The 55,288-nt window shown below is 63.9% G+C and carries 55 protein-coding genes (2 of these 55 only partly in view); 28 read left to right on the forward strand and 27 right to left on the reverse strand.

Annotation, left to right across the window (positions count from 1 at the left end; genetic code table 11):
* Both ACIQUG_RS24495 and ACIQUG_RS24500 read right to left on the reverse strand, forming a co-directional pair.
* Positions 1 to 158, reverse strand: partial view of a flavin reductase gene (locus ACIQUG_RS24495; RefSeq protein ID WP_402324710.1) — the start only. The gene continues 355 nt to the left of window position 1, outside the view; 158 of the gene's 513 nt are visible here — the first part of the coding sequence; its start codon is at positions 156 to 158; its stop codon lies off the left edge, out of view.
* A gap of 8 nt (positions 159 to 166) precedes the next feature.
* Positions 167 to 1,729 carry a 4-hydroxyphenylacetate 3-hydroxylase N-terminal domain-containing protein gene (locus ACIQUG_RS24500; RefSeq protein ID WP_402324712.1) on the reverse strand — a complete coding sequence of 521 codons (1,563 nt, stop codon included), beginning with the start codon at positions 1,727 to 1,729 and terminating at the stop codon, positions 167 to 169.
* A gap of 95 nt (positions 1,730 to 1,824) precedes the next feature.
* Here ACIQUG_RS24500 and ACIQUG_RS24505 point away from each other — a divergent pair, with 95 nt between their 5' ends.
* Positions 1,825 to 2,703 (forward strand): helix-turn-helix domain-containing protein, encoded by an 879-nt coding sequence (locus tag ACIQUG_RS24505; RefSeq protein WP_402324714.1) that lies wholly within the window; start codon positions 1,825 to 1,827, stop codon positions 2,701 to 2,703.
* 34 nt (positions 2,704 to 2,737) lie between these two features.
* On the opposite strand, the gene ACIQUG_RS24510 is transcribed toward ACIQUG_RS24505, so the two are convergent.
* From ACIQUG_RS24510 to ACIQUG_RS24525, 4 genes are read right to left on the reverse strand one after another with little or no spacing between them, the layout of a single operon-like run.
* A complete protein-coding gene (locus tag ACIQUG_RS24510) occupies positions 2,738 to 3,862 on the reverse strand; it encodes a P1 family peptidase (protein ID WP_402324715.1) in 1,125 nt (374 codons plus the stop codon).
* A 2-nt stretch (positions 3,863 to 3,864) separates the two neighbouring features.
* A complete protein-coding gene (locus ACIQUG_RS24515) occupies positions 3,865 to 4,695 on the reverse strand; it encodes an ABC transporter permease (protein WP_402324716.1) in 831 nt (276 codons plus the stop codon).
* Between the two features lie 7 nt (positions 4,696 to 4,702).
* Positions 4,703 to 5,605 (reverse strand): ABC transporter permease, encoded by a 903-nt coding sequence (locus ACIQUG_RS24520; protein WP_402324717.1) that lies wholly within the window; start codon positions 5,603 to 5,605, stop codon positions 4,703 to 4,705.
* A 1-nt stretch (position 5,606) separates the two neighbouring features.
* Entirely contained in the window at positions 5,607 to 6,701 is a 1,095-nt protein-coding gene (locus tag ACIQUG_RS24525; RefSeq protein ID WP_402324718.1) for an ABC transporter ATP-binding protein, read from the reverse strand.
* Between the two features lie 162 nt (positions 6,702 to 6,863).
* On the opposite strand from ACIQUG_RS24525, the gene ACIQUG_RS24530 reads away from it, so the two are divergent.
* Both ACIQUG_RS24530 and ACIQUG_RS24535 read left to right on the forward strand, forming a co-directional pair.
* The gene (locus ACIQUG_RS24530; protein WP_402324720.1) at positions 6,864 to 7,943 is read left to right on the forward strand and encodes a spermidine/putrescine ABC transporter substrate-binding protein; all 1,080 of its coding nucleotides are present in this window, start codon (positions 6,864 to 6,866) and stop codon (positions 7,941 to 7,943) included.
* A 76-nt stretch (positions 7,944 to 8,019) separates the two neighbouring features.
* Complete coding sequence (locus ACIQUG_RS24535) at positions 8,020 to 8,877, forward strand: MurR/RpiR family transcriptional regulator (RefSeq protein ID WP_043614025.1); 858 nt, start codon at positions 8,020 to 8,022, stop codon at positions 8,875 to 8,877.
* Between the two features lie 15 nt (positions 8,878 to 8,892).
* Here ACIQUG_RS24535 and ACIQUG_RS24540 read toward each other — a convergent pair whose 3' ends face one another.
* From ACIQUG_RS24540 to ACIQUG_RS24555, 4 genes are all read right to left on the reverse strand, one after another.
* Positions 8,893 to 10,191, reverse strand: a complete 1,299-nt coding sequence (locus ACIQUG_RS24540) for an amidohydrolase family protein (RefSeq protein ID WP_402324721.1) — start codon at positions 10,189 to 10,191, stop codon at positions 8,893 to 8,895.
* Between the two features lie 153 nt (positions 10,192 to 10,344).
* Positions 10,345 to 11,106: a sulfite exporter TauE/SafE family protein gene (locus ACIQUG_RS24545; RefSeq protein WP_402325188.1), complete on the reverse strand. Its 762-nt coding sequence runs from the start codon at positions 11,104 to 11,106 to the stop codon at positions 10,345 to 10,347.
* Between the two features lie 28 nt (positions 11,107 to 11,134).
* Positions 11,135 to 12,010 (reverse strand): MBL fold metallo-hydrolase, encoded by an 876-nt coding sequence (locus tag ACIQUG_RS24550; protein ID WP_402324722.1) that lies wholly within the window; start codon positions 12,008 to 12,010, stop codon positions 11,135 to 11,137.
* Positions 12,003 to 13,499 (reverse strand): aminotransferase class V-fold PLP-dependent enzyme, encoded by a 1,497-nt coding sequence (locus tag ACIQUG_RS24555; protein ID WP_402324723.1) that lies wholly within the window; start codon positions 13,497 to 13,499, stop codon positions 12,003 to 12,005. The genes ACIQUG_RS24550 and ACIQUG_RS24555 overlap by 8 nt, the downstream gene beginning before the upstream one ends.
* A 100-nt stretch (positions 13,500 to 13,599) precedes the next feature.
* Between ACIQUG_RS24555 and ACIQUG_RS24560 the strand changes: the two genes are divergently transcribed.
* Both ACIQUG_RS24560 and ACIQUG_RS24565 read left to right on the forward strand, forming a co-directional pair.
* Positions 13,600 to 14,082: an Lrp/AsnC family transcriptional regulator gene (locus ACIQUG_RS24560; protein ID WP_402324725.1), complete on the forward strand. Its 483-nt coding sequence runs from the start codon at positions 13,600 to 13,602 to the stop codon at positions 14,080 to 14,082.
* A 251-nt stretch (positions 14,083 to 14,333) separates the two neighbouring features.
* Positions 14,334 to 16,316, forward strand: coding sequence for a caspase domain-containing protein (locus ACIQUG_RS24565; RefSeq protein WP_402324726.1), 1,983 nt, complete (start codon positions 14,334 to 14,336; stop codon positions 16,314 to 16,316).
* A gap of 62 nt (positions 16,317 to 16,378) precedes the next feature.
* Here the strand turns inward: ACIQUG_RS24565 and ACIQUG_RS24570 are convergent, their stop codons facing one another.
* Together ACIQUG_RS24570 and uxuA are read right to left on the reverse strand one after the other, a co-directional pair.
* On the reverse strand, positions 16,379 to 17,071 hold the full coding sequence (locus tag ACIQUG_RS24570; RefSeq protein ID WP_402324727.1) for an RraA family protein: 693 nt from the start codon (positions 17,069 to 17,071) through the stop codon (positions 16,379 to 16,381).
* An 8-nt stretch (positions 17,072 to 17,079) separates the two neighbouring features.
* On the reverse strand, positions 17,080 to 18,270 hold the full coding sequence (uxuA, locus tag ACIQUG_RS24575) for a mannonate dehydratase (protein ID WP_402325189.1): 1,191 nt from the start codon (positions 18,268 to 18,270) through the stop codon (positions 17,080 to 17,082).
* Between the two features lie 201 nt (positions 18,271 to 18,471).
* Here uxuA and ACIQUG_RS24580 point away from each other — a divergent pair, with 201 nt between their 5' ends.
* From ACIQUG_RS24580 to ACIQUG_RS24625, 10 genes are all read left to right on the forward strand, one after another.
* A complete protein-coding gene (locus ACIQUG_RS24580) occupies positions 18,472 to 19,215 on the forward strand; it encodes a FadR/GntR family transcriptional regulator (protein ID WP_402324728.1) in 744 nt (247 codons plus the stop codon).
* A 113-nt stretch (positions 19,216 to 19,328) separates the two neighbouring features.
* On the forward strand, positions 19,329 to 20,288 hold the full coding sequence (locus ACIQUG_RS24585) for a substrate-binding domain-containing protein (RefSeq protein ID WP_402324729.1): 960 nt from the start codon (positions 19,329 to 19,331) through the stop codon (positions 20,286 to 20,288).
* Positions 20,289 to 20,362: 74 nt separating this feature from the next.
* Positions 20,363 to 21,907, forward strand: coding sequence for a sugar ABC transporter ATP-binding protein (locus tag ACIQUG_RS24590; protein WP_402324731.1), 1,545 nt, complete (start codon positions 20,363 to 20,365; stop codon positions 21,905 to 21,907).
* Positions 21,904 to 22,896 (forward strand): ABC transporter permease, encoded by a 993-nt coding sequence (locus ACIQUG_RS24595; RefSeq protein WP_052201674.1) that lies wholly within the window; start codon positions 21,904 to 21,906, stop codon positions 22,894 to 22,896. The genes ACIQUG_RS24590 and ACIQUG_RS24595 overlap by 4 nt, the downstream gene beginning before the upstream one ends.
* A 107-nt stretch (positions 22,897 to 23,003) precedes the next feature.
* The gene (locus ACIQUG_RS24600; protein ID WP_402324733.1) at positions 23,004 to 23,789 is read left to right on the forward strand and encodes an SDR family NAD(P)-dependent oxidoreductase; all 786 of its coding nucleotides are present in this window, start codon (positions 23,004 to 23,006) and stop codon (positions 23,787 to 23,789) included.
* A 19-nt stretch (positions 23,790 to 23,808) separates the two neighbouring features.
* On the forward strand, positions 23,809 to 24,921 hold the full coding sequence (locus tag ACIQUG_RS24605) for a mannonate dehydratase (protein ID WP_402324734.1): 1,113 nt from the start codon (positions 23,809 to 23,811) through the stop codon (positions 24,919 to 24,921).
* Positions 24,922 to 24,930: 9 nt separating this feature from the next.
* Complete coding sequence (locus ACIQUG_RS24610; RefSeq protein ID WP_402324736.1) at positions 24,931 to 25,824, forward strand: SMP-30/gluconolactonase/LRE family protein; 894 nt, start codon at positions 24,931 to 24,933, stop codon at positions 25,822 to 25,824.
* The gene (locus ACIQUG_RS24615) at positions 25,821 to 26,843 is read left to right on the forward strand and encodes a hypothetical protein (RefSeq protein ID WP_402324737.1); all 1,023 of its coding nucleotides are present in this window, start codon (positions 25,821 to 25,823) and stop codon (positions 26,841 to 26,843) included. The genes ACIQUG_RS24610 and ACIQUG_RS24615 overlap by 4 nt, the downstream gene beginning before the upstream one ends.
* Positions 26,844 to 26,884: 41 nt before the next feature.
* Positions 26,885 to 27,727, forward strand: a complete 843-nt coding sequence (locus ACIQUG_RS24620) for a fumarylacetoacetate hydrolase family protein (RefSeq protein ID WP_402324738.1) — start codon at positions 26,885 to 26,887, stop codon at positions 27,725 to 27,727.
* 20 nt (positions 27,728 to 27,747) lie between these two features.
* Positions 27,748 to 28,497 carry an SDR family oxidoreductase gene (locus ACIQUG_RS24625; protein WP_402324739.1) on the forward strand — a complete coding sequence of 250 codons (750 nt, stop codon included), beginning with the start codon at positions 27,748 to 27,750 and terminating at the stop codon, positions 28,495 to 28,497.
* 119 nt (positions 28,498 to 28,616) lie between these two features.
* Here ACIQUG_RS24625 and leuB read toward each other — a convergent pair whose 3' ends face one another.
* The 11 genes from leuB to ACIQUG_RS24680 form a co-directional block, all read right to left on the reverse strand.
* Positions 28,617 to 29,726, reverse strand: a complete 1,110-nt coding sequence (leuB, locus tag ACIQUG_RS24630) for a 3-isopropylmalate dehydrogenase (RefSeq protein WP_402324740.1) — start codon at positions 29,724 to 29,726, stop codon at positions 28,617 to 28,619.
* Positions 29,727 to 29,790: 64 nt separating this feature from the next.
* On the reverse strand, positions 29,791 to 30,015 hold the full coding sequence (locus ACIQUG_RS24635) for a hypothetical protein (RefSeq protein WP_402324741.1): 225 nt from the start codon (positions 30,013 to 30,015) through the stop codon (positions 29,791 to 29,793).
* The gene (locus tag ACIQUG_RS24640; RefSeq protein ID WP_402324742.1) at positions 30,015 to 31,403 is read right to left on the reverse strand and encodes an amidase; all 1,389 of its coding nucleotides are present in this window, start codon (positions 31,401 to 31,403) and stop codon (positions 30,015 to 30,017) included. Before ACIQUG_RS24640 ends, ACIQUG_RS24635 begins: the two co-directional genes overlap by 1 nt.
* Positions 31,404 to 31,413: 10 nt before the next feature.
* The gene (locus ACIQUG_RS24645; RefSeq protein WP_402324743.1) at positions 31,414 to 32,388 is read right to left on the reverse strand and encodes an ABC transporter ATP-binding protein; all 975 of its coding nucleotides are present in this window, start codon (positions 32,386 to 32,388) and stop codon (positions 31,414 to 31,416) included.
* On the reverse strand, positions 32,385 to 33,401 hold the full coding sequence (locus ACIQUG_RS24650; RefSeq protein ID WP_402324744.1) for an ABC transporter ATP-binding protein: 1,017 nt from the start codon (positions 33,399 to 33,401) through the stop codon (positions 32,385 to 32,387). The genes ACIQUG_RS24645 and ACIQUG_RS24650 overlap by 4 nt, the downstream gene beginning before the upstream one ends.
* On the reverse strand, positions 33,398 to 34,258 hold the full coding sequence (locus ACIQUG_RS24655; RefSeq protein ID WP_113540774.1) for an ABC transporter permease: 861 nt from the start codon (positions 34,256 to 34,258) through the stop codon (positions 33,398 to 33,400). The genes ACIQUG_RS24650 and ACIQUG_RS24655 overlap by 4 nt, the downstream gene beginning before the upstream one ends.
* Entirely contained in the window at positions 34,258 to 35,208 is a 951-nt protein-coding gene (locus ACIQUG_RS24660; RefSeq protein ID WP_113540775.1) for an ABC transporter permease, read from the reverse strand. The genes ACIQUG_RS24655 and ACIQUG_RS24660 overlap by 1 nt, the downstream gene beginning before the upstream one ends.
* A 152-nt stretch (positions 35,209 to 35,360) precedes the next feature.
* On the reverse strand, positions 35,361 to 36,836 hold the full coding sequence (locus ACIQUG_RS24665; RefSeq protein ID WP_402324745.1) for an ABC transporter substrate-binding protein: 1,476 nt from the start codon (positions 36,834 to 36,836) through the stop codon (positions 35,361 to 35,363).
* A gap of 56 nt (positions 36,837 to 36,892) precedes the next feature.
* The gene (locus ACIQUG_RS24670) at positions 36,893 to 37,639 is read right to left on the reverse strand and encodes a glucose 1-dehydrogenase (protein ID WP_192450062.1); all 747 of its coding nucleotides are present in this window, start codon (positions 37,637 to 37,639) and stop codon (positions 36,893 to 36,895) included.
* Between the two features lie 84 nt (positions 37,640 to 37,723).
* Positions 37,724 to 39,169: an aldehyde dehydrogenase family protein gene (locus ACIQUG_RS24675; RefSeq protein WP_402324746.1), complete on the reverse strand. Its 1,446-nt coding sequence runs from the start codon at positions 39,167 to 39,169 to the stop codon at positions 37,724 to 37,726.
* A complete protein-coding gene (locus tag ACIQUG_RS24680; RefSeq protein ID WP_205236033.1) occupies positions 39,166 to 39,849 on the reverse strand; it encodes a GntR family transcriptional regulator in 684 nt (227 codons plus the stop codon). The genes ACIQUG_RS24675 and ACIQUG_RS24680 overlap by 4 nt, the downstream gene beginning before the upstream one ends.
* Before the next feature lie 200 nt (positions 39,850 to 40,049).
* Between ACIQUG_RS24680 and ACIQUG_RS24685 the strand changes: the two genes are divergently transcribed.
* Both ACIQUG_RS24685 and ACIQUG_RS24690 read left to right on the forward strand, forming a co-directional pair.
* A complete protein-coding gene (locus tag ACIQUG_RS24685) occupies positions 40,050 to 40,802 on the forward strand; it encodes a DUF599 domain-containing protein (RefSeq protein WP_402325190.1) in 753 nt (250 codons plus the stop codon).
* 78 nt (positions 40,803 to 40,880) lie between these two features.
* The gene (locus tag ACIQUG_RS24690) at positions 40,881 to 41,261 is read left to right on the forward strand and encodes a DUF427 domain-containing protein (protein WP_402324747.1); all 381 of its coding nucleotides are present in this window, start codon (positions 40,881 to 40,883) and stop codon (positions 41,259 to 41,261) included.
* A gap of 59 nt (positions 41,262 to 41,320) precedes the next feature.
* Here ACIQUG_RS24690 and ACIQUG_RS24695 read toward each other — a convergent pair whose 3' ends face one another.
* Positions 41,321 to 42,232, reverse strand: a complete 912-nt coding sequence (locus ACIQUG_RS24695; protein ID WP_402324748.1) for a LysR family transcriptional regulator — start codon at positions 42,230 to 42,232, stop codon at positions 41,321 to 41,323.
* Positions 42,233 to 42,323: 91 nt separating this feature from the next.
* Here ACIQUG_RS24695 and ACIQUG_RS24700 point away from each other — a divergent pair, with 91 nt between their 5' ends.
* The gene (locus ACIQUG_RS24700) at positions 42,324 to 43,283 is read left to right on the forward strand and encodes an MBL fold metallo-hydrolase (RefSeq protein ID WP_402324750.1); all 960 of its coding nucleotides are present in this window, start codon (positions 42,324 to 42,326) and stop codon (positions 43,281 to 43,283) included.
* Between the two features lie 21 nt (positions 43,284 to 43,304).
* Here ACIQUG_RS24700 and ACIQUG_RS24705 read toward each other — a convergent pair whose 3' ends face one another.
* Positions 43,305 to 43,874 carry a helix-turn-helix domain-containing protein gene (locus ACIQUG_RS24705; RefSeq protein WP_402324751.1) on the reverse strand — a complete coding sequence of 190 codons (570 nt, stop codon included), beginning with the start codon at positions 43,872 to 43,874 and terminating at the stop codon, positions 43,305 to 43,307.
* A 204-nt stretch (positions 43,875 to 44,078) separates the two neighbouring features.
* On the opposite strand from ACIQUG_RS24705, the gene ACIQUG_RS24710 reads away from it, so the two are divergent.
* Positions 44,079 to 45,212, forward strand: coding sequence for an aminotransferase (locus tag ACIQUG_RS24710; RefSeq protein ID WP_402324753.1), 1,134 nt, complete (start codon positions 44,079 to 44,081; stop codon positions 45,210 to 45,212).
* 16 nt (positions 45,213 to 45,228) lie between these two features.
* Here ACIQUG_RS24710 and ACIQUG_RS24715 read toward each other — a convergent pair whose 3' ends face one another.
* Positions 45,229 to 45,954, reverse strand: coding sequence for a glutathione S-transferase (locus ACIQUG_RS24715; RefSeq protein ID WP_402324754.1), 726 nt, complete (start codon positions 45,952 to 45,954; stop codon positions 45,229 to 45,231).
* Positions 45,955 to 46,108: 154 nt separating this feature from the next.
* Here ACIQUG_RS24715 and ACIQUG_RS24720 point away from each other — a divergent pair, with 154 nt between their 5' ends.
* The 6 genes from ACIQUG_RS24720 to ACIQUG_RS24745 all read left to right on the forward strand — a co-directional run bounded on the left by ACIQUG_RS24720 (position 46,109) and on the right by ACIQUG_RS24745 (position 51,950).
* Positions 46,109 to 47,110: a LacI family DNA-binding transcriptional regulator gene (locus ACIQUG_RS24720; RefSeq protein WP_402324757.1), complete on the forward strand. Its 1,002-nt coding sequence runs from the start codon at positions 46,109 to 46,111 to the stop codon at positions 47,108 to 47,110.
* Positions 47,111 to 47,280: 170 nt separating this feature from the next.
* A complete protein-coding gene (locus tag ACIQUG_RS24725) occupies positions 47,281 to 48,315 on the forward strand; it encodes a sterol desaturase family protein (RefSeq protein WP_402324758.1) in 1,035 nt (344 codons plus the stop codon).
* 8 nt (positions 48,316 to 48,323) lie between these two features.
* Positions 48,324 to 48,632 carry a MocE family 2Fe-2S type ferredoxin gene (locus tag ACIQUG_RS24730; RefSeq protein WP_402325191.1) on the forward strand — a complete coding sequence of 103 codons (309 nt, stop codon included), beginning with the start codon at positions 48,324 to 48,326 and terminating at the stop codon, positions 48,630 to 48,632.
* Between the two features lie 76 nt (positions 48,633 to 48,708).
* Positions 48,709 to 49,653, forward strand: coding sequence for a substrate-binding domain-containing protein (locus ACIQUG_RS24735; RefSeq protein ID WP_402324760.1), 945 nt, complete (start codon positions 48,709 to 48,711; stop codon positions 49,651 to 49,653).
* Positions 49,654 to 49,863: 210 nt separating this feature from the next.
* Positions 49,864 to 51,069: an NAD(P)/FAD-dependent oxidoreductase gene (locus ACIQUG_RS24740; RefSeq protein WP_402324762.1), complete on the forward strand. Its 1,206-nt coding sequence runs from the start codon at positions 49,864 to 49,866 to the stop codon at positions 51,067 to 51,069.
* Positions 51,069 to 51,950 (forward strand): sugar phosphate isomerase/epimerase, encoded by an 882-nt coding sequence (locus ACIQUG_RS24745; RefSeq protein WP_402324763.1) that lies wholly within the window; start codon positions 51,069 to 51,071, stop codon positions 51,948 to 51,950. The genes ACIQUG_RS24740 and ACIQUG_RS24745 overlap by 1 nt, the downstream gene beginning before the upstream one ends.
* Here ACIQUG_RS24745 and ACIQUG_RS24750 read toward each other — a convergent pair.
* On the reverse strand, positions 51,943 to 52,884 hold the full coding sequence (locus tag ACIQUG_RS24750) for a LysR family transcriptional regulator (RefSeq protein ID WP_402325193.1): 942 nt from the start codon (positions 52,882 to 52,884) through the stop codon (positions 51,943 to 51,945). The genes ACIQUG_RS24745 and ACIQUG_RS24750 overlap by 8 nt on opposite strands.
* 150 nt (positions 52,885 to 53,034) lie before the next feature.
* Here ACIQUG_RS24750 and ACIQUG_RS24755 point away from each other — a divergent pair, with 150 nt between their 5' ends.
* From ACIQUG_RS24755 to catA, 3 genes are all read left to right on the forward strand, one after another.
* The gene (locus tag ACIQUG_RS24755) at positions 53,035 to 54,216 is read left to right on the forward strand and encodes a muconate/chloromuconate family cycloisomerase (RefSeq protein WP_402324764.1); all 1,182 of its coding nucleotides are present in this window, start codon (positions 53,035 to 53,037) and stop codon (positions 54,214 to 54,216) included.
* A 10-nt stretch (positions 54,217 to 54,226) separates the two neighbouring features.
* Positions 54,227 to 54,517 (forward strand): muconolactone Delta-isomerase, encoded by a 291-nt coding sequence (gene catC / locus ACIQUG_RS24760; RefSeq protein ID WP_402324765.1) that lies wholly within the window; start codon positions 54,227 to 54,229, stop codon positions 54,515 to 54,517.
* Between the two features lie 74 nt (positions 54,518 to 54,591).
* Positions 54,592 to 55,288, forward strand: the 5' portion of a protein-coding gene (gene catA, locus ACIQUG_RS24765) for a catechol 1,2-dioxygenase (RefSeq protein ID WP_402324767.1). Its footprint extends 242 nt past the window's final position; only the first 697 of its 939 coding nucleotides appear in the window; its start codon is at positions 54,592 to 54,594; its stop codon lies off the right edge, out of view.

Raw genomic sequence — 55,288 nt, forward strand, 5'->3', positions numbered from 1 at the left:
CAGACGAGCAGCGTGGGCGGCTCGTCGGTCACCGAGCACATGGCTGTGGCGGTGAACCCGCCGCGTCCGGCGGGTCCGTTTGTGGTGATGACGTTGACCGGCGCGCAGACCCGCGCCATGGCGTTGCGAAACTCGGTCTTTGAAACGAGCGGTTCCATGGCCGGCCTCACTCGGCTGCGCTGCGAAGGGAGGCGTTGTCGTCGAGCGGCGGTAGCCAGGTGTTGCCGGTCCAGCCGTTCTCGTCATAGTCGGCCATGCACTGGTCGACGAGGGCTTCCATTTCCTTCAGCCGCCCGCCGCGCTCGGCACCCTTCAGCACCTGCAACCGCACCTCTTCGGGAGCGCCGGCATAATTGAGTTCGTAAAGCGCGTGGCGCCCGCCGAACTCGGTGCCGGTCGCATCCCAGAGCAGCTTCATGATCTTGATGCGCTCGATATGGCCCATGTCGTTGGAGCCGCGCACATATTGCGCCAGATAACGATCGATCTCGGGATTGCCAAAATCACGCGCCGAGGAGGGCAGGTAGATGAGGCCAGACGCGATCACCCTGCGGATCGTCTCGATCACGCGCGGATAGGCCTCCGACATGAAGGTGCGGTAGGAAAGGGCGGCTTCCAGATTGGGGAGCACCGCGCCGTCGGCCCAAGGGATGGGGTTGTGCGCCATCGCGTTGGAGAAGCTCCAGAACATATGACGGAGCGCGATGACCTCGCCGAGTGCTGCCTGGTTGCCACGGAACGCATCGCCGCCGGTGGCGCGTAGCGCCTTGGCGAGCAGGCCGGCGAGGAAATCGAGCTTCACCGCAAAGCGGGTGCAGCCCTGGAAGCAGTAGCCGTGCATGAAGCCGGAGGCCGGGTGGAAGGAGAGGATCTTGGCGGCATCCCGCAGGACCAGCACGTCCTCCCAGGGCACGAAGACATTGTCGAGCACCAGGATCGCGTCATTCTCGTCGAAGCGCGAGGAGAGTGGGTAGTCGAAGGGATGGCCGACCGTGTTGGCCGTCTGCTCGTAGGAGACGCGGCAGAACATCTTGATACCTGGCGCGTTCATCGGAACGATGAACATGACCGAGAGCGAGGGATCCTCCGTCACTGTCGCCGAGCTTTGCGCCAGGAAGTTATAGTGCGTCAACGCCGAGGACGTCGCGACCACCTTGGCACCGGAGACGTAGATGCCGGCATCGGTTTCCTTGGTGATGTGAACGAACACGTCCTTGACAGCATCCGCCGGCTTGTGGCGATCGATCGGCGGATTGACGATCGCATGGTTCATGAACAGTGCCGCTTCCTGGGCGCGTTTATGCCATGCCAGCGCATTGTCCTTGAACGGGCCGTACCAATTGGCATTGGCGCCGAGCGTGTTCATGAGCGCCGCCTTGTAGTCGGCGGTGCGGCCCATCCAGCCATAGGACATGCGCGCCCATTCGGCGATCGCGCCCTGCTGTGCGGCCAGGTCGGTGGAGGAGCGGGCGACGCGGAAATATTTGTGGGTGTAGCCACCGGAACCGGTGTCGGTCGGTGACGTCAGAATATCTTTCTTCGCCGGATCGTGCAGCGCGTCGTAGAGGCGTGCAAGCGACCGGGCGGAGTTGCGCATGGCAGGATGACTGGTGACGTCGTGCACGCGGTCGCCGTTGATATAGACCTCGCGGCCGTCGCGCAGGCTCTCCAGATATTCGGCGCCGGTAAAGGGCCGCGTCCGGTCAGCGCGGAAATCCTCTGCTCTCATGTTCTCCTCCCTTGAGTTTCGTCAAGGCTAGGCGTTGAAATCGTCAGCCGCCATGGACAGAATGGCAAAATGACTTGGACTTTTTCGGGTGGAGCATGAGCAGCAGCATTCCAAGTTTCTTCGTCTACGGCGAACCGGAGCAGACGCTCGAGCCCGGGTTCTTCCACGTCGAGACGGTGATGGCGCGGCAGAACCTTCATCAGGGCCAGGTGAAGGCGCACAAGCACGACCAGATGGGGCAGATCACCTACTGGCTGAGCGGCGGGGGAACCTACTTCATCGATGACAAGCCATTGGACTTTTCCGCGCCCGCGGTCAGCTTCGTGCCGAGCGGCATCGTGCACGGGTTTTCGGTCGACCCGGAGACGAGCGATGCGGTTGTCGTTTCGGTCGCCGACGGCGCGCTGCTCTCGATCCGCGAGAACACGACGCTGGCGCTCGATAGGCCGACGATGATCCGTGGCGACGGTGAAGACCGGCATTGGCGCCGCCTAGCCGAACTGCTCGATATCGTCGCCGACGAATATGCCGGGGGTGCTCCCGGCACCCAGCGGATGCTGGCGTCTCTGGTTACTGCGGTGCTGACCCAGATCGCCCGTCTGGCGGCGGCCACGCCTGACACCGCCCAGCCGACGCAGGCGATGTTGGCAACGGAACTACGCCGGCTCATCGACCTGCATTTCCGCGAGAACTGGAGCGTCGGGCATTACACCGATGCGCTCGCCACCACCCCGCACCTGCTTGCCAAGGCGAGCAGGGACGCCTTCGGCATGCAGGTCAAGGAACTGATCAACGAGCGCCGGTTGCTCGAAGCCAAGCGCCTGCTGCTTTTCACGGTGCGGCCGCTTGAGGACATCGCCTATGAGATCGGCTTTGCCGATGCCGCCTATTTCTCGCGCTTCTTCCGCCTGCGTGTCGGCGAGGCGCCGAGCGACTGGCGCCGGGCGCGCGTGGGCTCGTCTGGAGCCGGCTAAGTCCGGCTCCAGCAGTCGCGTCTAAGGCAGCCGGCTATCGACCATAAGCCCGCATCAGTTCCATCAGCGGTTCGTGCCGGATCGCCTGGATCTTGAAGCGATCATGGGCCGTGCCGCCGGAATCCTCAGCTGCGATCATCGCGTTCACCACCGCCTCTTCGACGCTGTCGACGGTCGCAAGATAGACAGGATCGAGCAACTCGTCGTTGACGATTTCGAGCGACAGGCGCGGCGGCGCCTTGTGCGCCATCGGCTGGGTGTTGGCGGTGGAGAAGGCGAGAAAGATGTCGCCGGAATTGTTGCCGCCGGGTGTGCCGTTGCGGCCGATGCCGATCGCCGCGCGGCGCGCCAGACGCTTCAACTGATGCGGCGCCATCGGCAGGTCGGTGGCGATCACCACGATAATCGAGCCGCGCTCCTGCATCTGGCTTTGCGGCGTGCCGTCGCGCATGTGCTCGCCGACCGGAACGCCGCGGATCGTCAGCCAGTCGCGCTGGCCGTGATTGGCTTGGACCAGCGTGCCGATCGTGTAGTCGCGGCCACCGAACTCGACGACCCGCGACGCGGTGCCGGTGCCGCCCTTGAAGCCATAGGCGATCATGCCGGTGCCGCCGCCGCAATTGCCCTCCTGCACTGGGCCGGACGTCGCGCTATCGAGCGCTGCACGCACATCGGCTTCCGTGATCGGCTGGCCGTTGATGTCGTTCAGCACGCCATCATAGGTTTCGGCGACAACCGGCATCAGCCAGAGGAAATCGTCGCTGTCATAGGTCGACCGATAGCGCTCCAGCATCCATTGGATGGTGGCGTGGTGCGTCATGCCGACGGCGTGGGTGTTGGTGATCATGACCGGCCCGAGGAAGAAGCCGCCGTCCTCGATCCAGTGGGTGCCGGTCATCTCGCCGTTGCCGTTGAAACGATGCACGCCGGCATAGACCGGCACCGGCGTTTCCGAAGCGGCATGCGGCAGGATGGCGGTGACGCCGGTGCGCACCGGACGCTTTCGGCCGGGCCGCGGGGCCTGTTCCTCGATGGTGCGGAAACCGACGGCAATGCCTTCGACATCGGTGATGGCGTTGAAGCGGCCGGTGCGGCCGGAAAAGGGCAGGCCGATATCGCGGGCGCGGGCGCTGGGGGGCGTAGAGGTTTTGTCGTTCATGATCATTTCTGCCGGGAGCGAAGGTAAAGGCCGAGCGAGGCGACGACGAAGGAGAAGGTCAGCATCATCACGGCGATGGCGTTGATCTCCGGTTTGATGCCGCGCCGAAGCATGGAGAAGATGAACATCGGCAGCGTCGTGACGTCGACGCCGGCGATGAAATAGGTGATGACGAGATCGTCCATCGAGATGATGAAGGCGAGCAGCGCTCCGCCGACGATCGCCGGGAAAAGCTGCGGCAGCACCACCCGGCGAAAGGTCATCCATTCGTTGGCGCCGAGGTCGGCCGACGCGTGTTCCAGCGTCCGGTCCATGCCGGCAAGGCGGGCCGAGACGACGATGAAGACGTAGGAGATCAGGAAGGTGCACTGTCCGATGATGATCGTTGTCAGGCCGAGATTGATGCCGGAATTGACGAAGAAGATCAGGAGCGCGATGCCGAGCACGATATCCGGCATCAGCATCGGCATGAACATCACCACCCGATAGAAGCGCTGGCCGACGAATTCGAAGCGATAGAGGGCAATCGCGATCGCCGTGCCGAAGACGGTCGCAATGGCTGTGGTCGAGGCGGCGATGACGAGGCTGTTCCACACCGCCTGGAGCAACTGCCCGGTCGATTCGATGTAGAGCGCGCTTTCGGAGACCTTGGTCTTGAAGCCGAGAACCTGGGCGTACCATTCGGTGGTGAACCCGGTCCAGGTCATCATGTTCACCGGATTGGCATTGAACGAATAGACGGCGATGACCACGAGCGGGATGTAGATGAAGGCGAAGAACAGGCCGGTGTAGGCAAGCAGGCCGCCGGTGAAAAAGGTTCGAGCGATCTTCATGGGGCGCTCACCGTGCCAGTGCCGCGGCGGCGGCATTGCGCCGTCCGGAGATGATCACATGGGCGATCATCATGATCAGCATGACGCTCATCACCATCATCGCCAGCGCCGCACCGAAGGGCCAGTTGCGGGCGGCGAGAAACTGCTGCTCGATCAGGTTGCCGAACATCATCACCTTGGCGCCCCCGAGAACGGCCGGCACGACGAAGTTACCGAGCGCCGGGATGAAGACGATGACGGCGCCGCCGGCAATGCCGGGTGCGGTCAAGGGCAGGATGACGCGCCAGAAGGTGCGCACCGGACCGGCGCCGAGATCGAGGGAGGCGCGCACCAGCGTCCAGTCGAGTTTCTCGACGCTGGCATAGACGGGCATGAACATGAACGGGATGAACACATAGGTCATGCCGAGGATGATCGCGCCCTGGGTGTAGATCAGGTCGAGCGGCCGTTCGATCACGCCCGTGGATAGAAGCACTTCGTTGACGAGGCCGGTCTGACGCAGGATCAGCACCCAGACGAAGAGGCGCACGATCAGGCTGGTGAAGAAGGGCAGCGTGATCAGGAACAGGCAGAAGTTCTTCCAGCGCTCGGAGAGCCGAGCGATGCAGAAGGCGGCGGGATAGCAGACGAGGAGCGTTGCGAGCACCGTGAGGGCGGCGATCTCGATCGAGCGCAGGAAGATCGCGATGTAGATCGGATCGAACTCCTCGAACATCGGATCGGCGAAGCCGAGAATGCGGCCGAAGTTATGCGGGTAGAAGGTCCATTCCACCCCGCCATAAAGGCCGGGCGCGAGGAAACTGGTCACGATCATGATCGCAAGCGGCCCGAGGAAGAAAACGGTGAGAAAGGCCGAGACAGGCCCGAGCAGGAGTGCAAGCTGGAAGCGGCGGCGGCTGGCGATCGTCATCTTACGCAGCCCCCGTGTTTGCGCCGATCAGGTGCACGGCGGCGGGGTCGTAGGCAAGCCGCGCCTTGCGGGTCTGCTCGACCGTGCCGACGAGATTGCGGCGGCTGGCCGGGATCTCGGCAACGACCTTGCGGCCCTCGGCGGTGCGGCCGAACAGCTCGAAGGTGGAGCCGACGAAGACGATCTGGTCGAGATCGACGTCGATCGTCGGGAAGGGGGCGTTGTCCTCGGCAAGGAAGAACTGTTCCGGCCGGATCAGCGCCGTCGCCTCTGTCGAGATTTTCCGCTCGCAGGGCCGGTGGCGGATCGCCATGCCGTCCGCCGTCATCAGCCGGTCGCCGTCGAGCCTGCCTTCGAACAGATTGCTGGCACCGATGAAGGTGGCAACGAAGGTGTTGACCGGATGGTCGTAGATGGCGCGCGGCGTGTCGAGTTGCTGGATGCGCCCGCCTGACAGCACCGCGACGCGGTCCGACATCGTCAACGCTTCCTGCTGGTCGTGGGTGACGAAGATGAAGGAGATGCCGAGCTCGTTCTGCAATGTCTTGAGCTCGATCTGCATGGCCTGGCGCAGGTTCTTGTCGAGCGCCGACAGCGGTTCGTCGAGCAGAAGCAGCTTTGGCCGGGCGATGATCGCGCGGGCGAGCGCCACGCGCTGTTGCTGCCCGCCGGAGAGCTGGCGCGGCTTGCGTGCTTCCATGCCTTCGAGCCCGACCATCTTCAGGGCGGAGGCGACCTTTTCCCGGCGCTGCGGCTTGGCAACGCCCGCGACCTCCAGCGAATAGGCGACGTTCTCGCCGACCGTCATATGCGGAAACAGCGCGTAGTTCTGGAAGACGGTGTTGACCGGGCGACGGTAGGGCGGCCGCTCCGTCATGTCTTCGCCGTCGATCAGGATGGAACCGCCGTCGAGTTCGACGAAGCCGCTGATCGCCTGCAGCAGCGTGGTCTTGCCGCAACCGGATGGGCCGAGCAAGGTCAGGAACTCGTTGCGGCGGACATCGAGATCTATACGGTCGAGAGCGGTCACGGTGCCGCCTTCCGGAGTGGCAAAGGCCTTGCTCGCCTCCACCAGCCGGACGATGGAATTCTGCATACTTCTGTTCCCCAAAATGTTATGCAAATAACGCTTGTGCGTTTTCGATATATGGATACCATTTGCCTATCGGAGTCAACGGCCACGAGAAGCCGTGATCCGGAAGCGGCCGGCAAAGGCCGTGCCAGGCCGTCCGGCCAGAACCATCAGAGGAGAATTTCAATGACGATGACAAACGGGACGACCCGCGGAGGCAGGAGAGCTTTCGCGACCCGTGCACGCACTGTGGCACTTTCCCTGGCGGCGCTGACCGCCCTGTTCGGGACGACGCAAGCAGCCGAGCTCAACATCTACAACTGGGGCGAATACATCAATCCGGCCGTGCTGAAGAAGTTCGAGGAGGAGACCCAGATCAAGGTCAATCTCTCGACCTATTCCTCCAACGAGGAGATGCTGGCGAAGATCCAGGGCGGCGCCACGGGCTATGACATCGTCTTTCCGTCGGTGCACATGCAGGACATCATGGCCAAGCTCGACCTGCTGGAAAAGACCGACATCAACACTTACGAGGGCTTCAAGAACATCGACCCGACGTTCCTTCGCGCCAAGAGCGACCCGAAGGGCGAATATTGCCTGCCCTATGCGTTCGGGACGGTCGGCATTCTCTACAACCGAACATTGCTCGGCAAGGACGTGACCGGCTGGCGCGACCTGATCGAGACGGTGAAGGCGAAGGGCCTGAAGTTCACGCTGCTCGACGATATGCGCGAGGTGCTGTCGGTCGGCCTCATCCTCAACGGCCACAAGGTCAACTCCACCGATCCGGCGGAACTGCAGCAGGCAGCCGACACGATCATCGCCATGAAACCCGATGTCGCCGCCTTCACCTATGACACCCGTCCGATGGTGGCGGCCGGCGACGTGGCGGCCGGCCACTTCTTCGTCGGCTCGATGGTCGACGTCTTCGGCAATCCGAAGGATCTCGGCTACGTGATCCCGGAGGAAGGCGCGACGATGTATCAGGAGGATATCTGCGTCCTAAAGACCGCGCCGAACAAGGAGAACGCCATCAAGTTCATGCAGTTCTACACGCGTCCCGAAGTGGCCGCACTCAACATCGAACAGCAGACGAACGGCACGGCCAACGTCCCGGCGCGGCAATTGACCCCCGAGCAGATCAAGAATAGCAAGGAAATCAACCCGCCGCCGGAAACCATGCAGAAGCTGCAGATCTTCGAAGATCTCGGCCCCGGCGTGCGCCAGCTCGATCGGGTCTGGACGAAGGTGAAGACGGCGCAATAAACAGGCGATGCGACGGAGCGGGATAGGCGGCGCAATCTTGCCGGTGTCCCGCTTCGATCATGCAAGGGGAGGGGACGTGGCACAGCGAATCCTGAAGCTGGTGCGCAGCGACGAGCTCAGACGCTCGAAATCGGACAAGCTCATCGCCAATTACATCGAGCGAAATCTCGCCGACATTCCCTTCGAGACGGCGCGCTCGATCGCGACCCGTCTTGAGGTCTCACCGATGACGGTCGGGCGCTATCTTCGGCGCATGGGCTTCGACGGTCTCGACGAGCTGAAGCTGGAGCTTCGGCGCGACGGCTCCAACAATCCGGCCTGGCAGGTGAAGGGATCGGTCGGCCGGCTGCGCGACGACAACCGCGAAGGCAAGCTGCTTGCCGGCCTGATCCAGCAGCAGATCGACAATCTCGGCATGATCTATGAGTTGACGACCGCGCCGGAATGGCAGCAGGCGATCGATGCGCTGATCGCTGCCAGCGAGGTCTATGTCGCGGCCTATCAGAACGTGCGCGGGATCGCGCAATATTTCGCCAGCCAGCTTTCCTATACCCGGCCGCGGGTACAGTTCGTCGATGGACTCAACGGCACCTATGCCGAACTGCTCGACGGTTCCGTCGAGGGGCGTGTGCTGTTCCTGCACGACGTGCGCCGGTTTGCCGCGAAGGCACGGCCGCTTGCCGAGGAAGCCCGGCGCGCCGGCGTCAAGGTCATCCTCTTCACCGACGAGTTCTGCCCCTGGGCGCCCGAGGTCTCCGACATCTGTCTCGTCGTGCCCGGTTCGCACGGCCCGCTCTGGGATGGGGCGGCAACGACGGTTGCAGTCATGGACCTGCTCTTGAGCAACATCATCGTCGTCCTCGGCGACGAGGTCGGCGAGCGCGTCGCCCAGCTGACCCGGCTACAGAATGTCTTCGGCGACTTCGAGGATTGACGCTACAGCCTCCGCTCAGGACGCTGGCGTCTGCGGGATGTAATCGAGCCCGATGTCGATCGACGCCGGCCGACCGTCGAGGAAGAGTTCGCCGATGCGCGGCGCCGTTCTGGCGATGACCTTGCCGGCCTTGATGACGCAGAGCCGGTTCGGCTTCAGCCGCAGGGCCTCGCTGACATCGGCCGCCTGCAACAGGACCAGGTCGGCCTTACAGCCGACATCCAGCCCATAGCCTTCGAGACCCATGGTCCTTGCCGAGCTCACGGTGATCGCATCGAAGATCTTCCGTTTGTCCTCGATGCCGCCCATCTGCGTGACGTGGATCGCCATGTGGGCGACTTCCAGCATGTCGCCCGACCCCATCGAGTACCAGGGATCCATCACGCAGTCGTGCCCGAAGGAGACGTTGAGGCCGGCCGCCATCAACTCGCGAACCCGCGTCATGCCGCGGCGTTTTGGATAGGTGTCGTGGCGCCCCTGCAGCATGATGTTGATCAGCGGGTTGGGGATCACGTTGATCTGGGCTTCGGCCATCAACGGGATCAGCTTGGAGACGTAGTAGTTGTCCATGGAATGCATCGAGGTCAGGTGCGAGCCGGCGACGCGGCCCTGAAGCCCGAAGCGGATCGTCTCAGCCGCCAGCGTCTCGATGTGGCGGGACATCGGATCGTCGGTCTCGTCGCAATGCATGTCAACCGGCAGACCGCGGTCCGCGGCGATCCGGCAAAGCGCTTCCACCGAACGAGCGCCGTCTTCCATCGTGCGCTCGAAATGCGGGATGCCGCCGACGATGCCGACACCCATGTCGAGCGCGCGGTTCAGTGACGCCACTCCTTCAGGCGCGCGAAAATAGCCGTCCTGCGGGAAGGCGACGAGCTGCAGGTCGATATAGGGCGCGACCTTCTCCTTCACCTCCAGCAGCGCCTCGGCCGTCACCAGCCGCGGGTCGGACGTGTCGACGTGGCTGCGTATGGCAAGCAGGCCCTGGCTGACGGCGAGGTCGCAGTAGCGGAGCGCCCGCTCGACCAGCGCCTCCTTGGTCAACATCGGGCGCAGCTCGCCCCAGAGCGCGATGCCCTCCAGTAGCGTGCCGGAGACGTTCATGCGCGGCAGCCCGAGCGACAGCGTCGCGTCCATGTGGAAATGTGGGTCGCAGAAAGGCGGGCTGAGAAGGCGGCCGGTGGCGTCGATCTCTTCGCCTCCTGTCGCGGCAAGAGCCTTTTCGATCGCGACGATCTTGCCGCCCTTGAGGCCGACATCGAAACCTTGCCGTCCGTCCGGAAGGTTGGCGTTGCGGATAATCAGATCGAACATGGTCGGCCCCTCGCTGCTTGCCCGTTGGATCGTAGCGGCGTCCTGGCCGAAGTGAGGGGCAGAACGCGCAGCGCCGATCCCGGCGATGTTCAGTGATAGCATCGGAACCGGCTTTGCGGTCAAGCGCCGCCGGCTAAGGGCCGGCGGCGGAGGTCACACTGCGCCGTAGCTGCGCCAAAGGACATAGAGGCTGACGGAAAAGATGATCGCGCGGAAAATCTTGGTCAGCGTATCGCGCTGGGTCGCTAGCCTTGTGGAGACGACGGTGCCAATCACGCCGCCGAGGATGCCGCCGGCGATGAAGTAGCCGGTAATCTGCCAGTCGACGAGCCCCGATGCGGCATAGTTGATCGCGGTCGTCAGGCCGAAGGTGCCGACGGCGAGCAGCGAGGTACCAACCGCATTGATCAGCGGCATACCGGTCGCAAGCAGCAGCCCGGGAACGATGAGGAAGCCGCCGCCGATGCCGAAAAAGCCGGAACAGGTTCCGGTCAGAAGTGCGGTCAGGCCGGTCTTGCCGTGCGTCCCGAGCGAAAGCGACTGCGGTGTTGCCGCCGTGTCGCATTTGACCTTCCGCATGGCGAAGCTGACGAACATCATCACCAGGCCGAAGAGGAACAGCAATCGCTGGCCGTCGATCAGCTTGCCGAGGCTGGAGCCGAAAAACGCCCCGAGCGAACCGGCGACCGTGAAGATCAGCGCGCAGCGCCACCAAAGATGGCCGCGAAGCGCATGGCTGATGAGGTTGAGATAGGCGTTGGCGGATACCGCAAGCGCGCCGGTTCCGAGCGCCGTGTGCACGTCGCGGATGCCGACGATATAGATCAGGAGCGGTGTCGCCAGGATCGAGCCGCCGCCGCCGATCAGGCCGAGCGTGAAACCGGTGAGAGAACCGGAGCCGATCGCAAGCAACATCTGCTGGAAGGGATCCACCACGATGCCGCTACCCCCAGACCGAGCCGGGGAGCGCGTCGAGCGGGATCTTCAGATAGCGCCGGCCGTTGTCTTCCGGCGCCGGTAGCTCGCCGCCCCGAACGTTCACCTGCAGCGCGTGCAGGATGAGCTTCGGCATCGGCAGGGTGCGGTCGCGTGCCTCGCGCAGGCCGACGAAATCGCCCTCGGTCTTGCCGGCCACATGCGGGTTCGTGGCTTTCTGCTCGGCGACCGTGCTTTCCCAGCGCGCCTCACGGCCGCCGGGGCAATAGTCGTGACCGGTGAAGAGCCGGGTTTCATCGGGCAGCGCCAGAATGGCCTGGATCGAGCGCCAGAGATCGGCAGCGCTTCCGCCCGGAAAATCGGCGCGGGCCGAGCCGCTGTCGGGCATGAACAACGTGTCGTGGATGAAGGCGGCATCGCCAATCACGTAAGAGATCGAGGCGAGCGTATGTCCCGGCGAATGCATCACGTGGGCCTTGAGCTCCCCGATCTGGAACGTCTCGCCGTCGGCAAACAGCCGGTCCCATTGCGAACCGTCGCAAGCGAAGTCCGGCCAGTTGTAGATCGCCTTCCAGATCTGCTGCACGCCCTTCACATGTTCGCCGATCGCCGTTGGCGCGCCGGTCTTCGCCTTGAGGTAGCGCGCGGCCGAGAAATGGTCGGCATGCGGGTGGGTGTCGAGGATCCATTCGACGGAGAGGTTCCTGGCGGCGATATGGTCGAGGATCGCGTCGGCGTTGCGCGTGGCGGTCGAGCCGGACTTCTCATCGAAGTCCAGCACTGGATCGATGATCGCGCATTTGCCCGTTGCCGGGTCGGCGACGACATATTGGATGCTGCCCGTGCGGGGATCGTAAAAGCCGGTCACATCGGGCTTATGCATAGGCGAGGGCCTCTTCAGCCGCGGCGCAGGGGAAGAAGATCGCGCGGGCGGGATCAAAATCGTAATCGGCTTCGAAGCTCGGCGCGTCGGCGGCCAGCTGCATGACGCAATCGAGAATGTACCTCACCTTGTCTTCCGAAAGCAGCACGCTGAAGTTTAGTCGGGTGAAGCCCGGCTTCTCGATCTCCTCGCCGGCAAGGATCGCCTGGCGGATCTGTTCGGAGTGCTCGGCATCGATCGACAGCAGCCGGTGCACGTAGGGTCCGGCGCAGGCGCAGCCGCCGCGTGCCTGGATGCCGAAGCGGTCGCTCAGCATGCGGGTGACGAGCTGCTGGTGGACGTAGCCGCCCTTGCCGTTCTTGATGCGGAACGAAAAGATCGGCAGACGGTCCGGTTCCTGCAGACCGAGCAGCTCCAGTTGCGGAATGGCCCTCCAAGCGGCAAACGCCTGCTCCGCCAGCTCGCGGTTGCGCCGCTCCATGTTCTCGAGGCCGATGGCGTGCTTGATGATGAAGGCGAGCGCAGCCCGGATGTCGCCGACGACATTCGGCGTTCCGGCCTCTTCGCGGGCTTCGATGTTCGCGCTGTAGTCGTGCGTATCAGGCGAAACGAACTTCACCGTGCCGCCGCCCGGCCAGGTCGGCTTGTCGGTGGTGACGCTGTCGCGGCGAACGATGAGGATGCCGGAAGCCCCCGGCCCACCGATGAACTTGTGCGGTGAGACGACGATGGCGTCGATTTCGGCACCGGATGCAAGGGACATGGCAATCGGAATATAGGGGCCGGCGCCGGCATAGTCCCAGATCATCTTCGCACCCGCGGCCTTGACCATGCGGGTTATCGCGGCCACGTCGCTGGTGATGCCGGTGATGTTCGAGCCGGCCGAAAGCGTACAGACCGTCAGCTCGGGCGAACCGGCATTCAGCGCTTCGCGAAGCTCCGTGAGGTCGGGTCCGCCCGCCGGGCACTCGGCGATCTCGACGATCTCAGCGCCGCTTTCGCGCCAGGGCAGGATGTTGGAGTGGTGCTCGTAGGGGCCGATGATGACGCGGACGGTTTTGCCGGCGGCAACCGCGTCGGTAACGCCGACGAGCTTAACCAGACGGTTGATGCCGGAGGTCGCACCGGAGCCGGTGAAGATCACGGCGTGGTCGGCCGTGGCGCCACAGAACTCACCGATCAGCGCCCGTGCTTCCCGGCGCATCCGGGTCATGAAGCCCCCGCAATAGGAGGCTTCCGTGTGGCTGTTGGCGTAGTAGGGCAGGACCTCCTCGAGCACGAAATCCTCGATCACGCGCAACGCGCGCCCGGAGGCGACATAGTCGGCATAAACCAGTGCCTTCGTGCCGTAGGGGCCGGCGATCCGCGCCTTCGCTCCGACCAGATCGTCGCGAAGATCGGCGATAAGACCCGGCCGGTTGAGGGATTGGCGGAACCGGGCGAGCGGCGAAAGCGCCTCGCAGGGTTGATGGACGGCGGGCACGATCATCGCGCTTACTCCTCGGAGCGGATATTGACAGCAATTGTAATCCCGTCCAGGGTCGGAAACTTCACCTATCTTCTGCGGTTTCATCGAGGAATTGTGTCAAATGATCGAATCTTCGTTCAAAATCGATGCTTTCGATCTGAACATTCTTACCGCATTGCAAAAAGATTCGTCGCTGTCGCAGCGGGATCTGGCCGAGAAGGTCGGCCTGTCGCAAAACGCCTGCTGGCGCCGCCTGCAGCGCCTGCAGGCGATCGGCGTGATCCGGGGCTCGCACGCGGACATCGATCTCGACGCTTTGGGGCTGGATCTGACCGTGTTCGTGATGATCCGCACCCGCCATCACTCCAAGGAATGGAGCGACGGTTTCCGCCAGCATGTCGAGCGGCTGCCGGAGGTGATCGACTTCTATCGGATCGGCGGCGATTGGGATTATCTGATCAAGGTGGTGACCCGGGGCATGCGCGGCTATGACACCTTCTACCAGAAGCTCATCACCAATTTCGACCTCGCTACAGTCACCGGGTTCTTCTCGATGGAGGCGATCATCAACAGTCGCCCTGTCGATCTTAGCCGGTTGAAGTGAGTTTCACCGCCAGTCGAAGCCCACGGGGTAGCCTAGTTTGGTGAATTGACGCGGCGCTCGCCTCACTGAGATAGTCGGCGACGGGACACCGCGCCGATTGCCAGCGGACGTCGACCGAGATTGCTCCGTTGAGCGCCGGCCACAGCCTCATGCAGCGCCGTCCAAACACGCGCCACCGCAAATCGAACGATCTTTCTCGCTCCCGGATCTGATGCGGAACGCAGCGACGCGGACAAAGCCAGGAGGGACAGATGAGCGAGAGAGTGTTGCGCCAGGTCCTGTTTTGCCTGCTGCTGGCCTTGCCTTTCGAGGCTTTAGCGTCGGTGCGCCACGCGCTGCTGATCGGCAACAGCCGCTATGAGGTGGCGACACCGCTGCGCAATCCCGAGAACGACATCGAGATCATCGGCGCCGCGCTGCAAAAGAGCGGTTTTACCATTACCAAGGTCGCCAATGCCAAGGCTGCCGAGACGCTGGCGGCGATCGATGCGTTCGTGGCGCAGCTTGCGGTCGCCGAAAGCCCGATCGTGATGGTCTATTTCGCCGGCCATGGCGTCCAGCTCGCCGGCGAGAACTACCTGTTACCCGTCGATGCCAAGCTCGGATCGGAAGAGGAGTTGCGGGCCGTCGCGCTTTCGCTTGGCGACCTCACTCGCCGGCTCGACGCAGTGAAGAGCAGCCTGCAGATCGTCGTGCTCGACTCCTGTCGCAACAATCCGTTCGAGCAGACGCGCGGCCTGCAGCGTGGCCTCGCCTCATCGCCGGAGCGGCTCGGCCGGATCGTTGCCTATTCGACCTCACCGGGAAATGTGGCAACCGACGGCGATACCGGAGCCAGTCCCTATGCAACGGCACTTGCCGAATCCGTAACAATCCCCGGCCTTTCGATCGAAGGCGTGTTCAAGCGCGTGCGCGCCACCGTACAGGAACGCACCGGGGGAAAGCAGGAGCCTTGGGAAAACAGCGCAATCTACGGCGACTTCATGTTCGTCGAGGGAAAGTCCACGGAAGCAGGTGGCGACGAGGTCGCATTCTTCGAGTTCGCAGCACTTGCCGATAGCCAGGAGGCCTATCAGAAATATCTTTCGCGATATCCGGACGGACTGTTTGCCAGTCTGGCACGGCAGAAGATTACCTTCATGGATAAGGACTTCAGTTTCCGCCGTCAGAACGAGACCTTCCGCCATTTCATCTTCGGCACGCCGGATGACGACCCATGTGGGACGGGGAGCTTTAAAGATGTCGATGGCCAGGCGGCGGCAGAGATCGCGGATGGCGAACTCATCCTCCTCGATCTTTATCTCGATTACGCGGACGCACCCTGCAAAGGCACCGTCTTTTTCGATTCCCTGCGCGATATCGACGGAAACGGATTCAGCAAGAACAGGATATCGATCGACTATTTCGGCAGGCGCTTCTACCGAACCGCGTCCAACATACCGTTCGACCCAGCCCCCTATGTCGATTTCCTCGAAAATTTCGACCAACTGATCTTCACCTATCGGAAAATGCACAGCGAGGGAGAGATTCTGGTCGAACTGCTGGAGCCGACGAACCAGGCGCTGGACTACCTGACGATCGAGGCCTGCGAAGGCACGTGTTTCGGCGTCAGGGCGCTGGTGCGGGCACGGGTGATCCCAGCCGAGGAACTAAAAATATACCGTTTAGAGGTGGTGAGCGCGGCAGAACTGGGGCTGACCTGGAAGTACCAGAATACCCTCAACCGAGCGGAGGTGCCGAAGCCGGAACAACAGGTCGCCGCCTCCGTCTGGCCGATGCCGAATGCGCCGACCGGGGAGATCGACGACGTTGTGGCAGGAGCGTTCCGCAAGGCGCGCGACATTTCCGGCTGGAACGTCGTTGCGATCGTCGGTGAAACCGGCGCTCTGGTCAATTGCCGCGCCATGCGTCCACAGCGCGGCGAGAGGATGGCCATGTTCCGCATGTATCCGGGCGGCAGCTTGTCCTTTGGCTATTTTGATCCCGCATCAAGCCATGATCCGGCCTATAGCGGCTCTGCCGAATACAGGGTTGATGGACAGACGGTCGGCAACGTTTCGACCAAAGCTTATTCGAAGCAGGAAATCGCCTACGCCATCGGCAGTGAAACGCGGGTTCTCGACCAGCTGAGGGCGGGCCGCCAAATCGAGCTTGCCGATGAAAAGACGGACCTCGGTGGTTCGCGCGCGATGCTCGATGCCCTGAAACGCTGCGTCATGGCGTTTGGCGGGTAGGCGGAACGGAACAGATGCGCTGGGGACGGTGAGGCGCCAGGTCGCGGCGCCCCTGCCTGCCGTTACATGACGCCGAAGCGTTCGAAAGCCTCGACGGTGCTCATACCGGCCTCGATCGCGAGCCGCACCTTGTTTTCCGTCTCGGCCTTCTCCAGCGCCAAGGCGATCGCCTCGCGTTCCGCCTCTTTCGGGATGACGAGCACGCCGTCGCGGTCGCCGAAAAGGATGTCGCCCGGCCGAATGCGGATGCCGCCGATCTCGATCGGGATATGGTAGTCGACGACCTTGCCGCGCGGCCCCTGGTCCTGGGCATAGGAGCCGTAGCAGAAGGTGGGGAAATCGAGCGCGAGAATGCCGGCGCTGTCGCGGCAATAGCCGTCGCAGATTGCGCCGGCCGCTTTCAGTTTCATGGCCCGCGTCGACATCAGTTCGCCCCAGACGGCGTATCGCGGCGACGAGCCGGAGCAGACATAGATCTCGTTTTCCTTCAGGCTGTCGAGCGCATGGAACATCAGGCCAAAGGGCTTGGCGCTGAATTCCGAATGGCCGCCGGCCTCCGCCGTCGCGAAGAAATCCGCTTCAAGCACCGGCATCGCGCGGCCGACAGCAACCATGTCGTCGCGCAGCGCCTTGATCTGTGGCGGCAGGAACTGATGCTGCAAGCCCATCGTGTCGAGAATGTCGCCAACCACTGCCGTGAACAGCCGGCTGCGCATGGCGGCAAAGAGTTCTGTATCGTCTCCAAAATGTTTCATGTCTTCCCTCACGCCTTATGCGCCATGGCGGTCGCGATGCCCTGCATGACGCCTCTGATTTCTGCGAGACCCTTCAAGCGCCCGATCAGCGAATAGCCGGGGTTGATGCGCTCCTTGCCGATGTCGTCGGCGAGCAGATGCCCGTGGTCGGGCCGGAGCGGGATCTGCCAGTCGGTGCGCCCCTCGCGGACGCGGCGCTCCTGCTCCTCCATCAGCGCGAGGATCACCGCGGGCATGTCGCTCGATCCGCCAAGATGGTCGGCCTCGTAGAACGAGCCGTCCTCCTCGCGCTGGACGTTGCGCAGATGGGCGAAATGGATGCGCGGACCGAATTCGCGCACCATGGCCGGCAGGTCGTTATCGGCGCGCGTGCCGTAAGAGCCGGTGCAGAAGGTGATGCCGTTGGCCGGACTGTCGACGGCTGAGAGAATGCGCCTGACGTCGGCCGGTGTGGAAACGATGCGCGGCAGGCCGTAGAGGGAAAAGGCGGGATCGTCGGGATGAATGCAGAGCCGGATACCGACTTCTTCGGCGACCGGCACGATCTCCTTGAGGAAGCGCGCCAGGTTGTCGTGCAGCATGTCGGCGGTGACGCCGTCATATTCCGAGAGGGCTGCGAGGAAGCTTGCCCGGTTGAACTGGCGCTCGGTTGCCGGAAGGCCGGCGATCAGATTGCGTTCGATCCGGTCGATCTTCGCCTGGTCCATCTCATCGAAGCGCTGGCGGGTGACGAAGATCTGCCGCTCGGAATAGCTGTCCTCGACGTGCGGACGCTTCAGCACGAAGAGATCGTAGGCGGCGAAATCGACGGCGTCGAAGCGCAGTGCGTAGCCGCCGTTCGGCAAGGGCTGCACCAGCTCCGTGCGCGTCCAGTCGACCACCGGCATGAAATTGTAGCAGACGATGTCGATGCCCGCTCGCGCCAGGGCGCGAAGCGTGTCCTTGTACCAGCCGATGTAGCGGGCACTGTCCGATGTCGCGAGCTTGATCGAGTTGTGCACCGGAATGCTCTCGACGACGCTCCAGCGCATGCCGGCCGCTTCGATCAGCGCCTTCTGCTTCAGGATCGCCTCATCGGACCAGGGCGAGCCGTCGTAGATGTGGTGCAGCGCCGAGACGATCCCCGTGGCGCCCGCCTGCCGGATGTGGCTGAGCGGCACCGGATCGTTTGGCCCATACCAGCGAAAGCACTCTTCCATCATTCTCATGCAGAACTCCTACCCGCTTCCGTGGTTATTGTTGGACCACGCTCGGCAATAATGTCCCATTGGCCCAACAATTCAAGCCTGGAATCGGCGAATTTACGCGAAAATCATTGATTCAGATGAAGGTGTCAAATTTTCTCTTGACGGAAACTGCGATCTGGACCAACAAATAAAACATCGCAGGGAGGAGAGCCGGTGAGCAGTTCGGTACGGGAAGATGCACTGTCGGGCGTGGAGGCCGTCGAACCGGGGAAGACCTCGGCCGTCGATCGCCTTGTCGAGCAGATCCGCGACATGATCTCCGAGCGTGGCCTTGGTGTCGGCGACGCGTTGCCGACCGAGCGCGATCTTGGCGAGCAGTTCCAGGCGGGCCGCAACACCGTGCGCGAGGCGCTGCAGGTTCTGCGCGCCTATGGCATGGTCGAGACCCGCCCGAAGGTCGGTGCCGTCATCAGTGGTGGTCATGGCGAGGCGATCCGCCGCCTCTTTGCCTTTCACAACGGTATCTCGCCGGACTCGTTTCATGATCTGCAGGGCTTCCGCCGCATCATCGAGACCGGTGTCGGCGAACACATCATCCTGACGGCGAGCGACGCCGATTTCGACCGGCTTGATGCGATCAATGCCCGCATTCTGGAGGCCGAGAGCGTCGAAGCGGCCGCACAGTGCGACTACGAGTTCCACTCGGCGATCGTCGAGCTCTCGGGTAACCGCACGACGCTTGCCGCCTACCACATGCTGCGCTCGGTGATCGAGGAGGTCATGCGTCTCGGCAAGGCCGAGCGTCCGGTGCATGCGGCGACCTTCGAGGCGCATGCGGAGATCATTCGGGCGCTGAAGGCCCGCGACCGCATCGCCTATGTCTATCTGATGAGCCGTCATCTGGAGTTCGGCATCCGCTTCGTCGATGCCGTGCCGGGCAGCACGCAGCCACGATAGGCAATTTTGTAGATTTGGCCCCGGCCGCGCTTCATGCGGTGCGGGCCGCCATTTGCCGGATTTTCGCCCGTTGATCCGGCGGCACGAACAGGGCACTTGGGAGGAGAACCAATATGAGCAACATGAAACGTCTGGCGCTTGCAGCGCTGCTTGCCACCGTCAGCTTCGCGCCGGGCGCGGCCTTTGCGGGCGGCAAGGCGATCGCCGGCATCGTCTTCCAGCAGGACCAGTATTTCCGCGGCATCCAGATCGGCATGGAGAAGGCTGCGGAAGCCGCCGGCGACGAGCTTCTCGCCGGCAACAGCGACAGCAAGCTGGAAAAGGAAGCGCAGCTGATCGACACCTACATCGCTCGCGGCGTGAATTCGATCGTCGTGGCGCCGCTTTCGGCCGATGCCTCGGTGCCGGCGCTGAAGAAGGCGCGTGACGCCGGTATCACGGTCGTCACCTACGGCACCTCGGCCAATGGCGACGTCGCCCAAGCGACGGTGACGAGTTCGGACCGCGATATCGGCATCGGCACCGGCAAGGCCGCAACCGATTTCCTGAAGACGCTCGGCAACGGCGGCAAGGTCAAGATCGGCACGCTCGCCTTCAAGGCACTGCTGCCCGAACAGTCGAACGCCCGCGTCGACGGCTTCCTGAGCGTCGTCAACGATCAGGTCGATATCGTCGCCCAGCAGGACGCCTGGCTTGCCGAAAAGGCGCTGGCGGTCGCAAGCGACATGCTGACGGCCAATCCCGATATCCAGGTGATCTACGCCGCCAACGAGGGCGGCACGATCGGCGCCGTTCAGGCCGTCAAGAAGGCCGGCCTCGAAGGCAAGGTCTTCGTCTTCGGGACCGACGGCTCCGAGCAGCTCGCCAACATGCTGCTCAATTCCGACAACGTGCTGCAGGCAACGACGGCGCAGCAGCCGCTCGAAGTCGGCAAGCAGGCGATCGAAGCGGCGCAGAGCCTGCTCGACGGCAAGAAGATCGAGACCAAGGTCAACGTGCCGGTGCTGCCGCTGACGCGCGCCGATACGCAGGCCGTCGCCGCCTACAAGGAAGGCCTGAAGGCTCTGAAGTGATTGGGTTTTGACGTCAGCCGAGCGGCGGGACATCGCGCCCGCCACTCCCTCGTCTTGCACAGCAGGAAATCCGCATGAGCTATCCGCAACCGAGTTCAGCCGCGTTGCAAGGGGTGCAGGGACGGCTGGACTTTCGGGCCGTGACCAAGCGTTACGGCCCGACTGTCGCCCTCTCTGAATTCACTCACAGCTTCGCTCCCGGCCAGGTTCATGCCCTGATGGGTAAGAACGGCTCGGGCAAATCGACGCTCGTCAAGCTGCTTGCCGGCGTCACCGAGCCGACATCGGGCACGATCAGCGTCAATGGCGAGGATCGCCATTTCACCTCGCCGCACGACGCCTTTGCCGCCGGCATCGTCACCGTGCACCAGGAGCTTTCGCTGGTGCCGGAGCTTTCCGTCGGCGAGAACATCTTTCTCGGCAGGCTGCCGCATCGGCGTCGCGCCGGCTTCAGCGTCGTCGACTGGACGGGCCTGCACAAACGCGCCGGCGAATTGCTTGCCGACATGGGGCTCGCAATCGATTCTCGCCAGCCGGTTTCGGCGCTGAGCGTCGGTCAGCAGCAGGTGGTGGAGATCGTCAAGGCGATGTCCTTCAACCCGTCGATCCTGCTGCTCGACGAACCGACCTCGGCACTGGCGTCGCGCGAGGTCAAGCAGCTCTTCGCGCTGATAGAGCGCCTGCGCGCCCGCGGCGTGACGATGATCTACATCACTCACCGGATGAGCGAACTTTTCGAGATCGCCGACACCTGCACGGTGATCCGCGACGGCCACTATATCGGCGCGGTCGAGATGAAGGCGACGACACCGTCGGCGATCGTCGGCATGATGTTCGGCGATGCCGCCCGCGCAACGCGGCCGCCCCGGCGCACGCTCGATCGCACCCGGCCGGTGCTCGAAGTGCGCGATCTCAGCCGCTCCGGGCACTTTCAGAATGTCTCCTTCGATCTCTATCCCGGCGAAATCCTCGGCATTGCCGGCCTGCTCGGCGCCGGGCGCACGGAACTGATGCGCGCGATCTTCGGCGCCGATCGGATCGATGGCGGTACGGTCACATTCGATGGTCGCGACATGACCGGCGCGAGCCCCCGCGACATGCGCAAGGCGGGGCTCGGCTACACGCCGGAAAACCGCAAGGAAGTTGGCCTCGTGCAGTCGCTTTCGACCGCCGACAATCTCTGCATGGCGAGCCTCGGCCCTATCTCCAACAAGGGCTTCATCTCGCGCCGGCGCGAGCAGCCGCATGTACGCCGCCAGATCGCCGATCTGCACATCAAGTGCGGCGATCCGGAACTGCCGGTGTCGTCTCTGTCAGGTGGCAACCAGCAGAAGGTGGTGATCGGCAAGTGGCTAAACCGGCAGCCGTCGGTGATGTTCTTCGATGAGCCGAGCCGCGGCGTCGACGTCCAGGCCAAGCGCCAGATCTTCGACATCATCTGGCAAAAGGCCGCCGACGGCCTCGCCAGCATCTTCGTTTCGACGGAGCTTGAGGAGGTGCTTGAGGTCGCCGACCGCATCCTCGTCATGCACCACGGCGCCGTCGTCGCCGAAGTGGATCCGACGAAAATCGACCTGACCGAACTTTACGGCCTGTGCATGGAAGGGGCCAAACAATGACACTCGTAAGCCAGACCACCGAAGGCGGCGGGCAGAACACGCCGCTCAAGTTCCTGAAAACCTATCCGATGGAGATCATTCTCGCCGCTTTGGTGATCTTCCTGATCTTCGTCGCACCGGGCTTTGCCTCCACCAGCAACGTCTTGAACGTGCTGCGCACGGTCTCGATGCTCGGCATCATCGCCTTCGGCATGACGGCGGTCATCATCAGTGGCGAGATCGATCTCTCGGTCGGCGCGGGTGCTGCCCTTGCCGGCTGCATCGTCGCCTGGTTTGCAGATCGCTTCACCGATGTCTTCGGCGACTGGGGCGCGGTCACGGTGGGTTTTGCCGCGGCGTTGCTGCTCGGCTTCTCGCTCGGCTATCTCACCGGTCGTTTCCGGCAGTGGTTCAACGTGCCGACCTTCATCACCACGCTGGCGCTTTTCGCAGCACTTCGCGGTGTCGCCAATCTGATCACCGGCGGCTTCCCGATGTCGTCTTTCCCGCTCGGCTTCGATTTCCTCGGCGGCGGTTATCTCTTCGGCATCCCGTTCCCGGTCTACATCTTCGCGCTGACCTTTGCGGCCATGCACTTCCTGATGAAGTACACGAGCTTCGGCCGCGAGGTTTACGCGGTCGGCGGCAACATGGAAGCGGCCCGCCTTTCCGGCATCGACATCTGGAAGGTGAAGGCGCTGACGCTGGGCCTGACGGGCGCGCTCACCGCCGTCTCCGGCACGCTGATTGCCTCGCAGATCGGGGCCGGCACCGGGACGACGGCGACCGGCATGGAGCTCGACGTGATTGCGGCCGTGATCATCGGCGGCACCTCGCTCTTCGGCGGCAAGGGCCGCATCTGGGGCACCCTGATCGGTGTGCTGTTCCTTGGCTGCATCTCCAACGGCATGACGCTGATGAATGTCAGCGAATACTGGCAATACGTCGTGCGCGGCGGGATCATCCTCGGCGCCGTGCTTCTCAACCAGGTGCTGGAACGGGTGCGCTGAGACCGGTGCGGGGTGTCCGCATCCCGCTCCCTCTATGAGTAACGATCACGCTTATGATCTCGCGCCGACGCCGGCTCGGATCATCGCGATCCATCGCGGAGACAATCATGACTGAATTCAAGGGAAAAGTGGCACTGGTCACCGGCACGTCCGGCATCGGGCTTGCCTCGGCGATCCGGCTCGCCTCGTCGGGCGCGACCGTGCTTGCCTGCGGTAACGACGTCGCCACCAACGAGATCTTCGATCGCATCGCCAAAGAACGCGACCTGCCGATGTCGACCCGGCTGACGGACGTTTCAGTTGAGGTGGAAGTGGAAGCGGCCGTGCGCGAGGCGGTGCTGCGCCATGGCGGTCTCGACATCATCGTCAATGCCGCTGCCGTCCATCCCTATGGCACGGTGGTCGATACCAGCGCCGAAACCTTTGCGCGCTGCCTCTCGGTCAATGTCGGTTCGATCTACCTGACCGGCCGCTTCGGCATTCCGGAAATGATGAAGCGCGGCGGCGGCGCGATTATCAACATCTCCTCGGTGCAGGGCCATGCCTGCCAGCAGAACGTCGCTGCCTATGTCGCCTCCAAGGGCGCAATCCATGCACTGACCCGCGCCATGGCGCTCGACCATGCGGCGGCGAAGGTCCGGGTCAATTCTGTGAGCCCCGGCTCGGTGCGCACGCCGCTGTTGGCGCTCGCTGCCCGCACCTATGGCGGCGAGGGCGTCAGCGAGGCGGAAGCCTTTGCTCGCTTCGGCGCAGCGCACCCGATCGGCCGCATCGGCGAGCCGGAGGAGGTGGCCGAACTCGTCGCCTATCTCGCCTCGGATCGCGCCGCCTTCGTCACCGGCTCGGACTTCCGCATCGACGGCGGCCTTACGGCCGGCATCGGCGTCAAATAATCGGATAGGAAAAGACAAGATGAAAATCGGCCTTGGGCTCTACCGGGAGCAACTCACCCCGGATAACTTTCAGTTTGCCGTGCAGGCGGGGGCGACCCATGTCGTCGCGCATCTGACCAACTATTTCGCCGGCAAGGATCCGAAGATCGACAGTGGCGATCAGGGCGGCTGGGGCGATTGTTCCGGCGATCGGCTCTGGACCTACGAAGAGCTGTCGGCGCTGGTGAAGGATGTGCGCGCCGGTGGCCTGGAGATAGCGGCGATCGAGAATTTCTCGCCGCGTTTCTGGCATGACGTGCTGCTCGACGGGCCTGAGAGGGCTTCGCAGATCGAGGGGCTGAAGCAGCTCATTCGCGACGCCGGCCGCGCCGGGATTCCCTGCATCGGCTACAATTTCTCGCTCGCCGGTGTCTATGGCTGGACCCGCGGACCCTATGCCCGCGGCGGTGCGGAATCTGTCGGCTTCGGCGTCGAAAACAGCATTGCGCCAAGCCCGGATGCGCCGATCCCCGACGGCATGATCTGGAATATGCGCTATCGTCGCGGCGTCGCCGGCGCTGCCTCCGTTTCCGTCAGCTCGGCCGAACTCTGGGAGCGCCTCGGCCACTTCCTGAAGGAGGTCGTGCCGGTCGCCCAAGAGGCGGGTGTCGTGCTCGGCGCCCATCCTGACGACCCGCCAGCCGAGGAACTGCGTGGCACGGCACGGCTCGTCAACCGGCCGGAGAAATACGATCGGCTGATGTCGATCGTCGACTCGCCCTCGAACGGGCTCGAACTCTGCCTCGGCTCGCTGCAGGAAATGCCGGGCGGCGACATCTATGAGCACGTCCGCCGCTTCGCCCGCTCCGGCCGCATCGGCTACATCCACTTCCGCAACGTGCGCGGAAAGATGCCGCGTTATGTCGAGACCTTCGTCGATGAGGGCGATATCGACATGGCCGAGATCATCCGCATCCTGCGCGACGAGAACTATCAGGGCGTAATGATCCCCGACCATACGCCGGCCATGACCTGCAGCGCCTCCTGGCACGCCGGCAAGGCGTTCGCGCTCGGCTACATGAAGGCGCTGGTGCAGAATGCCGAGGCGCTCGGGCCCTCGTGGTCGATCCCGACAAGCATCGCAGCGGAATAGGAGGTGGCGATGGCCCGTGAGCTTGTCTGCGTCGCGCCTGTCGGCGACCGCTGCGGAGAGGGTGCCGTCTGGTCGGCGGACGAGGCGGCGCTCTACTGGACCGACATCAACCGGTTTCTGATCCATCGCTATGACGAGGCAACACGAGCGGTCCGGACGTGGCTGTTCGACGAGCCGGTGGTGGCGATCTCGCTGACCCGTGAAGACGGACGGCTGCTGGTCGCGCTCGGTTCGAAGCTCATCTGGTGGTGGCCCGAAACCGATCGGCGGCAGGATCACAGCTTCGTTCTGCCCGGTGCGCCGCGGGTGCGGCTCAATGACGGCCGCGCCGATCCCCTCGGAAATTTCTGGGTCGGCTCGATGAAGAACAACGTTCTTCCCGATGGCCAGCTTGGCGACGTTGCCCCGGGCGAGGGCATCCTCTACCGGATCGCAGTCGACGGGTCCGTCACCGAATGGCGGCACGGGCTCGGCATTTCCAACACGCTCTGCTGGAGCCCGGATCGAACCACCTTCTATTTCGGCGATACGCTGGCAAACGAAGTCTATGCCTTCGATTATCATGCTGCGGATGGCTCGATATCCGGCGAACGACCCTTCTTCACCGGCTTCGATCGCGGCGCGCCCGACGGTTCGGCGATAGACAGCGAAGGCTTTCTCTGGAACTGCCGCTATGGCGGAAGCTGCATCGCCCGCATCGCGCCCGATGGGAGCCTTGCCGAGGCGATCGACATGCCGGTCACCAACATCACCACCTGCACCTTCGGCGGTGCAGACTTGAAGACGCTCTACATCACCACGGCCGGGGGAGGGCCAGCCGAGCGCCTTGCCGGCAGCCTCTATGCCATGCGCGTCGAGGTCCCGGGCATGCCGGAAAATCGGTATGGGGCGGCAACACGGTGAGCGCAGAGACAACACGGCGCGCGCTTGCCTGGGCGCATGGTTGCCTCTCGGTGCAGTCGGCGGGCGGCATGCTCGGCCCGGTGCTGTTCCTGCTGCCGGACGGTCGCCAGGTCAGCCCCTTGCATGTGGCGCCCTGGGGCAACGACCCCACGCGGGAGACGCTTCCGGAAATTCTGAGGGAGCTGCGCGGCGAGTGGCCGTGCGCGCCTTTCGGCAGCGACGCGGACCGCACGCTGCCCGAGGGATGGTCGGCGACCGGCGAGAGCTTCGCTGGCGCCGACGTGCCGCATGGCCATAGCTCCAACGTCCATTGGGACTGGGGCGCTTGCGACGACCGTCAGATCACCATGGAATGCCATTATCCGGAGAACCATCCGATCCGACTGCTGCGGCGGCGGATCGTGCCGGATCCCAATGCGGCGGCTGTCGACCTCACCTTGGAAATCGAGGCGCGGCGTCCGTGCCGCCTGCCGATTGGTCTGCATCCGACGTTCCGGCTCTCGAGCCGCCCCGGTTCGGTAGCCATCGAACCGGGTGCTTATGACCAAGTCTGGAGTTTTCCGGGCGATGTCGAGCCGGGTGCGGCTCTGTTTTCGCCCAACCGGCAGTGGTCGTCGCTCGGCAAGGTCGATACACGTGGCGATGCGAGCATCGACGCATCGCAGGTGCCGCTCATCGAAGACACCGAGGACCTGCTGCAGCTCTCCGGTATCGATGGCAGCTTGGCGCTCCACTATCGCGACGAGGGGTTTCGTGCGCGGCTCGCCTGGCAGAAGGAACATTTTCCGAGCCTGCTGCTCTGGTTCAGCAACCGCGGCCGCAAGGCCTATCCCTGGAACGGGCGACACGTGGCGCTCGGGGTCGAGCCGATCGCATCCGCCTTCGATCTCGGACCGGCGGTCTCGACAGCCGACAATCCCATCGCGGCATCGGGCGTTGCAACGGCAATTGCCTTCGAGCCCGGCCAGACATTCACCACCCGCTATCGGCTGTCCGTCGAAGCCGCTCCGATCGGCTGAACGGCGTTCGCCCGGACCTATACAACTGAAAGGCCAAGAGAATGAAATTGCTGCGTCTCATCGTCGGCGGCTCCGCCGTGCCCTGCATCCTCGACGGCGAGGGCAAGGCGCGAAACGTGTCTTCACTCGTTCAGGATTTCACCGCGGAGACTTTGCCTGGTGTCTTGGCACTACTCTCCGGCGGCGATCTGGCGGCTCTGCCGATCGTGCCGGTGGTCGACGCGGACATCCTGCCGCCGGTCGCAAGGCCCGGCACGATCTGGTGCGTCGGCCTCAACTACTCCGACCACGCGGAAGAAGCGGGGCTGCCGGTGCCGTCCGAACCGATCCTCTTCAACAAGGCGGCCGGCACCTATTGCGGCCCGAACGCGCCGCTTTTTTACTCCGAAAAAATGTCGAAGCTCGACTGGGAGGTTGAGCTCGGCATCGTCATCGGCAAACGCGCCCTGAACGTGCCGCGTGCCGAGGCCATGGGGCATGTCTTCGGTTACACGGTCGTCAACGATGTCTCCGAACGCGCCTGGCAGATGGAGCGCGGCGGGCAATGGGTGAAGGGCAAGAGCTTCCCGAACTTCTGCCCGACAGGTCCGTGGCTTGTGACCCGCGACGAAGTGCCGGATCCGCAGACGCTGTCCATGTGGCTCGACGTCAACGGCGAGCGCATGCAGGCGGGCACGACCGCCCGCATGATTTTCGATGTCGCGACCATCGTCTCCTACATGAGCGAGTTCTGCGTGCTGGAGCCCGGCGATCTCATCTGCACCGGCACGCCGCCGGGCGTCGGCATGGGCAAGAAGCCGCCGCGCTACCTCAAGCCGGAAGATGTGGTGGAACTTGGTATCGATGGCCTCGGCCGCCAGCGGCAGGTCGTTCAATCCCTCTAGACATGCGGAAGGATCTCACCATGAAGGAAAAGTCGGGACGATTGGCCGGGCGCGTTGCCGTGGTCACGGCCGCCGGCCAGGGCATCGGCCGCGCCGTCGCCGAACGGTTGATGGCCGACGGTGCCGAGGTCCACGCCAGCGACATCAATGTCGAGCTGCTCGCCACCCTCGATGGTGCTGCGACGACGCGGCTCGATGCGACGGATCATGGGGCCGTCAGCGCCTATTTCGAAGGCTTCGATCGGGTCGATATCCTCGTGCATGCGGTCGGCTACGTGCATCAGGGCACGATCGAGGAATGCTCGCCCGCCGATTGGCGCCGCTCGGTGAACATCACGCTCGACAGCGCTTACAACGTCATTGCCGGCGCGATCCCGAAGATGAAGGCCAATGGCGGCAGCATCGTCACCATCGGTTCGGTCGCCTCGTCTATCAAGGGGTTCCCGCGGCGTGCCGCCTATGGTGCTGCCAAGGGTGGTGTTATCGGTCTGACCAAGGCAGTGGCGGCCGACTACGTCTCTCAGGGCATCCGCTGCAATTCGGTCTGCCCCGGAACGGTGGCTTCGCCTTCCCTGGAGGAGCGCATCGGCGAACTCGGTGAAAAGCTCGGAAGCCGGGACGAAGCCTACCGGTCCTTCATCAGCCGGCAACCAGCCGGCCGTTTCGGTACCGTCGAGGAAGTCGCCGCCATCTGCGCCTTCCTCGCCTCGGACGAGGCGGCCTTCATCACTGGCCAGGCCATCAACATCGACGGCGGCATCACGATCTGAGACCTCGTCTTCCGCCAAAGCCATGAAACGCAAAACACCTCCGGATGCGCTCCGGAGGTGTTCGTTTGTCGTGGCTTTCGGCAGGCCCGAGGACGATAGCTTCAGGTGTCGGCTTTGGCTTACGCCGAGAGTGCCTTGAACTCGGCAAGGATCGCGTCGCCCATCTCCGTGGTGCCGACTTTCTTCGCCCCTTCGGCCATGATGTCGCCGGTGCGGATGCCCTGGTCGAGCACGGTGGCGATCGCCTTCTCCAGATTGTCGGCTTCCTTCACCAGGTTGAAGGAGTAGCGCAGGCACATGGCAAACGAGGCGATCATCGCGATCGGGTTGGCAATGCCCTGGCCGGCAATGTCGGGGGCCGAGCCATGCACCGGCTCATAGAGCGCCTTGCGCTTGCCGGTGACGCCGTCCGGTGCGCCGAGCGAGGCCGACGGCAGCATGCCGAGCGAACCGGTGAGCATGGCGGCCACGTCCGACAGCATGTCGCCGAACAGGTTGTCGGTGACGATGACGTCGAACTGCTTGGGCTGGCGCACCAGCTGCATGCCGCCGGCGTCGGCCAGCATGTGCTCGAGCTGGACGTCGGAGTACTTCGCCTTGTGCGTCTCGGTCACCACCTGGTTCCACAAGACGCCCGACTTCATGACGTTGCGCTTTTCCATCGAGCAGACGCGGTTTTGCCGCGTGCGGGCGAGTTCGAAGGCGACGCCGGCGATGCGCTCGATCTCGTAGGTGTCGTAGACCTGGGTGTCGATGCCGCGCTTCTGGCCGTTGCCGAGATCGACGATCTCCTTCGGTTCGCCGAAATAGACGCCACCGGTGAGTTCGCGCACGATCAGGATGTCGAGGCCTTCGACCAGTTCCGGCTTCAGCGACGAGGCGGCAGCCAGCGCCGGATAGCAGATCGCCGGGCGCAGGTTGGCGAAGAGTTCGAGGTCCTTGCGCAGGCGCAGCAGGCCCGCTTCCGGGCGAACCTCGTAGGGCACCGCATCCCACTTCGGACCGCCGACGGCGCCGAACAGCACCGCATCGGCGGCGAGCGCCTTTGCCATGTCCTCTTCCGAGATCGCCTGGCCGTGGGCGTCATAGGCCGAACCGCCGACCAGGCCCTCGTCCGTCACGAAGCCGGCAGAAAGCTCGGCATTCATGTAGGCGATGATTTTGCGGACTTCCGCCATGGCTTCCGGGCCGATGCCGTCGCCGGGGAGGATGAAAAGTTTGCGGGCCATTGTCGGCACTCCTGTGGTTTTCAGTCTGTGTAAAGCGGCAGGGCCGCGTTGATGATGATGCGGGCTAGGCTGCCTTCGCGCCTTCGATCTGCCCGATGCGCTCACGCAGCGTGTTGGCGACAGCCTGCGAGGCCGAAGACACGGCGATCTCGAGGCTGGCCTTGCCGCCGTCCACCTCGATCGCGAGTTTCGAAACGTTGACGCCGAGCCGGCGAACGATATCGAGCAGGCGGGAGACGATGTTTTCGAGATCGCCGCTCTCGATGGTGTAGCGCATCGTGTCGCTCATCATGCGACCTTCGGCCAGGGGCGCTGCTCGGGGCGCATGGTCTCGAAGGCACGTGCGAGGCGGAGCACGCCGATATCGTCGAACTGCTGGCCGATGATCTGCAGGCCGATCGGCAGGCCGCCTGCGGTATAGTCGCAGTTGAGCGAGATTGCCGGCTGGCCGCCCATATTGACGGCGACGGTGAAGGCGATGTGCTCGAACGGCTTCTGCGGGTCGTTGAGCGGCGAGGCCCATTCGGCCGGATAGGAGGCCGTCGGCGCGGTCGGCGAGAGGATGAAGTCATAGCCGGAAAGTGCTGCATGCAGCGCGTTGCGCATCGCCTCGATCTGGGCGAAGCCGGTATAGACCTCACGGCCGTTAAAGTCCTCGGCCGTTTTGATCCAGTCGAAGATGTAGGGCAGGATCTGCGCCTGCTTTTCCGGCGAAAGGCGCGAAACGTCTTCCCAGCCGCGCGCCCGCCAGAAGCGGTCGAGACCGTCGATCATCTCGCGTGTCAGGAACGGGCCGATCGGTTCGATAATCGCGCCGGCGTCGGCAAAGAGCTGGGCCGCCTTCTTGACTGCCTGCTCCGTTTCCTCCGTGACCGACTGGCCGAAGCCGGCGTCGAGCCAGAGGCCGATCTTCAGACCTTTCAGATCACGATCGAGATCGAGCCAGGGAATATCGGCATAGGGCAGGGACATCGTGTCCCGGGCGTCCGGCTGCGACAGCACCGACATGTAAAGCGCCGTGTCGGCGACCGTGCGGGTCATCGGGCCCGCGACGCGGCCGATGAAAGGCGGGTTGATCGGCACGCGGCCGGCCGATGGCTTCAGGCCAACGACGCCGCACCAGCCGGCCGGCAGACGGACCGAGCCGCCGATATCCGTGCCAATGTGCAAAGGCCCGTAGCCGGCGGCGGCGGCCGCGCCCGCGCCGGCGCTCGATCCGCCCGGATTGGCAGAGAGGTCCCACGGGTTGCGGGCAAGCTTGTGGAAGCTGGAAAGGCCGGAGGAGAGCATGCCGTAGTCCGGCATGGTGGTCTTGGCGAGCAGAATGCCGCCCGCCTCGCGGGTGCGGGCTGCCGGCGGCGCGTCGGCCGTGGCCGGCGTCAATGACACCGCGGCGCAACCGAGCGGCACGGCCGTGCCCTTGGTTGCGATGTTTTCCTTGATCGTCACCGGCACGCCGTCGATCGCCCCCAGAGGCTCGCCCTTTGCCCAGCGTTCCTCCGAAGCCCTGGCGGCCCTGCGCGCCTCAGTCGGGTCATAGGCCCAGAGCGCATTCAGCTTCGGCTCGGAAGCGTCGATGCGGGCAATGACGGCTTCCGTGACCTCGACGGGGGAAAGCTTCTTCGAGCGGTAGGCGTCGACAAGATCGACGGCAGAGAGATCGGCGAGTTCGGACATGGGGCACTTCCTAGGCAAAATGGCAGCGGGCGGACCAGGCCGGCGTTACCGGCTTGGCCTCAGGCGTTCGGGTCAGACAGATCTCCTGTCTTACGGGACAGACGGCGGCATAGGCGCAGCCGGCTGCGGTCGTTGCGGTATGGACGGGTGTTTGCGGTGGCCCATCGGAGCGCACGCGCTTGCGGCGCCCGGAAAACGGCTTGGGCACGGCCGCGACCAGCGCCCGAGTGTAAGGATGGCGCGGGTTGTCGAACACCTCTGAAGTCGGCCCTTCCTCTACGATGCGGCCGAGATGCATGACCGCGACCCTATCGGTGATGGCGCGCACGACACCAAGATCGTGGCTGATGAAGAGGTAGGAAAGGCCGAGCTTTTCCTGCAGGTCCATCATCAGGTTCAAAACCTGCGCTTGGATCGAGACATCGAGGGCCGACACCGGCTCGTCGGCGACGATCAGCGCCGGTCTGGTGATCAGCGCGCGGGCGATGGCGATGCGCTGGCGCTGGCCACCGGAGAACTCGTGCGGATACTTGTCGGCCGATGCCAAGGGTAGGCCGACGGCCTCCAGCACCTCGGCGATGCGCCGGCTGCGCTCGGCGGCACCCGATCCGCGCTCCAGCGAAACGATCGGCTCGGAGATGATCGTCCTGACGGTGTGGCGCGGATCGAGCGAGCCGTAGGGATCCTGGAAAATGGCCTGAAAGCCTTTGCGCGCCTCGCGCAAACCGGCGCGATCGAGCGCATAGATATCCTTGCCGGCAATCGAGACCTGGCCGGACTGAGGTCGTTCCAGCCCCATCACGGCGCGGGCAAGCGTCGATTTGCCAGAGCCGCTTTCCCCGACGATGCCGAGGCTCTGGCCGGCGGCCAGTTCGACGCTGACGCCGTGCAGCACGCGCAGGCGGTTCTGCTTCGAGAAGATCGACGGGCGCGGCAGGTCGTATTCGCGCACCAGATCGGTGGTCTTGAGGATCACCTCGCTCACGATGCCACCATCCTTTCGCGCGGATGAAAGCAGGCGGCGCGATGCTCGACATTTTCATCGGTGTTGATCAGGTCCAGCGCCGGGATCGCCTGACGACAGTCCGGCTGGGCATAGGAACAGCGGTCGGCAAAGGAGCAATGCGGCGGCCGGCCAAACGGGTCAGGCACGATGCCGGGAATGGCGTTCAGCCTTGGCCGCCCTTCACTTGGATGTCGCGGGGCGAGTGCTGCGCCATGTGGCGAGGCGGCGAAAAGGCCGCGTGCATAGGGATGCGCCATGCGGGCAAAGACATCGTCCGTGCGCCCGGTTTCGATGATCCGGCCGGCATACATGACGGCGATGCGGTCGGTCATTTCGGAGACGACGCCGAGATCGTGGGTGATCAGCATCAGCGCCGTGCCGGTGTCTTCGATCAACTCGTCGAGCAGGTCGAGGATCTGCGCCTGTACGGTCACGTCGAGTGCGGTCGTCGGCTCGTCGGCGATCAGCAGGTCCGGCTCGCAGGCGATCGCCATGGCGATCATCACGCGCTGGCGTTGACCGCCGGAAAGCTGGTGTGGGTAGAGGTCCAGATCGAACCGCGGCGCCGGTAGGCCGACGCGGTCGAGCAGCGCGCGCGCCTTCTTCTCGGCGTCGGCTTTCGTTTCGCCGAGGTGCAGCCGCCGGCCCTCGGCGATCTGTGCGCCGATCGACTTGACCGGATTGAGCGCCGTCATCGGCTCCTGGAAGATCATCGCCATGCGCCGGCCGCGGTAGCGGCAATAGTCGGCTTCGCTCAAACCGGCGAGATCGCTGCCATCGAAGGCAAGTTTGCCGCGCACCCGCATGCGCTGCGGCAGCAGGCCCATGACGGCAAGGGCGGTCATCGACTTGCCGCTGCCGGATTCGCCGACGATCCCAAGCCGTTCGCCGCGATTGAGCTCGAGGTCGATGTCGCAGACGATATCGACGGTGTTCTTGCCGGCTGCGAGTTCGACCGACATGCCGGCCATCTGAAGCAAGGGTTTCGTCATCTTTGCCGCCTCACGCGCGGGTCGAGAATGTCGCGCAGGCCGTCGCCGAGCAGGTTGAGGCCGAGCACGGCGAAGGTGATAGCAAGGCCCGGGAAGATCGCGAGCCACGGCGCCTGGTAGATGAAGGTCTGGGCGTCGTTCAGCATCTTGCCCCAACTCGGCATCGGCGGCTGGGTGCCGAGGCCGACATAGGAAAGGCCGGCTTCGGCGACGATCGCGAGGGCAAACTGGATCGTCACCTGGACGAGCAGCACGTGGTTGATGTTGGGCAGGATGTGCAGAAACGTGATCGCCACGTCGCCGCGCCCGGCGCAGCGCGCGGCTTGCACATATTCGCGTTTCCACAGACCCATCGAGGCGCCGCGGGTGACGCGGGCAAAGACCGGGATGTTGAAGATGCCGATTGCGATCATCGCATTGGTCGCACCGGGGCCGAAGATCGCGGTGATGATGACGGCGGTCAAAAGCGCCGGAAAGGCGAAGGCTAGGTCGCTCATGCGCATCACGAGACCGTCGACCCAGCCACCGCGGGCGGCCGCCCAGGCGCCGAGTGGCACGCCGATGCCGGCGCCGACCAGCACCGCGACGATCGAGACGCTGATCGAGTTGCGGGCGCCGACCATGATCATCGAGAGGATGTCGCGGCCGAAATTGTCGGTGCCGAACCAATGGGCAAGGCTCGGCCCCTGCAGCTTGTCGCGGAAGTTCATCGCCGTCGGCGAATAGGGTGTCCAGACATAGGAGACGAGCGCCATCGCCACGAGGATGACGGTGACGGTGGCGCCGATCGTCAGGTTTCGGCTGCCGATGAGCTTGGAGAAGAGGCTGGGTTGCGCGGCGGCTGCTTGAGCGGACATCAGTGGCCTCCCCTCGACAGGCGCGGATCCAGATAGCCGTAGACCAGATCGACGAGGAAATTGATGGTGATGACCGAGGCCGCAAGCAGCGTCACCAGCGTCTGCACCGTCACCAGGTCGCGCTGGGCGATCGCCTGGAAGACGAGGCGGCCGATGCCTGGCAGGTTGAAGACGTTCTCGATGATGATCGTGCCGGCAAGCAGGAAGGAGAACTGCAGACCGATGATAGTGACAACCGGGATCAGCGCATTCGGCACCGCATGTTTCCAGAGCGCGCCGGAGCGGCTGAGTCCCTTGGCGCGGGCGGTGCGAATGAAATCTTCGCCGAGCGTTTCGATGACGGCCGAGCGGGTGACGCGGCCGAGAATGGCGGCAAGCGGCAGGCCGAGCGCGAGCGCCGGTAGGATCAGCGAATGGAGGCCGTTCCAGATACCGCCTTCCCAGCCGGCAAAGCCGGAGGCCGGGAACCAGGCGAGCTTCAGGGCGAAGAGCAGAATGAAGAGCAGCGCCAGCCAGAAATTGGGAATGGCGACGCCGACCTGGGCGATGCCCATGACGACGGTGTCGCCGGCCTTGCCGCGGTTGGCGGCGGCATAGACGCCGATGGCGATGGCGACGACGACGGAGATCGCCATGGAGAGCAGCGCCAGCGGCAGCGTCACCAGGATGCGCGGCCCGAGCAGTTCGCGGATCGGCACCGAGTAAGTCAGGCTCATGCCGAAATCGCCGACGACGAAGCCGCCGATCCAGTGGAGGTAGCGGATCCAGATCGGTTGATCGAGGCCGAGCTGCCGGTGCAGCGCCGCGATCGCATCAGCGTCGGCATTCATGCCGAGCATCAGCACGGCCGGGTCGCCGGGCAGCACCTGCATCAGCAGAAAGACGATGACTGAGGCGACCAGTGTCGTCAGCAAGAGCGACACGAGACGACCGCCAATGAAGGAAATCACATCAACCTCCCGGAAAGAGCGAGCGTTGACCGGCGCCGGGTGCGATGGCCAACGACAGACCTGCGCCCGCCCCAATCGAGAGGGCGGATGCTGGAGCGGGATGAGGAAAAGTGCATGCGGTTTCCGCCCGCATCCCGCTCAATGAACGTCGATCAGTTTTCCCAATAGGTCTGGGTCTGGTCGTCGGCCGGCACCGGCATGTTCTTCCAGAGACCCTTCACCTTCTTGTTCCAGACGCCGATCTTCGGCAGTGCATAGAGGAAGACGTTCGGCTCGTCGGCTGCGAGCTTGCGCTGGAGCTGGCCGATCAGGTCCATCTGCTCGGCTTCGGTCGAAGCCAGCGTGTAGGACTTGTAGAGCGCCTTGTACTCAGGGTTCTGGTAGTTGAAGTAGTACTTGTCGCGGGCATAGATATCGAGGTCGCGAGCTTCCGCATGGGCGATGATCGTCGCGTCGAAGTTGGAGTTCTTGAACACCTGATCCAGCCACTGCGCGAACTCGATCGGCACGAGGTTCACCTTGACGCCGACTTCGGCGAGCATCGCCGCGATGATCTCGCCGCCACGACGCGCATAGGCCGGCGGCGGTAGCATGATGGTGATTTCGAGGTTCTGAACGCCTGCTTCCTGCAGCAGTTGCTGCGCCTTGCCGGGGTCGTAAGGGTAGGTTTCGTTGAGATCGACATACCCGGGCTCGACCGGCGAATAATGCGAGCCGATGGTCGTGCCGAAGCCGGAGTAGGTGCCTTCGACCAGCGCCTTGCGGTCGATTGCGTGGGCGAGCGCCTGGCGGACGCGCACGTCGTCGAAGGGCTTCTTCGCATTGTTGAGCGCAAGCACCACCTTGCCCGAGGTGCTGCCAACCTCGACCTGCAGGTTCGGATCGCTCTGGAACTGGCTCACCAGTTCCGCCGCCTGGAACATCGGGAAGGCATCGACATTGCCGGCGAGAACGGCGGCGGCCGCAGCCGACGGGTCGCTGATGAACTTGAAGGTCACTTCGCTGAGCTTGGCGGGTTCGCCCCAATAGTCGGCGTTCTTTTCCAGCACGACCTTGTCGCCCTTTGCCCATTCCTTGAACTTGAACGGGCCGGTTCCGACGGGCTTGGCCTTGTTGTCTGCGGCCGACGACGGCGCGATCATCACCGCATCGCCCCAGGCCATGTTGAACAGAAAGTTGGAGGCCGGACGCTTCAGCGTCACGACGGCGGTCGCCGGATCCGGGCATTCGGTCTTTTCGATCGGCTCGAACAGGCCCTTCTGGGCATTGGTGGAATCGGCCGAGACGGCGCGCTCATAGGAGAATTTGACCACCGAGCAATCGAAGGCGGTGCCATCGTGGAACTTGACGCCCTGGCGAAGCTTGAAGCTGTAGGTCTTCTGGTCGTCGGAGACCGTCCAGCTTTCGGCGAGCAGCGGCTTCACCGTGCCGTCTTCGACCACGCGGACGAGACCTTCAAAGACGTTGCCGTAGGTGATGTAGCGGATCGGTGCTGCGGCACCGGCGGTCGGGTCGAGGCCCGGCGGCTCGAGCACCTGGCCGACGGTGATCGTATCCTTGGCCATTGCCGGCGTCAGCGACGCGGCGATGAAGCACGAGGCAAGCGCCAGTTTCGTCAAGTTCATCATGGTTCCCCCGCTTTGCGGTTTCGTTGTTTATGGTCCCAGAAATCGGATCGAAGTAATCAGATCGAGCGCCCGCCGTCGACGTCGAGCGCCACGCCGGTGATCATCGACGCCTGCGGCGAGGCGACGAAGAAGGCGGCCTCGGCGAGATCCTCGGGCTTCAGCAGGCGCCCGAGCGGAATGGAGTCGCGGAACTTCTTGCGGATTTCCTCGCTATCCTCGCCCATGAAGGTGGTCAGCAGCGGCGTTTCGCCGGCAACCGGATTGAGCGCGACGACGCGGATGTTGAACGGCGCGAGTTCGATCGCCAGCGCCTTGGTGGCGGAAACGACCCAGCCCTTGGTCGCGTTGTACCAGGCAAGGTTCGGCCGCGGCCGGTTGGCGCCCGTCGAAGCGATGTTGACGATGACGCCGGACTTGTTGTCCTTCATGTGCGGCAGCAGCGCCCGCGTCATCAGATAGACGCCGCGCACATTGACGCCGAGGATGCGGTCGAACTCGTCCGGTTCGACCAGTTCGGCGTTTTGTGGCTTGTGGCCAATGCCGGCATTGTTGATCAGGATATCGACGCGGCCGAATTGTTTGAGGCCTGCGGCAACGGCCGCGTTAACTTCGGCTTCCTTGGCGATATCGGCAACCACGGGAAACGCGTTCTTGCCGAGTTCGCTCGCGACGCGCTCGGCGCCAGCGGCATCGCGGTCGACGACGATGACCTTGGCGCCGCCTTCGATGAACCGCTTCGCGATGCCCTCGCCGAAGCCGGAGCCTGCGCCGGTGATGAGAGCGACTTTACCTTCTAGTGACACGTGTAGTTCCTCCCGAGGAGACCTGGATCATGGGTTAGAGCGGGATGCGGGCGGAAAACCGCACACACTTTTCCTCATCCCGCTCTAGCCGTGGTAGACAGAGATGGTTTTCATGCTGGCAAAGCCGTAGAGGGCCTCGAAACCCTTCTCGCGGCCATGGCCGGATTTCTTGACGCCGCCGAACGGCAGCTCGACGCCGCCGCCGGCGCCGTAATTGTTGATGAAGACCTGGCCGGCGTGGACGGCGCGCGCCATCCGCAGCTGCCGGCCGCCGTCATTGGTCCAGACGCCGCAGACGAGGCCATAGTCGGTGCCGTTGGCAAGCCGGATCGCCTCCTCTTCGCCGTCGAACGGCATGATTACCTGGACCGGGCCGAAGATTTCTTCCTGCACCGTGCGGTGTTCATGCGGCACGTCGCGCAAAAGGGTGGGGGCGACATAGGCGCCTTCCGAGGGCGCGTCGGCGACGATCTCGCCCTGCGCCGCGACTTTCAGGCCATCCTTGGCGGCGTCGAGAAGGAAGCCCTCGACGATCGCCTTCTGCCGCTGCGAGACAACTGGGCCGACCGAGAGATCGCTGCCGGCTGGGCCGACCTTCAGGGCGCGGTATCGCTCACTCATGCGCGCCACCACGTCTTCGTAGACGGCGCGTTCGACCAGGATGCGCGACGAGGCCGAGCAGGTCTGGCCGGCATTCTGGATGCCGGCATTGACGAGGAAGGGGACCGCGCGGTCGAGATCCGCATCGGCAAAGACGATCTGCGCTGACTTGCCGCCGAGCTCCAGCGTCACCGGCACGGCATTCTTTGCCGCTGCCGCCTGCACCATTTCACCGGTGCGGACCGAACCGGTGAACGAGATATGGTTGACGTCAGGATGTTCGGAAAGAGCCGCACCCGCTTCCGAGCCGAAGCCGGTAACGATGTTGAGTGCGCCTGAAGGCAGGCCCTCTTCCTCGGCGATGCGGGCAAATTCCAGGATTGTCAGGCAGGCTTCTTCCGCCGGCTTCACCACGGCGGCATTACCCATCGCAAGGGCGGCACCCAGGCTGCGGCCGAGGATCTGCATCGGATAGTTCCAGGGGATGATGTGGCCCGTGACGCCATGTGGCTCGTAGACGGTCAGCACGGTGAAGCCGTTCTGATAGGGGATGGTGTCGCCATGCACCTTGTCGGCGGCACCGCCATAAAACTCGAGATAGCGGGCAAGTGCAACGACGTCGGCGCGCGCCTGGGTCAGCGGCTTGCCGACATCGCGCGCCTCAAGCTCCGTCAGGAGATCGATGTTGCGCAGCACGCCCGCCGAAATCCGGGTGAGAACCCGGCCGCGCTCGGTCGGCGTCAAACGCCCCCAGTCACCGGAGAGCGCTGCGCGTGCCGCACACACGGCGAGGTCGATATCGTCCCGGTTGCCCCGGGCGATGCGCGCGAATTCCTGGCCATTGGAGGGGTCCCTGACGGCGATGAACTCGCCGCCCGTTGCGTCCTGCCATGTGTTCGCGATGAAATTGCCGTAGGTCTTCACAGTCATGCCTCTTTGTCAGTCCCGCGCTCTTCAAGCAGCGCCTTCAGTCTCATGGCCGTCGCGTTGATGTGGGCGCGGGCCAGCTTCTCGGATTCATCAAGGTTGCGTGCGGCGATCGCCTCGACGATCAGCCCATGTTCGGCGACGGCCGTGCTCGCCCGTTCGCTGGACAGCGAAAACGCCGGCGCAAAGACCTGCGAGGTCATGCGCAGCAGCGGCCCGAGCGCGGCCAGCGACGCATTGCGCGAGGCCGCAACGATCGCCTCGTGAAAGACGACGTTGGATTGGGTGTAGGCGCCGGGATCCCAGTTCTCGACGATCTTGCGCTGGCGTTCGACCTGCTTGGCCAGGTCCTTGATCTCGGCAGTCGTTGCCCGCTCGGCGGCGTTGCGGGCAGCCACCCCATCCATCGCCTCACGCACCGCATAGGCGTCGAGCAGCTTCGGCAGGTCGGCGGTTGCGACCCGCACGCCGCTGCCCGGCTTGTTGACTACCAGCCCGTCGCGCTCGAGCACCCGCAGGGCCTCGCGCAACGGCGTGCGGCTGATGCCGAATTCGGCGGCGATCTTCTCCTGCCGGAGCGTCGCACCGGGGGCGTAGACGCCGGCATAGATGCGTTCGCGAAGGGCCTGCGCCACTTCGTCGAGCAGCCGTGACTGGCTTCGCCATTCAAAGGATTGGTTCATCGATCCCTCCCAAGATCGAGGCAAATTGTATCCAGGATACAGGCGGTGTCAATCCGGTGATGGCATCTAAGTCCCAGGGATTATCGGCAAGCGCTAGCGACGCCGCCGGCTTCGGCAATCCGGACTTGCGCCACTGCGTTGACGCGCCGCTCGTCGCGGCTTCTATTAGAAACAGCTATGGTGGGAGGCCGGCCGTGCAGATGCTTGATTGGATTGCGATTATCCTGTTCCTCGTGACCTGGGTGGGACTGGAGCCGATGATGGCGCTTGGCTGGCCGCGCCGGACCGACAGCCTGATGCTGGACATGGTGCGTGTCCGGCAGGCCTGGATGCGCGAGGTGCTGACGCGGGACAGCAACTTCATCGGTGACGCCGCCATCCTCGGTCACACGATCAACTCGGCCTCGTTCTTCGGCTCGGCCAATCTCATCGTCATCGTCGCCATGAGCAGCGCGCTCTTCATCCAGCCGACGATCGGTCTTCAGTCGGGCATCATCGCGATGTTCGCGCCGATCGAGCCGCTGTGGCTGTTTCAATGCAAGGTGCTGCTCGTCATGGCGACCTTGCTGCGCGGGTTGTCCGAATTCATCTGGGCGGTCCGGCAGATCAATTATTGCCTCGCGGCGATCGGCGCGAGCCCGTCGCGTGAAGAGGCCCGCGACATTGCCGCATGGGCCCACGCCCTGTCGCTGATGATCAATCCGGCCCTTCGCTCCTTCAGCCAGGGGGTGCGCTCCTACTATTTCACCGTGGCGGCGGCGCTCTGGTTCCTGGGGCCGATCGCCTTTGTTATCGCCATCGTCGGCTCGGTCGCGCTTCTCGTCTGGAGACACAGCTGGTCGGATACGGCCAAGGGCGTGATGGAAGTGCGCAGGCTGCTCGACGAGAGCCATCCGGTGGCCGCAGCGGCAGAACCCTCAACAGCCGTCAATTCTTCGGCGGCAAACAGCTAAGGGTTTTTGGCGTGACCGGTTGGAATCGGCCGGCGAGGGTACCACCTAGTATCTGTAACGCTCTGGAGGTGGTCGCCCATGTCGGACAAATCGATCAAGATCCCCGGTCCCGATCATCCGATCACCACCGAAAGAAACCCGGCCCGCGTCGTCGTCACACTCGGCGGGCGCGTCATCGCCGACACCCGCAATGCGCTGACCCTGCGCGAGGCATCCTATCCCGCGGTGCAGTACATCCCGCGGGAGGATACCGACATGTCCCTGCTTGAGCGCACGGATCATTCGTCCCATTGCCCCTATAAGGGTGACGCCTCCTATTTCAGCATCCCTTCGGGCGGCGAGCGGTCGCGCAATGCGGTCTGGACCTATGAAGACCCGCACCCGGCAGTGGCCGCCATCAAGGGGAGGTTGGCCTTCTATCCGGACCGGGTGGATTCGATCGAAGAGAGCCAGCCCTAGAGCTTCGGCTTCAACTGAACTTCTGCATTCACGCGAACGGCGACACCTTGGCCGCAGGGTCACGCGTCGCGAAGCCGAAACGTTTCGCGCACGGCCTTCAAGAATTCCGCAACTTTCGGCAGGTCGCCGAGTTGCTGGTGGAAGAGATAGTAAATGTGGGTGGACGGCCCGGACCACGCCGGAAGAACCGCAACGAGCCGTCCGGTGGAGACGCCGTCGGCGGCAAGCGCTTCGCTGAGCATGCCGATGCCGAGGCCCTCGGCGATCAGCCGCTCGCTGATCGCCGGATCGTCGACGACGATCGACGGCGGGCGCTCGAGCGTGAACTGCCTGATGCCGTCGGAGAGTACCCAATGGGCAAGATCCCGCCGCATGCGCGTCCGGTAGGCGATCAGCGCCACATGCATCAGGTCTTCCGGAGACGAGAGCGCCAATCCGGCGCAATAGGCCGGAGCGGCATAGAGGCGCGGCGCGATCGTTCCGATCTTCCGGTAGATCATCTCGCTGTCGACCGGCTGCCCCATCCTTAGGGCCACGTCGACGCCTTCGCCGATCAGATCGACATTCTGGTGGGTGGTCTGCACGTCGACCTGGACTTCGGGGCAGAGCGCCGCATAGCGCTTCAGGATCGGTGGCAGGAAGGTGCGGGCAAAGGCGACGGATGTCGCAATCCGCAGCCGTCCGCGCGCCGTGCCGTCGGCGGGTTGGAAGCCGGCGATGCCGCGGTCGATGAGTTCGACGGCGCCGCCGACCGACTCCAGCAGATGTTTGCCTGCCTCGGTCAGCGAGACCCGGCGGGTGGAGCGCAGCAGCAGGGCGACGCCAAGCGCGGCCTCAAGCTCGCCCAGGCGGCGGCTGACCGTGCTCGGCGGCAGGTGCAGGCGAAGCGCTGCTGAGGAAAAGCTCTCGGAGCGGGCGACCTCGAGGAAAATCCTGAGGCTGTTGAGATCGGCGAATTGGGGGGATTTCATGCGTTTCCGGAACAATCACTTCCACGATCGCAGGATAATCGACCGGCGGTTGAATTGATAGCGTCTCGGCATCCAATCGAAGGAGCCGATCATGACCACCCGCAGACAAGCTTTGGGCCTTCTTGCCGCCACCGCCCTGTTGCCGCTCGCACCGCGCTTCGCCTTTTCCGCCGCGCCGTTCTCGACCGTCGCCAATGCCGGTTATTATCGCTTCCGATTCGGAAAGTTCGAGGTCACCGCCTTGTCGGACGGCACCGTGGCGTTACCGATGACGAAGATCTATCAGAACGAATCGGAAGGCGAGCTGCAGCGCAGGCTGGAGGCGAATTTCCTCGGCAAGGAGCCGCATCTGTCGATCAACGCCTACCTCGTCAACGACGGCGAACGGTTGGTGCTGATCGATGCCGGATCGGGCGCCCTGCTCGGTGCTGCCGCCGGCAAGCTCGTGCGGCATCTCACCGCCTCCGGCTACCGCGCCGACCAGGTCGACGCCGTGATCCTGACCCATGTGCACGCCGACCATTCCGGCGGCCTCACTGCCGACGGCAAGCCGCAATTTCCGAACGCGGAGATCCATCTCGCCGACCGCGAATACCGCTACTGGATCGAGCGCGAGGGCGTAACGGCGCTGACCGAGGCGCAGAAGACCGATTTCCAGCGGGCACACGACGCCCTTGCTCCCTACATCGCCGCCGGAAAGGTGAAGCGTTTTGCCGACAATGGCGACGTCTTGCCGAACCTCGGATCGACCCTGCGCGCCGGGCACACGCCCGGGCATTCCGCGATCGTGCTGACAGCGGATGACGGCCAGCGCCTTGTGTTCTGGGGGGACGTCATTCACGGGGATTACATCCAGTTCGACACGCCCGACGTCTTCGTCAGCTTCGACGTCGATGGCACCGCGGCGGCGGCGACGCGTGCCGTGGCGCTGGAGGATGCGGCCGATGGGCGATACCTCGTTGCCGGTGCGCATCTGCCGTTCCCTGGTGTCGGCCATGTGGCGCGCGACGAAACGCTCTATCGCTTCGTCCCCTGGAACTACGTCGAGTAGCAGGGGCTGCGTCAGCCCGGTCTACGAGATGACGTTGCGCACGAAGGTCACCACGTCGTCGCCGTCATTGATGTAGGCATAGGCCTGAGCCGAGCTGTAGACGGTATAGGTGCCGCTTGCGTAGCGCTTGCGCTCGCCCGAGAGTTCCAGCGTCAGGTTGCCCTCCGTCACGAACAGCATCTCATGCCATCCCTGCGGGTCGGGCTCGGCGTCGTAGCGTTCGCCGGGCGCCAGCGACCAGAGCCACATCTGCGCTTCGTTGGCCGCCGGGGTGGACGCAAGCAACCGCGCCTCGCTTTCCTTTTGCCGACCGCGCCAGGTCACCGCATCGATGCTGCCGCCGGATTGGCGTGACGGATCCCGGACGAGATCGATGAAGCCGACCTTCATGGCGGCTGCCAGCTTGTCGAGGCTGGAGAGGCTGATGTTGGCGTCTCCGCTCTCGACCGCGACGATCATCCGCCGGCTGATGCCGGACGCCTCGGCCAGTGCGGCCTGGCTGAGGCCAGCCGCCTGGCGGATCCGTTTCAGGTTTTCGGCGACGTGGGACAAAACGTCGGACCGATCTTGACTGTGCAATATATTGCTCATAACTTCTTTCTACAGCGACCGAACACCAATTGCCACAGCTTTTCCAGGGGGCTCCGATATCAACGGAGTGTCTGTGCGGAGGCGTGTCAGCTCGTCGGTTCATGTCACAGCAGACGGTAATTCTCAACGAGAGCGCCGTGGCCGTCTCGACCGTCGCACCGGCATGGTCGGGGCCATGCTTTCAACATTCGAAAGGAACTCCGCATGAAAATCCGCGACTTCGGCGTCGAGATCTGGATGAACCGCTACGAGAACCATTGCGAATGGAACCTCGCCGAAACCTGCGTCGAGTCGCTGACCGTCGCAGAGCTGCTGGAGATGGCGGGCAAGACGGATACGATCCTTGCCGAACTGCTGCCGCTGAAACTGACCTATGGCGCGATCGAGGGATCCGAGCGGCTGCGCGGGCTGATCGCGGGCCTTTATGCAAAACAGGCGATCGACAATGTCGTCACCACCCATGGCGCGATCGGCGCAAATGCGCTGGTGCACGAGACGCTGGTCGAACCGGGCGACCGGGTGATTTCGGTGCTGCCGACCTACCAGCAGCACTATTCGATCCCGGAGAGCTATGGCGCCGATACGCAGATCCTGCGCCTCACGGAAGAGACCGGATTTCTGCCCGACCTTGAGGAATTGCAGCGCCTGGCGATCCCCGGGACCAAGCTGATCGCCATCAACAATCCCAACAACCCGACCGGCGCGCTGATGGACCGCGCCTATCTCGAAAGGATCGTCGAGATCGCGCGCGGTTGCGGCGCCTGGATCCTCTGCGACGAGGTCTATCGCGGCACGGATCAACAGGGCGATGGCATGACCGCGTCGATCGCCGACCTCTACGAAAAGGGCATCAGCACCGGCAGCATGTCGAAGACCTTTTCGCTCGCCGGCCTCAGGCTCGGCTGGATCGTCGCGCCGCCGGAACTGATCCAGGCCGTTTCCGTCCATCGGGATTACAACACCATCAGCGTCGGCATGCTCGACGACCATTTCGCGGCCATCGCGCTTGAAAACAAGGACAAGATCCTTGCCCGCAGCCAGGCGATCACCCGCACCAACCTCGCCATTCTCTCGGACTGGGTGGATGCTGAGCCGCTGATCTCCTGGATCAGGCCGCAGTCGGGCACGACCGCGCTTCTGAAATACGACCTGCCGATGACATCAGAGGACTTCTGCCTGCAACTGCTTCAGCGAACCGGCGTGATGTTCACGCCGGGCAGCGCCATGGATATGGAGGGCTATCTCAGGATCGGCTATGCCAACAACGAAGCCGTCCTGCGCGAAGGCCTGAGGCGCGTATCGGCGTTCCTGCAGGAGCAAAGGGTTGCCGCCGCGTGAGTGTTGGCGGCGCATCTCAGGGCTCGATATCCAGTTCCGGATAGCGGCGGAAGATGCCGTTTTCGTTGAAGGCCAGCCGTCGCGGTGACGCGAGGTAGGCGGCAACGTTCGGCCGTGCCTTCACCGATGCGTGCAGCTTCAGAAGCGCGGGATACTGCGGCCCATAATGAAGCATGGCTTTCGGGAACGCATAACGCAGTCCTTCGATCACCTGGAACAGCGAGAGATCGACATAGGTGACGCGGTTGCCGACCGCGTGGCCGCTGCCTTCGGGGTTCTGCTTCAGCACCCGCTCGAAGTAGCCGAGGAACTTTGGCATGCGGTTCACGACGAATTCGAAGGCCCGGTCCTTCGCCTCCGCCTTCTGTTCCTCGTAGTATTTCGAGGTGGCGATCGGATGGTGGGTGTCGTGCACCTCGGCGATGAAATCGGTGATGGTCAGCTGCAGGCCGTTGGCGTACCAGCGCAGCGCCTCGTCGTCAGGCGCCAATCCCAATCTGGAGCCGAGGTAAAAGAGGATGTTGGCCACATGCGAAACGATCCGGTCGCCGTCCTTGAGGAATGGCGGGGCGAAAGGGATATGCGCTTCAGTAGTGCTATCCATCAGTGCCAGCATTTCGCCGGTGCCGCGGCCCGGCACGCGTGTGACGTCGATATAGGCAGCGTTCGCGTCTTCGAGCGCCAGCCGCACGAACTCGCCACGGCCCTGGATGCCGTCCCAATAGTACAATTCATAGCTCATGAATGCCTCGTGCGGTTCCGAATACCGGCTTGATATAGGCGGCAATCGAGCGACGGCGAGGGCTGCCTGGAGGCCGAACGGTACTCTGTCGAGCAAGCCTCGCCCTATGCTAAGGCGTTACATACGAAAGTCGTCCGCCGGCAGAGGAACCTTTGTGAGCAAACCGAACTATCGCGACATCGCCGAGCTCGCGGGCGTCGGGACCGCCACCGTCGAGCGTGTGCTCAACGGCCGCGGCGGCGTTCGCCCGGAGCTGGTCGAGAAGGTCGTGGTGGCGGCCCGCGCGCTGAACTATCCGCGCACGCTGCCCGATGCCCATCGCGGTTTGCTGCGCATCGACGTGCTGATGGTGCGGCCGGAGACGACCTTCTATCGCCGCCTGTCGCAGGCGTTCCAGCGGATCGCCGAGACGCTCGATCCGCTCGTCGTCGTGCATCGCAGCTTCACCGAGGAAATGAAGCCAGAGGAGATCGCCCGGCGCATCCTGTCGACCGACGCGCCGCGCGCCGGCCTGATCCTTGCCGTGCCCAATCATCCCTTGATCAGTGCCGCCGTCGAGGCCGTGGTCGCGCGTGGTGTGCCGGTCGTCCATGTGGTGACGCGGGCAGCCGAGAGGTTGGGCGAATTCGTCGGCATCGACAACCACGCGGCGGGACGCACTGCGGCGCTCTTCATCGCCCGCATGGCGCCACAGGCAGGCCCTGTCGTTGCCCTCTGCCATCCGATCTACCAGGTGCATCGCGACCGGCTCAGCGGGTTCTCGGATTATTTCGAAAAGCACCCGGGCGAGCGCCGGTTCGAATGGCTGGGATTTACCCGCGACGAGGCGCACTACGGCGCAGAAGCGCTGAGGCAGGCGCTTGCGATGTATCCGGATATGGCCGGCATCTACAATGCCGGCGGCGCCAATGCGGCCCTGATCGACGTGCTTTCCCGGCATCCGCGCGGCAGGGAGATCTTTTTCGTCGGCCATGAATTGACCGACTATACCCGCAAGGCGCTCGCGGAAGGGATCATGGACGTGGTGCTCGATCAGGCGCCCGAGGCGCAGGCCCGCCGCGCGCTCGACCTTGTGCTGCGCCGCATCGGTCTTTCGGAGATGGAGCCGGACAAGGCGCCCATTCGCTTCGTCACCATCACCGCCGAAAGCCTTTGATCTGATTTGATCAAGGAAGCCTTCGGCGTTCGGAACGCCTCCTGCTAGATTTTCATCAAGACGGAGGCCGGCAGTTCCCTTTAGGGACCGAACCGGAAAATGCGCCCCTCGGCGCTCTCCTTCGTTATGAGATTTGCGGAGCGCGGGCGTTCCGCCGGGAGGAGAGCGTCATGGACGATCTGAAATATGGAACGCGCAACAAGCGCGGCGACTGGGCGCCGAACGAGCCGATAGAGACGGCGCCGCTCTTTGCCTTTCCGCCCAGGCTGACGGCGCTTGTGAAGTGGCTGCCGCATTACTTCTTTCCGTGGAACGCGATCTTTGCCGCCTCGGCGGTCGCCTATTGGGCCTGGGTGATCCCGCCGGTCGAGACGATGCAGAGCTTGAGCTTCGGCTGGATCGCCTGGCTCTATGTCGTCAACGCGGCTTGCGTCTTCCTGTTTTACGGCGCCTTCGAGATGCAACTCTATGTGCTGAAGCGGCAGGAAAACCGCTTCAAGTACAATGGCAAGTTCCCGGCCGAGCAGAAGAGCAAGGCCTTCTGGTTCGAAAGCCAGAACCTCGACAACATCCTGCGCACCTTCCTGTCGGGCGTGACCATCTGGACCGCCGTCGAGGTCGGCATGCTCTTCGCCTATGCCAACGGCTATGCGCCGTGGCTCACCTTTGCGGACAATCCCTGGACGCTCGCGCTTGTGGCGCTGGTCGTTCCCATCATCCACGAGTTCCACTTCTTCTGTATCCACCGGCTCATCCATACGCCGCTGCTCTACAAGTGGGTGCATTCGGTCCACCACAATTCGGTGAACCCCTCGCCCTGGTCGTCGTTGTCGATGCATCCGGTCGAGCACCTGCTCTATTTCGGCACCGCCTTCTATCACCTGATCCTGCCGTCGAACCCGATCCTGATGCTCTACCAGCTGCACTATGCGGGCTTCGGCGCCATTCCCGGCCACGTCGGCTTCGACAAGGTCGAGGTCGGCGAGGAGACCCTCGTCGATAGCCACGCCTATGCGCATTACCTGCACCACAAGTATTTCGAGGTGAATTACGGCGACGCCCTGATCCCGCTCGATCGCTGGTTCGGCACCTGGCACGACGGCTCCAAGGAGGGCGAAGCGCGGATGCAGGAGCGCTACCGCAAGCGCAAGGAAAAACTCGCGGCCCGCAAGGCGCGCAACACAGTAGGGGAGGCAGCAGAATGAGCAACGTGATCACCTGGGTACCCGCCTGCAGGCTTGACGACATCGAACAGGAAGGGGCGATCCGCTTCGACCACGCCGGCCGCACTTACGCGATCTATCGCGGCCCGGACGACAGCGTCTATTGCACCGCCGGCCTCTGCACCCACGAGGCCATCCATCTCGCCGATGGGCTGGTCATGGACTACGAGGTGGAATGTCCCAAGCATTCCGGCGCCTTCGACTACCGCACGGGTGAAGCGATCAGGCTTCCGGCCTGCGCAAACCTGAAGACCTACCCGGCCGAGATCGTCGACGGTGAGGTTCGCGTGGCTCTTTAGCGAGAGCCAGGTTTCAACCGGCCCTCCGGGCCACCGGAATGCACGCGGGTGATCCGGCACCCATCGGGAGGAAATCATGAAATCCTTGTACCTGGCGGCAGCCCTTGCTGCCTTGATGGGAAGTGCTGCCTCGGCGGAAACCATCGGTGTGTCGATGCAGAGCTTCGACAACAACTTCCAGACCCTGCTGCGCGAAGGCATCAATGCCCGGGTCTCGGAGGTGAATGGCACCAGCGTCCAGATCGAGGACGCGCAGACCGACATCTCCAAGCAGCTCAACCAGGTCAACAATTTCATCGCCGCGGGCGTCGATGCGATCATCATGACGCTGACCGATACCTCGGCCGCAGCCGGCATCAGCGAGGCGGCCGAGAAGGCCGGCATTCCGCTCGTCTACCTCAACCTCGAGCCGGAGAACCTCGGCAAGCTGCCGGCGAAACAGGCTTATGTCGGCTCGAAGGAAACGGACTCCGGACGGCTGGGCGCGGAAGCTGCCTGTTCGTCGCTGAAGGAGAAGGGCAAGGCTGACAATGCGCAGGTCTATATCCTGATGGGTGATCTCGCCCATCAGGCCTCGCGTGACCGCACCTCGGCCTTCAAGGAAACGCTGGCCGCCGGCGACTGCAAGGGTGTGACCATCGCCGACGAGCAGTCGGCCGCCTGGACGCGCACCAATGCGATGGACCTGACGACCAACTGGATCACGGCCGGCCAGCCGATCGACGTCGTTTTCGCCAACAACGACGAGATGGCGATCGGCGCCATCCAGGCGCTGAAATCCGCAGGGGTGTCGATGGACGACGTCATCGTCGTCGGCATCGATGCGACGCAGGACGGGCTCGCCGCCATGGCCGCCGGCGACCTCGACGCGACCGTGTTCCAGAACGCCAAGGGGCAGTCGGCAAGCGCAGTCGATGCCGCTGTCTCGCTGGTGCGCGGCGAGGCCGTCGACAAGAATGTCTGGGTTCCGTTCGAACTCGTGACGCCGAAGAACATGGCGGACTACGCGGCGCGCAACTGATCCTCCGCCTGCATGGTTCCTTCAACCGTAGCCGATTGAAGGGCAAAACATGCGGGAATTGAGAGTTCTACAGCGACCTTTGCGTCTGATCGGACGCGCGGCGCTGGAGGCCGGCGCATTCTCCTGCCTGCGCCGGCCGCCCTTCTTCGCCACGGTCGTGCGGCTGTCTGCCCGCACGCCCCATCAACCTGATGATTTATGGAGCAAGCCATGGACCGCATCGTCATCATCGGTGCCGGGGAAGCCGGGACCAGGGCGGCCTTTGCGCTGCGCGAGGCGGGCTTTGCCGGCAGCGTCGCGCTCGTCGGATCCGAACCGCATCTGCCTTACGAGCGGCCGCCGTTGTCGAAGCCGCTCGATGGCGCGGCGAAGATGAAGCCGATCTGCGATGCCGAGGCGCTTGCGGCTGCCGGCATCGACTATCTCCAGGGCGTCTCGGCACGAGGGATCGATCCGGGTGCCCGGTGCGTCGAGTTGAACGACGGGGGAGCGCTCGCCTATGACAGGCTGCTGCTGGCCACGGGTGCTCGTCCGAGGCGACTGGCATGTCCGGGGGCCGAGCGGGCGTTCGATTTCCGCACTTATGCCGATGCGGCCGCGATCTTTTCCCGCGCCGAAGCGGGCAGAAACGTTGCGATCATCGGCGGCGGGTTGATCGGCATGGAACTGGCGGCGGTGCTGCGCGTCAAAGGTGTCGCTGTCAGCGTCGTCGAAATGGCGCCCAAGCCACTCGGACGTGCGGTGCCGCCGCGTTTTGCGTCGAGGCTTCATGACAGGCATTTGGATGAAGGCGTCCTCTTCCATCTGGGGCAGGGCATCGCCCAGATCGCCGAAGCGACCGTTGTTCTTGCCGACGGCACCGTAGTGCCGGCGGACATCGTTGTCGGCGCGATCGGCGTGTCTCCGGATGTCGCCCTGGCCGAGGCGGCAGGCCTTGCTGTCGGAAACGGCATCTTGACGGATGCTTTTCTTTGCACCAGCGACCCCAACATCTTCGCTGCCGGTGATTGTGCGGCCGTGGCCCAGCCGGGCGGCGGGCACATGCGGTTTGAAAGCTGGCGCAATGCGCGCGACCAGGCCGAAATCGCTGCCCGCAACTTGGCCGGCGGCAAGGAGGCCTTCGCTGTCACCTCCTGGTTCTGGACCGACCAGTACGATCTCGGCCTGCAGGTCGCCGGCCTGCCGCAGCCCGATCACCAGAGCATCACGCGCCAGCTCGACCGTGGCGAGCTGGAGTTCTACCTGGATGACGGACGGCTCGTCGCGGCCGCAGGCCTCGGTCTCGGCAATACTGTTGCCAAGGATATCAAGCTGGCGGAAATGCTGATTGCCGCGGGCATCAACCCGGATCCGGCGGCGCTCGCCGATCCCCGCGTGAACCTCAAGGCGCTGCTGAAAAGCGCCCGAGCCGCCTGATGCAGAAGCTGCTTGTCTTTCAGTCGCTCTGGGCAATGGAGCGCCGGCACCCGGACGGCTGCGAGCGCAGCCTTGAGGGCAACATCGCGATGATCCTCGAGGCCGGCTTCGACGGCATCAGTGCGCACTATACCAGCCGCCGCGATGTCGAGCGCCTGAACCAGGCGATCCGTGGCTCCGGCTTGAAGATCGAAGGCGTCTGTTTTCCGAAATGCGTCGAGGACCTGCGCATGACGTTGGAACTGGCGAGCGAATTCCCGGTCAGCCACATCGACCTGCAGGCGGACGTCCGGCCGCGCCGGGTGGAGGACTGCCTGCCGTTGCTTGACGGCTGGATGCGGCTTGCCGAGGAGACAGCTATTCCCGTCTATGTCGAAACCCACCGCCACCGGATCACCAGCGACCTGCTGTTCACGCTCGATCTGCTCGATCGGCGCCCCGACCTGCCGCTGCTTGCCGATCTCTCGCATTACCTGGTCGGCCGGGAGTTCGCCTTTCCGGTCGAAGCGGAAAGCCAGGTCCAGATCCGCCGCATCCTCGACAACGCCCGGGCCTTCCACGGCCGTATCGGTTCGTGCCAGCAGATCCAGATCGAGTTGTCCTTTCCCCAGCATCGTCCCTGGGTCGATCTCTTCGGCGACTGGTGGGCCTATGGCTTTCGCAGCTGGCGCTCTCGCGCGGCTGAAGATGCCGAACTGGTCATGACCTGCGAGCTCGGCCCAAGGCCCTATGCCATCACCGACAGCGACGGCAACGACACGACCGACCGCTGGGCTGAGGCGCTCTTGCTACGCGAGATGGTCCGAGAAATCTGGACCGAGGCCGCTCCTTCACCGGTGAGTGACGCGGATAACCTGAGAACGCCTGAGCCCGTCATGTAACGAAGGACGGCCGGAACGGCAGATTGTGCTCAAGGCCGAGCCAGGGCGGGTTTTCCGCATACATCTCCACAATCAGCGCCTTGATCAGTTCGATGTAACGGGAATTGTCGCCGACCCTGTGGTTGAGGATGACCGGCGACGTCGCCCTTTCGCCCTCGATCATGCGGTAGTGCAGGTCCGAGCGTACCTGCCGCGCCGAGGAGGGAACGATGCAAAGTCCGGCGTCCGAGGCGACAAGGCCAAGCGCGCTCTGGATCTCGCGCACCTCATGCACCTCGGCCGGGCGCACATCATGGGCGTGAAGCAGGCTCAACACGTGATCGGCGTAACTCGGGCGCGGCTCCTTCGGGTAGACGATCAGCTTCTGGCCGGAAAGCGCATTCAAGGGCAGAGGAGACGCGTCCTCCGCAAGCGGCGTGCCCTGCGGTATTGCCAAAGCAAGCCGCTCTTCGCGCATGAGGATGCCGGCGACATTGGGGTCGTTATGGTGAAGCCGGCCGAAGCCGACATCGATCCGGCCTTCCTTCAGCGCTGCGATCTGTTGCACCGACACCATCTCGAGCAGCCGGATATCGAGTTCGGGCGCATTCTGCCTGAGCTTGCGCACGAGTGTCGGCAATCCGCCGTAAAGCGTCGAGGCGACGAAGCCGATCGAGAGCACGCGGTTCTGGTTGAGGCCGATGCGGCGCGTCGCCTCCACCATCTGCTCGACACGCCCCAGAACCTGCAGCGACTGCTCGTAGAACAGCCGGCCCGCCTCCGTCAGCCGCACGGGGCGGCTTTTGCGGATAATCAGCGGCACGCCCAGTTCCTCCTCCAGAAGCTGGATCTGCCGGCTGAGCGGAGGCTGGGCGATGTGCAACTGCTCGGCGGCGCGGGTGAAATTGCGCTCGCGCGCGACGGCGACGAAGTATCGAAGCTGGCGCAGATCCATGTTCAAGCCCTCATTTTCCTATCGTCACGGTATGTTGCGCTGCGGTAACCGCATGAATCCACATAATTGCGATCGCACTATACCATAAAGGTATCATAGTGAACCTATTTGGTGTTGGACGTCGACAGGGGTGCGGCGCACAGTCAGCCCATGAACAAGATCCTTGCACCCCTTGCTCCAGCAGCAGCGCCTTCCCCCGTGGTCGAACGGGTCGAGACCATGCTGATCGACCTTCCGACGATCCGGCCGCACAAGCTCTCGGTCGCGACCATGACCGGCCAGACCCTGATGCTGGTGAAGGTCCATTGCAGCGACGGAACGGTCGGCATTGGCGAGGGTACGACGATCGGCGGTCTCGCCTATGGCGGCGAGAGCCCGGAAAGCATGAAGCTTGCGATCGATACCTATTTCGCGCCGGTCATGACCGGTGAGGACGCGACCCGCGTTCGGGCGCTGATGGTGCGCATCGGCAAGGCGGTAAAGGAAAACCGCTTCGCCAAGAGTGCGGTGGAAACGGCTTTGCTCGATGCCCATGGCAAGCGTTTGGGCCTGTCGGTCGGCGAACTGCTCGGCGGGGCGCTGCGCCAGCGGCTGCCGGTCGCCTGGACACTGGCTTCCGGCGATACCGCCAAGGACATCGCCGAGGCCGAAAAGATGCTCGACCTTCGCCGCCACAAGATCTTCAAGCTGAAGATCGGCGCGAAGCCGCTGAAGGACGACATCGGCCATGTGGCGGCGATCAAACGGGCGCTCGGCGACCGCGGCGCGGTGCGCGTCGACGTCAACATGGCCTGGAGCGAATTTGAAGCTGCCTATGGCATGGCCGCACTTGCCGATGCCGGTTGCGAACTGGTCGAACAGCCGGTTGCTTCGACCGCGGCGCTTGGTCGCCTGGTTCGTCGCTTCCCGGTGGCGCTGATGGCCGACGAGTCGCTTACGGGTCCGGAAAGCGCCTTCGAGATTGCCAAGACCAGGGGCGCCGACGTCTTTGCGGTCAAGATCGAGCAAAGCGGCGGGCTGTTCAATGCCCAGCGCGTGGCGGCGATCGCAGACGCGGCCGGTATCGAACTTTACGGCGGCACGTTGCTTGAAGGCGGCGTCGGCACGGTGGCCTCGGCCCATGTGTTTTCCACCTTCGCCAACCTGCAATGGGGCACGGAGCTTTTCGGTCCGCTGCTTCTGACCGAGGAAATCCTGGTGACGCCGCTCGACTACAGCGATTTCGAGCTGACGGTGCCGGACGGGCCGGGCCTCGGGATCGAACTCGACGAAGACCGGCTGAAATTCTTTGCGCGCGACGGGCTGCGCAAGACGATCAGCGTTGCCAAGTGAGGAGCGGACGATGTTGTTTCACGTACGGATGGACGTTCGCATTCCTCATGACTTCCCGGCCGGAGAGGCCGCGGAGATCATCGCGCGGGAAAAGGCCTATTCTGAAACGCTGCAGCAAAGCGGCAAGTGGCGCCACATCTGGCGGATCGCCGGTCAGTACGCGAACTACAGCGTCTTCGACGTCAAGGACAATGCCGAGCTGCACGAGATCCTCAGCGGCCTGCCGCTGTTCAAATTCATGGAGATCGAGGTGACGCCGCTGCTGCGGCACCCGTCCTCGATCCGCGAAAACGACAGCTAGAATTCGTGAAGGCCGCAGCCGGGAGGTTGGTGCGCGGCATGAGCTTCAACATAGATCCAAGTGGAGGAATTGATATGACCGTGAAGATTTTCGACAAGCCGGAGACGCAAGCCTTCCTGAAGGTGCTGAGCGGTCTCGACAAGGACGGCGGCAACTCGCGCGTCAAAGAGATCGTGCACCGGGTGATGTCGGACCTGTTCAAGGCGATCGACGATCTCGACATCACGCCTGACGAATACTGGACCGGGATCGCCTGGCTGAACGAGATCGGCGCTGCCGGCCAGGCCGGCCTGATCTCGCCCGGCCTCGGCCTCGATCACTTCCTCGACGAGCGTCTCGACGCGATCGACGAGGCACTCGGCATCCAGAACCAGACGCCGCGCACCATCGAAGGCCCGCTCTATGTTGCCGGCGCGCCGGCTTCGGAAGGCTTCGCTCGCCTCGACGACGGCCGCGACACCAATGGCCAGCCGCTGATCATGCACGGCACCGTCTATGACGCCGATGGCCAGCCGCTGAAGGGTGCGACCGTCGAAGTCTGGCACTGCGATACCCGCGGCTTCTACTCGCATTTCGATCCGACCGGCGTGCAGGCGCCGTTCAACATGCGCCGCACGATCGTCACCGACGCCAAGGGCTGTTACAAGTTCCAGAGCATCGTGCCGCACGGCTACGGCGTGCCGCCGGGCAGCCCGACCGAGCAGTTGCTTTCCGCCCTCGGCCGCCATGGCCAGCGCCCGGCCCATATCCATTTCTTCATCAGCGCCGACG

It is taken from the genome of Ensifer sp. NPDC090286 (genome assembly GCF_044769565.1).
Taxonomy (GTDB): Bacteria; Pseudomonadota; Alphaproteobacteria; order Rhizobiales; family Rhizobiaceae; genus Ensifer.

Excerpts from the sequence above, each read along its gene's own strand:
- ACIQUG_RS24500 (WP_402324712.1), bottom strand. The coding sequence starts at position 1,729 with ATGAGAGCAGAGGATTTCCGCGCTGACCGGACGCGGCCCTTTACCGGC.
- ACIQUG_RS24505 (WP_402324714.1), top strand. The coding sequence starts at position 1,825 with ATGAGCAGCAGCATTCCAAGTTTCTTCGTCTACGGCGAACCGGAGCAG.
- ACIQUG_RS24510 (WP_402324715.1), bottom strand. The coding sequence starts at position 3,862 with ATGAACGACAAAACCTCTACGCCCCCCAGCGCCCGCGCCCGCGATATC.
- ACIQUG_RS24515 (WP_402324716.1), bottom strand. The coding sequence starts at position 4,695 with ATGAAGATCGCTCGAACCTTTTTCACCGGCGGCCTGCTTGCCTACACC.
- ACIQUG_RS24520 (WP_402324717.1), bottom strand. The coding sequence starts at position 5,605 with ATGACGATCGCCAGCCGCCGCCGCTTCCAGCTTGCACTCCTGCTCGGG.
- ACIQUG_RS24525 (WP_402324718.1), bottom strand. The coding sequence starts at position 6,701 with ATGCAGAATTCCATCGTCCGGCTGGTGGAGGCGAGCAAGGCCTTTGCC.
- ACIQUG_RS24530 (WP_402324720.1), top strand. The coding sequence starts at position 6,864 with ATGACGATGACAAACGGGACGACCCGCGGAGGCAGGAGAGCTTTCGCG.
- ACIQUG_RS24540 (WP_402324721.1), bottom strand. The coding sequence starts at position 10,191 with ATGTTCGATCTGATTATCCGCAACGCCAACCTTCCGGACGGACGGCAA.
- ACIQUG_RS24545 (WP_402325188.1), bottom strand. The coding sequence starts at position 11,106 with ATGTTGCTTGCGATCGGCTCCGGTTCTCTCACCGGTTTCACGCTCGGC.
- ACIQUG_RS24550 (WP_402324722.1), bottom strand. The coding sequence starts at position 12,010 with ATGCATAAGCCCGATGTGACCGGCTTTTACGATCCCCGCACGGGCAGC.
- ACIQUG_RS24555 (WP_402324723.1), bottom strand. The coding sequence starts at position 13,499 with ATGATCGTGCCCGCCGTCCATCAACCCTGCGAGGCGCTTTCGCCGCTC.
- ACIQUG_RS24560 (WP_402324725.1), top strand. The coding sequence starts at position 13,600 with ATGATCGAATCTTCGTTCAAAATCGATGCTTTCGATCTGAACATTCTT.
- ACIQUG_RS24565 (WP_402324726.1), top strand. The coding sequence starts at position 14,334 with ATGAGCGAGAGAGTGTTGCGCCAGGTCCTGTTTTGCCTGCTGCTGGCC.
- ACIQUG_RS24570 (WP_402324727.1), bottom strand. The coding sequence starts at position 17,071 with ATGAAACATTTTGGAGACGATACAGAACTCTTTGCCGCCATGCGCAGC.
- uxuA (WP_402325189.1), bottom strand. The coding sequence starts at position 18,270 with ATGGAAGAGTGCTTTCGCTGGTATGGGCCAAACGATCCGGTGCCGCTC.
- ACIQUG_RS24585 (WP_402324729.1), top strand. The coding sequence starts at position 19,329 with ATGAGCAACATGAAACGTCTGGCGCTTGCAGCGCTGCTTGCCACCGTC.
- ACIQUG_RS24590 (WP_402324731.1), top strand. The coding sequence starts at position 20,363 with ATGAGCTATCCGCAACCGAGTTCAGCCGCGTTGCAAGGGGTGCAGGGA.
- ACIQUG_RS24595 (WP_052201674.1), top strand. The coding sequence starts at position 21,904 with ATGACACTCGTAAGCCAGACCACCGAAGGCGGCGGGCAGAACACGCCG.
- ACIQUG_RS24600 (WP_402324733.1), top strand. The coding sequence starts at position 23,004 with ATGACTGAATTCAAGGGAAAAGTGGCACTGGTCACCGGCACGTCCGGC.
- ACIQUG_RS24605 (WP_402324734.1), top strand. The coding sequence starts at position 23,809 with ATGAAAATCGGCCTTGGGCTCTACCGGGAGCAACTCACCCCGGATAAC.
- ACIQUG_RS24610 (WP_402324736.1), top strand. The coding sequence starts at position 24,931 with ATGGCCCGTGAGCTTGTCTGCGTCGCGCCTGTCGGCGACCGCTGCGGA.
- ACIQUG_RS24620 (WP_402324738.1), top strand. The coding sequence starts at position 26,885 with ATGAAATTGCTGCGTCTCATCGTCGGCGGCTCCGCCGTGCCCTGCATC.
- ACIQUG_RS24625 (WP_402324739.1), top strand. The coding sequence starts at position 27,748 with ATGAAGGAAAAGTCGGGACGATTGGCCGGGCGCGTTGCCGTGGTCACG.
- leuB (WP_402324740.1), bottom strand. The coding sequence starts at position 29,726 with ATGGCCCGCAAACTTTTCATCCTCCCCGGCGACGGCATCGGCCCGGAA.
- ACIQUG_RS24635 (WP_402324741.1), bottom strand. The coding sequence starts at position 30,015 with ATGAGCGACACGATGCGCTACACCATCGAGAGCGGCGATCTCGAAAAC.
- ACIQUG_RS24640 (WP_402324742.1), bottom strand. The coding sequence starts at position 31,403 with ATGTCCGAACTCGCCGATCTCTCTGCCGTCGATCTTGTCGACGCCTAC.
- ACIQUG_RS24650 (WP_402324744.1), bottom strand. The coding sequence starts at position 33,401 with ATGACGAAACCCTTGCTTCAGATGGCCGGCATGTCGGTCGAACTCGCA.
- ACIQUG_RS24655 (WP_113540774.1), bottom strand. The coding sequence starts at position 34,258 with ATGTCCGCTCAAGCAGCCGCCGCGCAACCCAGCCTCTTCTCCAAGCTC.
- ACIQUG_RS24665 (WP_402324745.1), bottom strand. The coding sequence starts at position 36,836 with ATGATGAACTTGACGAAACTGGCGCTTGCCTCGTGCTTCATCGCCGCG.
- ACIQUG_RS24675 (WP_402324746.1), bottom strand. The coding sequence starts at position 39,169 with ATGACTGTGAAGACCTACGGCAATTTCATCGCGAACACATGGCAGGAC.
- ACIQUG_RS24680 (WP_205236033.1), bottom strand. The coding sequence starts at position 39,849 with ATGAACCAATCCTTTGAATGGCGAAGCCAGTCACGGCTGCTCGACGAA.
- ACIQUG_RS24685 (WP_402325190.1), top strand. The coding sequence starts at position 40,050 with ATGCTTGATTGGATTGCGATTATCCTGTTCCTCGTGACCTGGGTGGGA.
- ACIQUG_RS24690 (WP_402324747.1), top strand. The coding sequence starts at position 40,881 with ATGTCGGACAAATCGATCAAGATCCCCGGTCCCGATCATCCGATCACC.
- ACIQUG_RS24695 (WP_402324748.1), bottom strand. The coding sequence starts at position 42,232 with ATGAAATCCCCCCAATTCGCCGATCTCAACAGCCTCAGGATTTTCCTC.
- ACIQUG_RS24700 (WP_402324750.1), top strand. The coding sequence starts at position 42,324 with ATGACCACCCGCAGACAAGCTTTGGGCCTTCTTGCCGCCACCGCCCTG.
- ACIQUG_RS24705 (WP_402324751.1), bottom strand. The coding sequence starts at position 43,874 with ATGAGCAATATATTGCACAGTCAAGATCGGTCCGACGTTTTGTCCCAC.
- ACIQUG_RS24710 (WP_402324753.1), top strand. The coding sequence starts at position 44,079 with ATGAAAATCCGCGACTTCGGCGTCGAGATCTGGATGAACCGCTACGAG.
- ACIQUG_RS24715 (WP_402324754.1), bottom strand. The coding sequence starts at position 45,954 with ATGAGCTATGAATTGTACTATTGGGACGGCATCCAGGGCCGTGGCGAG.
- ACIQUG_RS24725 (WP_402324758.1), top strand. The coding sequence starts at position 47,281 with ATGGACGATCTGAAATATGGAACGCGCAACAAGCGCGGCGACTGGGCG.
- ACIQUG_RS24735 (WP_402324760.1), top strand. The coding sequence starts at position 48,709 with ATGAAATCCTTGTACCTGGCGGCAGCCCTTGCTGCCTTGATGGGAAGT.
- ACIQUG_RS24740 (WP_402324762.1), top strand. The coding sequence starts at position 49,864 with ATGGACCGCATCGTCATCATCGGTGCCGGGGAAGCCGGGACCAGGGCG.
- ACIQUG_RS24745 (WP_402324763.1), top strand. The coding sequence starts at position 51,069 with ATGCAGAAGCTGCTTGTCTTTCAGTCGCTCTGGGCAATGGAGCGCCGG.
- ACIQUG_RS24750 (WP_402325193.1), bottom strand. The coding sequence starts at position 52,884 with ATGGATCTGCGCCAGCTTCGATACTTCGTCGCCGTCGCGCGCGAGCGC.
- ACIQUG_RS24755 (WP_402324764.1), top strand. The coding sequence starts at position 53,035 with ATGAACAAGATCCTTGCACCCCTTGCTCCAGCAGCAGCGCCTTCCCCC.
- catC (WP_402324765.1), top strand. The coding sequence starts at position 54,227 with ATGTTGTTTCACGTACGGATGGACGTTCGCATTCCTCATGACTTCCCG.